Annotated in this window: 58 protein-coding genes (1 of these 58 running past the window's edge); 34 read left to right on the top strand and 24 right to left on the bottom strand. The window is 39.0% G+C overall.

Annotated elements, in window-relative coordinates:
- The coding region annotated (locus tag JWP71_RS07275; RefSeq protein ID WP_299498238.1) for a zinc-binding dehydrogenase crosses the window boundary (this coding region is incomplete at its 5' end): on the top strand, positions 1-579 show 579 of its 720 nt. 141 nt of the annotated region lie to the left of the window's left edge.
- A 129-nt stretch (positions 580-708) separates the two neighbouring features.
- Here the strand turns inward: JWP71_RS07275 and secDF are convergent.
- The 4 genes from secDF to JWP71_RS07255 all read right to left on the bottom strand — a co-directional run bounded on the left by secDF (position 709) and on the right by JWP71_RS07255 (position 5,614).
- Positions 709-3,666 carry a protein translocase subunit SecDF gene (gene secDF / locus JWP71_RS07270; protein WP_299498236.1) on the bottom strand — a complete coding sequence of 986 codons (2,958 nt, stop codon included), beginning with the start codon at positions 3,664-3,666 and terminating at the stop codon, positions 709-711.
- 214 nt (positions 3,667-3,880) lie between these two features.
- Positions 3,881-4,363, bottom strand: coding sequence for a dihydrofolate reductase (locus JWP71_RS07265; RefSeq protein WP_299498234.1), 483 nt, complete (start codon positions 4,361-4,363; stop codon positions 3,881-3,883).
- 49 nt (positions 4,364-4,412) lie between these two features.
- Complete coding sequence (locus JWP71_RS07260; RefSeq protein ID WP_299498233.1) at positions 4,413-4,775, bottom strand: four helix bundle protein; 363 nt, start codon at positions 4,773-4,775, stop codon at positions 4,413-4,415.
- 44 nt (positions 4,776-4,819) lie between these two features.
- Positions 4,820-5,614 (bottom strand): thymidylate synthase, encoded by a 795-nt coding sequence (locus JWP71_RS07255; protein ID WP_299498232.1) that lies wholly within the window; start codon positions 5,612-5,614, stop codon positions 4,820-4,822.
- A gap of 155 nt (positions 5,615-5,769) precedes the next feature.
- Here JWP71_RS07255 and ispE point away from each other — a divergent pair, with 155 nt between their 5' ends.
- Positions 5,770-6,573 carry a 4-(cytidine 5'-diphospho)-2-C-methyl-D-erythritol kinase gene (gene ispE, locus JWP71_RS07250; RefSeq protein ID WP_299498231.1) on the top strand — a complete coding sequence of 268 codons (804 nt, stop codon included), beginning with the start codon at positions 5,770-5,772 and terminating at the stop codon, positions 6,571-6,573.
- 22 nt (positions 6,574-6,595) lie between these two features.
- Here the strand turns inward: ispE and JWP71_RS07245 are convergent, their stop codons facing one another.
- From JWP71_RS07245 to tgt, 4 genes are all read right to left on the bottom strand, one after another.
- Positions 6,596-6,880 (bottom strand): hypothetical protein, encoded by a 285-nt coding sequence (locus tag JWP71_RS07245; protein ID WP_299498230.1) that lies wholly within the window; start codon positions 6,878-6,880, stop codon positions 6,596-6,598.
- Positions 6,881-7,710: 830 nt separating this feature from the next.
- Complete coding sequence (locus JWP71_RS07240; protein WP_299498229.1) at positions 7,711-8,616, bottom strand: EamA family transporter; 906 nt, start codon at positions 8,614-8,616, stop codon at positions 7,711-7,713.
- Positions 8,617-9,717 (bottom strand): LptF/LptG family permease, encoded by a 1,101-nt coding sequence (locus JWP71_RS07235; protein ID WP_299498228.1) that lies wholly within the window; start codon positions 9,715-9,717, stop codon positions 8,617-8,619.
- Positions 9,718-10,848, bottom strand: coding sequence for a tRNA guanosine(34) transglycosylase Tgt (gene tgt / locus JWP71_RS07230; protein ID WP_299498227.1), 1,131 nt, complete (start codon positions 10,846-10,848; stop codon positions 9,718-9,720).
- A gap of 284 nt (positions 10,849-11,132) precedes the next feature.
- Here tgt and JWP71_RS07225 point away from each other — a divergent pair, with 284 nt between their 5' ends.
- From JWP71_RS07225 to rsmG, 3 genes are read left to right on the top strand one after another with little or no spacing between them, the layout of a single operon-like run.
- On the top strand, positions 11,133-12,191 hold the full coding sequence (locus JWP71_RS07225) for a glycosyltransferase (RefSeq protein ID WP_299498226.1): 1,059 nt from the start codon (positions 11,133-11,135) through the stop codon (positions 12,189-12,191).
- Positions 12,182-12,787, top strand: a complete 606-nt coding sequence (locus JWP71_RS07220) for a sigma-70 family RNA polymerase sigma factor (RefSeq protein WP_299498225.1) — start codon at positions 12,182-12,184, stop codon at positions 12,785-12,787. Before JWP71_RS07225 ends, JWP71_RS07220 begins: the two co-directional genes overlap by 10 nt.
- Positions 12,777-13,403, top strand: a complete 627-nt coding sequence (gene rsmG / locus JWP71_RS07215; RefSeq protein WP_299498224.1) for a 16S rRNA (guanine(527)-N(7))-methyltransferase RsmG — start codon at positions 12,777-12,779, stop codon at positions 13,401-13,403. Before JWP71_RS07220 ends, rsmG begins: the two co-directional genes overlap by 11 nt.
- A 3-nt stretch (positions 13,404-13,406) precedes the next feature.
- Here the strand turns inward: rsmG and JWP71_RS07210 are convergent, their stop codons facing one another.
- The 5 genes from JWP71_RS07210 to JWP71_RS07190 all read right to left on the bottom strand — a co-directional run bounded on the left by JWP71_RS07210 (position 13,407) and on the right by JWP71_RS07190 (position 18,155).
- Positions 13,407-14,249: a hypothetical protein gene (locus JWP71_RS07210; protein WP_299498223.1), complete on the bottom strand. Its 843-nt coding sequence runs from the start codon at positions 14,247-14,249 to the stop codon at positions 13,407-13,409.
- A gap of 219 nt (positions 14,250-14,468) precedes the next feature.
- On the bottom strand, positions 14,469-15,101 hold the full coding sequence (locus JWP71_RS07205) for a hypothetical protein (protein WP_299498222.1): 633 nt from the start codon (positions 15,099-15,101) through the stop codon (positions 14,469-14,471).
- A gap of 17 nt (positions 15,102-15,118) precedes the next feature.
- Positions 15,119-15,967, bottom strand: coding sequence for a hypothetical protein (locus tag JWP71_RS07200; RefSeq protein ID WP_299498221.1), 849 nt, complete (start codon positions 15,965-15,967; stop codon positions 15,119-15,121).
- Between the two features lie 119 nt (positions 15,968-16,086).
- Complete coding sequence (locus tag JWP71_RS07195; RefSeq protein ID WP_299498220.1) at positions 16,087-17,781, bottom strand: M56 family metallopeptidase; 1,695 nt, start codon at positions 17,779-17,781, stop codon at positions 16,087-16,089.
- Positions 17,778-18,155 carry a BlaI/MecI/CopY family transcriptional regulator gene (locus JWP71_RS07190; protein ID WP_299498219.1) on the bottom strand — a complete coding sequence of 126 codons (378 nt, stop codon included), beginning with the start codon at positions 18,153-18,155 and terminating at the stop codon, positions 17,778-17,780. Before JWP71_RS07190 ends, JWP71_RS07195 begins: the two co-directional genes overlap by 4 nt.
- Before the next feature lie 445 nt (positions 18,156-18,600).
- Between JWP71_RS07190 and dprA the strand changes: the two genes are divergently transcribed.
- Complete coding sequence (gene dprA, locus JWP71_RS07185; RefSeq protein WP_299498218.1) at positions 18,601-19,698, top strand: DNA-processing protein DprA; 1,098 nt, start codon at positions 18,601-18,603, stop codon at positions 19,696-19,698.
- Between the two features lie 423 nt (positions 19,699-20,121).
- Entirely contained in the window at positions 20,122-20,613 is a 492-nt protein-coding gene (locus JWP71_RS07180; RefSeq protein WP_299498217.1) for a gamma-glutamylcyclotransferase family protein, read from the top strand.
- A 50-nt stretch (positions 20,614-20,663) separates the two neighbouring features.
- Here JWP71_RS07180 and mdh read toward each other — a convergent pair whose 3' ends face one another.
- The gene (gene mdh / locus JWP71_RS07175; protein ID WP_299498216.1) at positions 20,664-21,602 is read right to left on the bottom strand and encodes a malate dehydrogenase; all 939 of its coding nucleotides are present in this window, start codon (positions 21,600-21,602) and stop codon (positions 20,664-20,666) included.
- A 403-nt stretch (positions 21,603-22,005) separates the two neighbouring features.
- Between mdh and JWP71_RS07170 the strand changes: the two genes are divergently transcribed.
- Positions 22,006-23,016 (top strand): glutamine synthetase beta-grasp domain-containing protein, encoded by a 1,011-nt coding sequence (locus JWP71_RS07170; RefSeq protein ID WP_299498215.1) that lies wholly within the window; start codon positions 22,006-22,008, stop codon positions 23,014-23,016.
- Between the two features lie 32 nt (positions 23,017-23,048).
- On the opposite strand, the gene JWP71_RS07165 is transcribed toward JWP71_RS07170, so the two are convergent.
- Positions 23,049-23,462 (bottom strand): gamma-glutamylcyclotransferase family protein, encoded by a 414-nt coding sequence (locus tag JWP71_RS07165; RefSeq protein WP_299498214.1) that lies wholly within the window; start codon positions 23,460-23,462, stop codon positions 23,049-23,051.
- Positions 23,463-23,529: 67 nt separating this feature from the next.
- Here JWP71_RS07165 and JWP71_RS07160 point away from each other — a divergent pair, with 67 nt between their 5' ends.
- The 4 genes from JWP71_RS07160 (at position 23,530) to JWP71_RS07145 (ending at position 28,006) form a co-directional block, all read left to right on the top strand.
- Positions 23,530-24,888: a glutamine synthetase family protein gene (locus JWP71_RS07160; RefSeq protein ID WP_299498213.1), complete on the top strand. Its 1,359-nt coding sequence runs from the start codon at positions 23,530-23,532 to the stop codon at positions 24,886-24,888.
- Between the two features lie 67 nt (positions 24,889-24,955).
- Positions 24,956-25,993: a hypothetical protein gene (locus JWP71_RS07155; RefSeq protein ID WP_299498212.1), complete on the top strand. Its 1,038-nt coding sequence runs from the start codon at positions 24,956-24,958 to the stop codon at positions 25,991-25,993.
- Positions 25,994-26,064: 71 nt separating this feature from the next.
- The gene (locus tag JWP71_RS07150; RefSeq protein WP_299498211.1) at positions 26,065-26,928 is read left to right on the top strand and encodes an HAD-IIA family hydrolase; all 864 of its coding nucleotides are present in this window, start codon (positions 26,065-26,067) and stop codon (positions 26,926-26,928) included.
- A 10-nt stretch (positions 26,929-26,938) separates the two neighbouring features.
- The gene (locus JWP71_RS07145) at positions 26,939-28,006 is read left to right on the top strand and encodes an aldose epimerase family protein (protein WP_299498210.1); all 1,068 of its coding nucleotides are present in this window, start codon (positions 26,939-26,941) and stop codon (positions 28,004-28,006) included.
- Here JWP71_RS07145 and JWP71_RS07140 read toward each other — a convergent pair.
- Entirely contained in the window at positions 28,003-28,578 is a 576-nt protein-coding gene (locus tag JWP71_RS07140) for a nucleotidyltransferase family protein (protein ID WP_299498209.1), read from the bottom strand. The two genes, JWP71_RS07145 and JWP71_RS07140, sit on opposite strands and share 4 nt — an antisense overlap.
- Positions 28,575-29,723 (bottom strand): XdhC/CoxI family protein, encoded by a 1,149-nt coding sequence (locus JWP71_RS07135; protein WP_299498208.1) that lies wholly within the window; start codon positions 29,721-29,723, stop codon positions 28,575-28,577. The genes JWP71_RS07140 and JWP71_RS07135 overlap by 4 nt, the downstream gene beginning before the upstream one ends.
- 144 nt (positions 29,724-29,867) lie before the next feature.
- Here JWP71_RS07135 and moaA point away from each other — a divergent pair, with 144 nt between their 5' ends.
- From moaA to JWP71_RS07110, 5 genes are all read left to right on the top strand, one after another.
- On the top strand, positions 29,868-30,857 hold the full coding sequence (gene moaA / locus JWP71_RS07130; protein ID WP_299498207.1) for a GTP 3',8-cyclase MoaA: 990 nt from the start codon (positions 29,868-29,870) through the stop codon (positions 30,855-30,857).
- A gap of 75 nt (positions 30,858-30,932) precedes the next feature.
- Positions 30,933-32,135, top strand: a complete 1,203-nt coding sequence (locus JWP71_RS07125) for a molybdopterin molybdotransferase MoeA (protein WP_299498206.1) — start codon at positions 30,933-30,935, stop codon at positions 32,133-32,135.
- Between the two features lie 2 nt (positions 32,136-32,137).
- Positions 32,138-32,614 (top strand): cyclic pyranopterin monophosphate synthase MoaC, encoded by a 477-nt coding sequence (gene moaC / locus JWP71_RS07120; RefSeq protein WP_299498205.1) that lies wholly within the window; start codon positions 32,138-32,140, stop codon positions 32,612-32,614.
- Positions 32,595-33,761 (top strand): NTP transferase domain-containing protein, encoded by a 1,167-nt coding sequence (locus JWP71_RS07115; RefSeq protein WP_299498204.1) that lies wholly within the window; start codon positions 32,595-32,597, stop codon positions 33,759-33,761. The genes moaC and JWP71_RS07115 overlap by 20 nt, the downstream gene beginning before the upstream one ends.
- A complete protein-coding gene (locus tag JWP71_RS07110) occupies positions 33,761-34,819 on the top strand; it encodes a HesA/MoeB/ThiF family protein (protein WP_299498203.1) in 1,059 nt (352 codons plus the stop codon). The genes JWP71_RS07115 and JWP71_RS07110 overlap by 1 nt, the downstream gene beginning before the upstream one ends.
- Before the next feature lie 81 nt (positions 34,820-34,900).
- On the opposite strand, the gene JWP71_RS07105 is transcribed toward JWP71_RS07110, so the two are convergent.
- Together JWP71_RS07105 and JWP71_RS07100 are read right to left on the bottom strand one after the other, a co-directional pair.
- Positions 34,901-35,341 carry a molybdenum cofactor biosynthesis protein MoaE gene (locus JWP71_RS07105; protein ID WP_299498202.1) on the bottom strand — a complete coding sequence of 147 codons (441 nt, stop codon included), beginning with the start codon at positions 35,339-35,341 and terminating at the stop codon, positions 34,901-34,903.
- A gap of 96 nt (positions 35,342-35,437) precedes the next feature.
- Entirely contained in the window at positions 35,438-35,680 is a 243-nt protein-coding gene (locus JWP71_RS07100; protein ID WP_299498201.1) for a MoaD/ThiS family protein, read from the bottom strand.
- 116 nt (positions 35,681-35,796) lie between these two features.
- On the opposite strand from JWP71_RS07100, the gene fdhD reads away from it, so the two are divergent.
- From fdhD to JWP71_RS07065, 7 genes are all read left to right on the top strand, one after another.
- Positions 35,797-36,666, top strand: a complete 870-nt coding sequence (fdhD, locus tag JWP71_RS07095) for a formate dehydrogenase accessory sulfurtransferase FdhD (RefSeq protein ID WP_299498200.1) — start codon at positions 35,797-35,799, stop codon at positions 36,664-36,666.
- The gene (locus JWP71_RS07090) at positions 36,650-37,000 is read left to right on the top strand and encodes a hypothetical protein (protein ID WP_299498199.1); all 351 of its coding nucleotides are present in this window, start codon (positions 36,650-36,652) and stop codon (positions 36,998-37,000) included. The genes fdhD and JWP71_RS07090 overlap by 17 nt, the downstream gene beginning before the upstream one ends.
- 2 nt (positions 37,001-37,002) lie before the next feature.
- On the top strand, positions 37,003-39,324 hold the full coding sequence (locus tag JWP71_RS07085) for an FdhF/YdeP family oxidoreductase (protein WP_299498198.1): 2,322 nt from the start codon (positions 37,003-37,005) through the stop codon (positions 39,322-39,324).
- Positions 39,325-39,410: 86 nt separating this feature from the next.
- Positions 39,411-40,025 (top strand): 2Fe-2S iron-sulfur cluster-binding protein, encoded by a 615-nt coding sequence (locus JWP71_RS07080; RefSeq protein ID WP_299498197.1) that lies wholly within the window; start codon positions 39,411-39,413, stop codon positions 40,023-40,025.
- A gap of 6 nt (positions 40,026-40,031) precedes the next feature.
- Positions 40,032-41,015 carry a xanthine dehydrogenase family protein subunit M gene (locus JWP71_RS07075; protein WP_299498196.1) on the top strand — a complete coding sequence of 328 codons (984 nt, stop codon included), beginning with the start codon at positions 40,032-40,034 and terminating at the stop codon, positions 41,013-41,015.
- The gene (locus JWP71_RS07070; RefSeq protein WP_299498195.1) at positions 41,012-43,324 is read left to right on the top strand and encodes a xanthine dehydrogenase family protein molybdopterin-binding subunit; all 2,313 of its coding nucleotides are present in this window, start codon (positions 41,012-41,014) and stop codon (positions 43,322-43,324) included. The genes JWP71_RS07075 and JWP71_RS07070 overlap by 4 nt, the downstream gene beginning before the upstream one ends.
- 348 nt (positions 43,325-43,672) lie before the next feature.
- On the top strand, positions 43,673-44,317 hold the full coding sequence (locus JWP71_RS07065) for a redoxin domain-containing protein (protein WP_299498194.1): 645 nt from the start codon (positions 43,673-43,675) through the stop codon (positions 44,315-44,317).
- Between the two features lie 73 nt (positions 44,318-44,390).
- Here the strand turns inward: JWP71_RS07065 and JWP71_RS07060 are convergent, their stop codons facing one another.
- Complete coding sequence (locus tag JWP71_RS07060; protein ID WP_299498193.1) at positions 44,391-44,639, bottom strand: hypothetical protein; 249 nt, start codon at positions 44,637-44,639, stop codon at positions 44,391-44,393.
- Between the two features lie 137 nt (positions 44,640-44,776).
- On the opposite strand from JWP71_RS07060, the gene JWP71_RS07055 reads away from it, so the two are divergent.
- The 10 genes from JWP71_RS07055 (at position 44,777) to JWP71_RS07010 (ending at position 54,302) form a co-directional block, all read left to right on the top strand.
- On the top strand, positions 44,777-45,688 hold the full coding sequence (locus JWP71_RS07055; RefSeq protein WP_299498192.1) for a PHB depolymerase family esterase: 912 nt from the start codon (positions 44,777-44,779) through the stop codon (positions 45,686-45,688).
- A gap of 103 nt (positions 45,689-45,791) precedes the next feature.
- On the top strand, positions 45,792-47,072 hold the full coding sequence (locus JWP71_RS07050; protein ID WP_299498191.1) for an AMP-binding protein: 1,281 nt from the start codon (positions 45,792-45,794) through the stop codon (positions 47,070-47,072).
- Between the two features lie 123 nt (positions 47,073-47,195).
- Positions 47,196-48,737, top strand: coding sequence for an aromatic amino acid ammonia-lyase (locus tag JWP71_RS07045; protein ID WP_299498190.1), 1,542 nt, complete (start codon positions 47,196-47,198; stop codon positions 48,735-48,737).
- A 4-nt stretch (positions 48,738-48,741) separates the two neighbouring features.
- Positions 48,742-49,470 carry a 3-oxoacyl-ACP reductase FabG gene (gene fabG, locus JWP71_RS07040; RefSeq protein ID WP_299498189.1) on the top strand — a complete coding sequence of 243 codons (729 nt, stop codon included), beginning with the start codon at positions 48,742-48,744 and terminating at the stop codon, positions 49,468-49,470.
- Positions 49,467-49,883, top strand: coding sequence for a 3-hydroxyacyl-ACP dehydratase (locus tag JWP71_RS07035; protein WP_299498188.1), 417 nt, complete (start codon positions 49,467-49,469; stop codon positions 49,881-49,883). Before fabG ends, JWP71_RS07035 begins: the two co-directional genes overlap by 4 nt.
- On the top strand, positions 49,883-51,010 hold the full coding sequence (locus tag JWP71_RS07030) for a beta-ketoacyl-[acyl-carrier-protein] synthase family protein (RefSeq protein WP_299498186.1): 1,128 nt from the start codon (positions 49,883-49,885) through the stop codon (positions 51,008-51,010). Before JWP71_RS07035 ends, JWP71_RS07030 begins: the two co-directional genes overlap by 1 nt.
- Before the next feature lie 17 nt (positions 51,011-51,027).
- Positions 51,028-51,654, top strand: a complete 627-nt coding sequence (locus JWP71_RS07025; protein WP_299498185.1) for a hypothetical protein — start codon at positions 51,028-51,030, stop codon at positions 51,652-51,654.
- Positions 51,655-52,854: a beta-ketoacyl-[acyl-carrier-protein] synthase family protein gene (locus JWP71_RS07020; RefSeq protein WP_299498184.1), complete on the top strand. Its 1,200-nt coding sequence runs from the start codon at positions 51,655-51,657 to the stop codon at positions 52,852-52,854.
- A gap of 2 nt (positions 52,855-52,856) precedes the next feature.
- Complete coding sequence (locus JWP71_RS07015; RefSeq protein ID WP_299498183.1) at positions 52,857-53,921, top strand: beta-ketoacyl synthase chain length factor; 1,065 nt, start codon at positions 52,857-52,859, stop codon at positions 53,919-53,921.
- Between the two features lie 9 nt (positions 53,922-53,930).
- A complete protein-coding gene (locus JWP71_RS07010) occupies positions 53,931-54,302 on the top strand; it encodes a hypothetical protein (RefSeq protein WP_299498182.1) in 372 nt (123 codons plus the stop codon).
- Positions 54,303-54,322: 20 nt separating this feature from the next.
- Here JWP71_RS07010 and JWP71_RS07005 read toward each other — a convergent pair whose 3' ends face one another.
- From JWP71_RS07005 to JWP71_RS06990, 4 genes are read right to left on the bottom strand one after another with little or no spacing between them, the layout of a single operon-like run.
- A complete protein-coding gene (locus JWP71_RS07005; RefSeq protein WP_299498181.1) occupies positions 54,323-54,586 on the bottom strand; it encodes a phosphopantetheine-binding protein in 264 nt (87 codons plus the stop codon).
- Between the two features lie 7 nt (positions 54,587-54,593).
- Positions 54,594-55,883, bottom strand: coding sequence for an ABC transporter permease (locus JWP71_RS07000; RefSeq protein WP_299498180.1), 1,290 nt, complete (start codon positions 55,881-55,883; stop codon positions 54,594-54,596).
- Positions 55,883-56,638 (bottom strand): ABC transporter ATP-binding protein, encoded by a 756-nt coding sequence (locus tag JWP71_RS06995; RefSeq protein WP_299498179.1) that lies wholly within the window; start codon positions 56,636-56,638, stop codon positions 55,883-55,885. The genes JWP71_RS07000 and JWP71_RS06995 overlap by 1 nt, the downstream gene beginning before the upstream one ends.
- Positions 56,629-57,654: a BtrH N-terminal domain-containing protein gene (locus JWP71_RS06990; protein ID WP_299498178.1), complete on the bottom strand. Its 1,026-nt coding sequence runs from the start codon at positions 57,652-57,654 to the stop codon at positions 56,629-56,631. Before JWP71_RS06990 ends, JWP71_RS06995 begins: the two co-directional genes overlap by 10 nt.
- Positions 57,655-57,671: the final 17 nt, after the last annotated feature.

Here is a 57,671-nt window from a genome sequence, read left to right as displayed (position 1 = left end):
GGTTTTGAATGCGGTGTGTTAAACGGGCAAGTTAAACCCGGTGATGTTGTGGCAATTGTTGGCTCTGGGCCAGTAGGTATTGCTGCTTTATTAACGGCTCAGTTTTATACTCCTGCAGAAATTATTATGATAGATCAGGATGACAACCGTCTTAGTGTAGCCAAGAAATTTGGGGCAACGCAGACCATTAACAGTGCAAATGAAAATGTTATTGAAAAGATAATGAGCCTTACTAACAAAAAGGGAGTTGATGTAGCCATTGAAGCAGTGGGTATACCTGCTACTTTCGAGTTATGCGGCGATATTATTACCGCAGGGGGCCATATTGCCAATGTAGGCGTTCATGGAAAAAGTGTTACACTTCACCTGGAAACGCTCTGGTCAAAAAATATAACCATCACTACCCGGCTGGTTGATACGGTTACTACACCTTTGCTACTAAAAACCGTTCAATCAAAAAAAATAGAGCCGAAAAAATTGATCACCCATCATTTTAAGCTGAATCAAATAATTGAGGCATATGATACTTTTGGAAATGCCGCGAAAGAGAAAGCTTTAAAAGTAATATTGGAAAGTTAGAAATAATTTATGCCAACAAAAAGGCCGCCTCCTAAAATCAGGAGACGGCCTTTTTGTTGTTATTAGTGATCGGTTGTATTTATCAAGGGGCAACTACTAACCCAATCAACTTAATTCAACCATTAGCTTTTATCTCAGATCTTTTTTCCCAAAGTCTATAATTACTGGTGTAGCGATACAAATTGATGAATAGGTACCAAAACATACACCAATTAATAATGAGAATGAGAAGCCACGTAAAACGTCGCCACCGAATATGAATAGTATCACTAGCACAAACAATACAGTTAAAGCGGTAATTATAGTACGGCTTAATGTGTTGTTAATAGCGTTATTAATAACCTCTTTAGGCTCATCTGTTTTTGCATGATGCAAGTTTAAGAACTCACGGATACGGTCAAATACAACTACGGTATCATTAATAGAATAACCTATTACCGTTAATATCGCTGCCACAAATGACTGGTCAATATCCAGAAATGGTAATACATGTCTGAAAATTGAGTAGAACGACAATACCATTAAAGCATCATGCGCCGTTGCAATCATCGCCGCTAAACTAAATTGCCATTTGCGGAAACGGAACAATATATAAGCCGAGAGAACTAATATAGCGAACAATACTGTCCATATAGCTGATTTTTTAAGTCCGTCAGCAATAGTAGCCTGTACTTTTTGTGAACCCAGTATGTCTTTTTTGCTTATTTGAGTTACCGCCTTTTTATTAAGTGATTCTAATAAAGTGCTTTCAACTTTTGCATCAGCGGTGGTTGAGTTATCCTCTATCAGATAGTTAGTAGTTACACTTATTTTGTCTGATCCTAATTTTTTAACCAAAGTACCATTACCTAATACACCTTCAATAGCGCCACGTACATCCTCTACAGTAGCATTTTTATTTTGGAAGGCAAGAATGTAATTACGGCCACCCTGGAAATCAACTCCATAGTTAAAGCCCTGTACAAACATGGATATAATACCGGCAACAATAAATGTACCCGAGAAAATATAGAACCTGAAACGTTTTTTAACAAACGCAAAGTTTGCATTTTTAAAAGTATGCGAGCTCCATGGGTTTGAGAATTTAATATCCCATCCTTTTTCAAGCATCCATTCAAATATTAATCTTGAAATTAATAGTGAACAGAATAATGAAGTGATAATACCTATCATCAACGTAGTTGCAAAACCTTGTATTGGGCCGCTACCGAAAATGAATAAGATCAAACCTGTTAAGAAGGTACTGATGTTAGAGTCTAATATAGACGATAAAGCGTGTTTAAAACCATCACTCACCGCTAAACGTATTGATTTGCCTAAAGCTAATTCTTCACGCACACGCTCATAGATCAGTACGTTGGCATCAACCGACATACCGAATAATAACACGATACCCGCAACACCCGGTAAGGTTAACACAGCACGTAAGCTGGTTAATACCCCCATCAGGAAGAATACGTTAATGATAACCGCTACAACCGCAACTGTACCCGCGCGGTTATAATAAGCAACCATAAATACCAATACCACCAGTAAACCCATTAAACATGACATTAAACCGGCATCGATAGATTGCTGACCTAATGACGGGCCAACCACATCTTCGCCAACTATACGGGCAGGAGCGGGTAAACGACCGGCTTTTAATACGTTAGCCAAATCCTTAGTATCTTCAATAGTGAAGCTTCCTGAAATAGAAGATACACCACCCGAAATTTCGTTTTGTACAGCAGGGGCAGAGTAAACATTATCATCTAACACAATTGCGATAGCTTCTTTTGTTTGTGCTGCCTGTGCGGTAACGGCGCGCCATTTTTCGGCTCCCTGTGAGTTCATGATCATTCTCACTTCAGGGCTGCCCTTTTGGTCAACATCGTTTTGCGCATCAGTAATTACATCACCTTGTAATACCGGACCGTTTTCGGCGCCTGATAATTTAAGGGCATATAATTCAAATATTTTAGTTTTGTCAAGTGGTTTAACACCCCATGCAAATTTTAGGTTGCGTGGTAATGAAGCTTTAACATCAGGGCTATGTAAATAAGTATTTACTTTAGCAGTGTCTTTTTGTAAAGCCCATCCAACTGCAGGACCCGGGCGCAATTGCTGCTGACCTTGTGCATCCTGATAAGAAGGGGTAGATAATATGCTTAACAATGGATGTGCAGCAAGCAATTTATTCTTACCGCCTAATGAAGTGTCCTTAGCGGCATTTTTTTCAACTTTGTTTAATAAAGCTAAACCACCTTTAGCGGCTGTTGTATCTTTCTTAGCAGTGACAGCAACTGTAGTTTTTGCCGAGTCTTTAGCAACTGCTTTAGTTTTTGCAGCTAATAAATTATCTATACCAACAAGGGTTTGATAAAGATCTTTATTTTCAAAAGTTTCAAAAAACTCTAATTTGGCCGATCCTGATAAAAGTTTACGAACACGCTCAGGGTCTTTAACGCCCGGTAACTCAATTAATATACGGTTGGTATTTGCCTCTAACTGAATGTTTGGTTGCGTAACACCAAATTGATCAATACGTGTGTTTAAAACGGTGTATGATTGTTTTACAGCAACATCAGCTTCATCCTTTAAATATTTTTCAACTTCGTTGTTAGAAGCGTTGTATTTAAGATGTGCTTGATTATCCTTAGTCGAAAAAATAGCGGCTAACTTTCCGTTTGGGTTTAGTTTTTCGTATTCATTAACAAATAAAGTGATGTAATCACTCTGGCTGGTTTTTGTATCAGCAGTAGCATTTACCAGTGCCTGGTTAAAAACCACATCCGGATTGTTGTTTGATAACGCTTTTACCAACTCGGCTAATGATATCTGCATGGTAACGTTCATACCGCCTTTAAGGTCAAGGCCAAGAGCCAGTTCTCTTTCTAAGCAGTATTGATAAGTGTGGCCCAAAACAGGATAAGCCGGCAATGATGAAACAGAATCAAGATATGCCTTTACTTTAGCTGTATCGCCTTTGGCATACGTTGCTGCATCCTTTTCAACTTTGTGGGCCACCCATGTAAACGAGAGTTGATATATACAAACAATCGTTAGCACTATGGCGAAAAATTTAATAACCCCTTTACCTTGCATCGTAAATTATAATATGTAATTAATTAGTTTATAAGCATTTTAAACAAGACGGCAAATCTAATAAAATTTTGCAAGCATGAAATTTAAAATTGAAACAATTTTTAAGGGAGTTAAAAGCAAAAAGGTAAAAGCTAAAAGGTGACGGATTAACGGCTAAATATATAAAGCTTTTGTTCTGAACACTGCCAACTGCCAATTGCCAATAACTCGCTGATTAAGCGCGTTCAAGCGTTATAAATGAGTATGGAAGTGCATTTTTTTCGTCGGGCTCATGATCCTGTCGATCGGTTTCTTTCCAGATGGCTGCCTTTATTTCAGGGAAGTAAGTATCTGCCTCAAAATCGGCATGAACAATTGTAAGATAGATCTTATCGGTTAGGTGCATGGCCTGTTTATAAATTTCGGCGCCGCCAACAATAAAAACTTCGGCCTCGTCTTTACATAAAGCCAATGCCGCGTCGATAGAATTAGCCACTTCACAACCCTCAATTGTTATTAGCTGGCGCGTTATAATGATGTTTCTGCGATTGGGCAGCGGCCTGCCAACCGAATCATAGGTTTTACGCCCCATGATTACAGTCCCGCCTGTGGTTATCTCTTTAAAATGTTTCAGGTCCTTTGGTAAATGCCAAAGTAACTTATTGTCTTTACCGATGGCATGGTTTTCTGATATGGCTACTACGATGGATACAATCATTTCATTTGGTCATTGAGTCATTGAGTCATTAGGTCATTTTTTTAAATGATCATTTTATGCTGCCAATGAATTTGATGTAAATATTAAGTTTAAGATGAATAGTTTCTAATTGTTGAAGTAATGATTGATAAGTTTCATTGTCAATCAACTTTCTTGAAGTTGCTTTGTATAGCCATGTTTTGGTTTCGATAATAGATCCACGACTATAATAACAGAAATTTTTGTTTTCCTTGAAATGATACCTACCGAAGCCTTCTGCAATATTTGCGCTGATGGAATCTGATGATCGCACTAATTGTTTGCCTATAGTATCCTTTGCAAAAAAGTCCCAGGTTGATGTAATTTCCCAAACTTTACCTGCAAAAACTTCCGACAAGTTGTAAACCTCAATATCTTCTATGCGATTGCTCATAACAAACTATCCAATGACTTAATGACCCAATGACTTAATGATCATTAAACCGCCACTGCTCCCTTAATATGCGGCCACGGATCGTAATTCTCTAATTCAAAATCCTCAAACTTAAAATCGAAAATATCTTTTACGTTAGGGTTTATCTTCATGGTGGGCAGCGGGCGCGGCTCGCGACTTAGTTGCAGCTTGGTTTGTTCCAGGTGATTGTTGTAAAGGTGTGCATCGCCAAAAGTGTGTACAAAATCACCAAGCTCTAAATTACATACCTGTGCCACCATCATGGTAAGCAACGCGTATGATGCAATGTTAAAAGGTACACCTAAAAATATATCGGCGCTGCGCTGGTACAATTGGCATGATAGTTTGCCGTCTGCTACATAAAACTGGAACAGCATGTGGCAAGGCGGCAGCGCCATTTGGTTAACATCTGCAACGTTCCATGCCGATACGATGATGCGGCGCGAATCAGGGTTGGTTTTTATTTGATTGATGACTTGGCTTATCTGGTCAATATGCCCGCCATCAGGGGTGGGCCATGAGCGCCATTGATAACCATATACCGGCCCTAAATTTCCATTCTCGTCGGCCCATTCATCCCATATACGCACGCCATTTTCTTTCAGGTAGCTAATGTTGGTATCGCCCTGTAAGAACCATATCAGCTCATGTATGATGGATTTTAAGTGCAGCTTCTTGGTTGTAACCAACGGGAAGCCATCCTGCAGGTTAAAACGCATCTGGTAGCCAAATACACTAATGGTGCCGGTGCCGGTACGGTCGTGCTTTTGAGTACCGGTTTCCATTACATGGTGCATTAGGTCGAGATACTGCTTCATTTTATTTAATTAGTGAATGATGGAATGAGTGATTGAGTGAATGTTAATTGTTGAATGATGGAATTAGTGAATGTTTAATTCCTGACGCAAATAAAAATAATCTATTTTTGGTATCCTAACGGATGTGTAAAAATAAGCATTGTGTTAATCATTCTATGATCATATTTCCAAATGCCAAAATAAATATTGGCCTTAATATAACCGAACGCCGCGCTGATGGCTATCATAACCTGGAAACCATTTTTTACCCGGTAAAAATAAACGATGCGCTGGAGGTTATTGAAGCCGATAAATTGAGCTTTGAATCATCCGGTCTGGACATTCCCGGCAGGATGGAAGATAACCTTTGCGTGAAAGGTTATCACCTGTTAAAAAAAGATCATGACCTGCCGCCGGTAAAAATTCATTTGCATAAAAATATTCCGATTGGCGCGGGCCTGGGCGGAGGCTCTGCCGATGCCGCTTTTTTTATCAGGCTGATGAATGAGAAGTTTGATTTAAATTTATCAACCGACCGGCAATTAAACTACGCTCGCCAATTAGGCGCCGATTGCGCTTTCTTCATCGAAAACAAACCGGTGTTTGCTTTTGACAGGGGTGATGAGTTTGAATCGATAAAATTAGACCTCTCAGGCTACGAAATTATTTTGGTGATGCCAGACATCCACATGTCAACTGCCGAGGCTTTCAGTGGCGTAAAACCGGCCATGGTGAAGCAATCATTATTGGAGTTGATCTACGCGCCAATTACAGAATGGAAAAATCACATCAAAAATGATTTTGAAAATAACATCTTCCAAAACCATGTGGAGTTAAGAGGGGTGAAGGCCGCGCTGTACCGGGCCGGTGCTGTCTATGCCAGTATGAGCGGGAGCGGAGCATCCGTATTCGGTATCTTTAACAAAATCCCTGATCTTGGCGAACTGGAACAAGACAACCAGGTGTTCTACAATATCTAATAATTATCTAAAAAAATCTTCTTTAAGGATGACTGATGTAATCGCGGTCCTCATCACTTAGTGTATCGGGTTTGTTGTTATCGTCGTCATCGTCGTGGTGATTTCCGCTGATGCTTCTAACTTTTTTGGGCCGCCCTACCAACACACCTAAAATAAATGCAATTACAGATACGGCCGTTAGCATTACCAGCTTGGGCATGTAAAAGGTACTAAACAAAAAATTAAATTTTACTTGTTCTGTGTTTTGCATTAATACTACCGTAAGCAATACAGTAATAAAAATAATGACCATTGTTTTTATGCGCATAGTTTTCGGTGTTTAACAGTTTAAGCCAATATCCGCTTTTTAAATGTGTTATTAAAATCATTTAAAAAATAGGGTGGGCAGCAAAACTGATAAGCGTAATGTTAATTTAAAAAACATGGAGGGCTGCTGGGTTTGTAAAAAGTCAAAACTTGTAATTTTTATTTGAGCTTTTTTGGCACGATTGTAAAATTACCCGTCCGTATCTGCATTGTTAAAATGCATCATTAAAAAGTGGCGTCTTTAACTCAGTTTTCTTAAAATGCTGCCTGCCTGGTACAATGCCGTATTTTTTGACAAAAATTAAAGATGGTACTTTAAGTACACTAACCACTCTTGTTTTTGATAAAAATAGTTATACTCATGTTGTTGTTTAAGTAATGTTGATTATATATTTGATTAATAGACATTTATGTATTTATTAAACGGGGGGTAAATTAGAAATGCTAACTATTTTAGTAATATGAAAAAATAAAATTTATGATAAGTTAAATTTTTACTTTAGTTAATGTTTATAATAATTTGATTAACAATTATTTATTTAATAAATTAAAATTGAGTTTTGATTTTTTATTGCGTGAAATTTCACTAAATCTAGCTGTGGATTGACTGTTTAGGATAGAATTGAAAATAGTAGAGTTCAATACACAAATCAATCATTGAAATTTCGCGTAAAATCAACTCGAATTTGTAAAAATGTATGTGGGTGTGGTTGAAATTGAAAGTAGCTTAGAGAGGCTTAAAATGGGCGGAGCAGTAATATAAATTATTCATCCCCTATCCTGTAGGTTTGAAATTATAGTACGAATTTCAGGAAGTATATCAGGTGAATATTAACGATTAGTACGCTTGTGAATTTGCTTTTGCGCTACCGGAAACAGGAAGATAGTAGATAAAATTATTAATGCGCCTACCCAAAACCCGGTGGTCATTTTATTCATATCGCCAAAAAAAAGGAAAGACATGAGTATACCATAAACCGGCTCAAGGTTGGTAATGAGCGCCACGCGGAAGGCCGAAAGTTCGCGCATTACTGATACGCCGGCAACATATGCAAGCGATGTACAGATGGTGCCAAGCAGTAAGAGATAACCAATGTCCGAGTTCTTTAATAGCATAGCATGGTTAAACCCGTTCGTGAAAAGCAGGTATAACGTGGCCCAGAAAAAGGCGCCGGTAAGCTCATAAAATGATATGATAGCAGGCTCTAATTTTTTAACCTGTTTGGAGTTGATAATAGAAAACACACTTGCAAACAGGGCGCTTAACAGGCCGGCTATAATGCCCTTAGTGTATCGGGTTTCGAATTTAAATATTAAAATTATGCCTGTTATAATTAAAAGACCGGCTATTATCTCCAGTTTTGAAATTCGCTTCTTATTAAATAAAGGCTCTAATACAGCCGTAAATAAGGTCATGGAAGAAAGGCATACCAACGTAACCGGAACGGTAGAAAGCTTGATAGAGGCGAAGAATAATATCCAATGCCCGCCCACTAAAGCACCCGTAAAGAACAATTTTAAGAAGGTATTTCGGCTAACTTTAAAGGCTGTTCTATTAAATTTAAAGTAAAAAAACAGCGAAACCATGGCTATTAATACGCGATACCAAACCAATTGTACTGCAGATACAGATATTAAAGCGCCTAAAATGCTGGTAAATCCCCAAATAAATACCGTGAAATGGAGTATAAGCAGGTTTTTATTAAGCTCAGAAGTGTTGGCGCTCCTTTGTGCCATTTATTTGGGTGCTTTATAAAGTAAATAACAGCCCAATACACCAAACAAAAAGTTAGGCAAAGCCGCCGCAATTAAAGGCGGCAAACCACTTTTTATGGCAAATACCAACGCAAACTTATCAACCACAATATAGGCAAAACAAAGAAACAGGCCTATACCTAAAGGTAAACCAATACCACCCCGAACCCTGCGCGAGGATATAGAAACGCCTATCATGGTTAGTACGTATGATGCTAACGGATATATAAAGCGCTTGTATTTTTCGTATTGCATATCCTTTAAGTTACCGGCGCCTCTTATCTTTTCTTTATCAATATTCTTGTCTAAAACAGACGTAGACATGGCCGAATACACATTATCGTGCATCTCAAAATCAGATGGGCTGAGCTCAAGGGTGGTGTCTTTTTGCGGTAAATTCATGCTTAGCTTTTCTCTTAAGCCATTTACATAGCGTATAGAATAGTTTTTAAGGCTCCATTTTCTTTTCAGAGAATCGTAAGTAGCTGTGTTGGCTACAATTTTTTCGCGTAATTTATCGCCATCAAATTTCTCCAAAACAAACTGGTAAGCGGTTTTAGAGGTATTATCATAAGACTGTACATACACATAAGTACGAGTATCTAATTGCAGATGTACCTCATTTTTTGTAGGATCGCCATTAAAGCCATGCGTATTTTCAAATTTCACCTTTAGCTCATTGGTATATGGGATAAGGTAAACATTAGCAAAAAGCGAAACGAGAAAAATTAAAGTAGCCGATACAAAGTACGGCCTTAAAAACCGGTTGAAGCTTGCTTTACCGCTTAGTATGGGTACAATCTCTGTTTGATTGGCCATTTTTGCTGTAAAATATATCACCGCTAAAAACGTAATCAACGGCGATAGCAGGTTCATGAAGAACGGGATAAAACCAGCGTAATATTTAAAAGCTATATCATAAACGGTAGCATGGTGCGATAAAAAGTTATCCAGATGCTCTGATATATCAAACACTACAGATATACCAATAACTATAAATAAAGTAAAAATAAAAGTGCCCAGGTATTTCTTGATGATATACCAGTCAATTATTTTTAAGTATTTATCTAATAATTGTTTCATTTATAATCTTTGGCCCAAACGGCTAACCATTGTTTTTTTCCAGTTATAAAACTCGCCTGCTATAATCTTTTTACGTGCTTCTTTAACCAGCCATAAATAAAAGTGCAGGTTATGCAGGGTAGCTATCTGTGCACCCAGCATTTCGCCCGAATGTATCAGGTGCCTTAAATAGGCTTTGGTATAATTTTTATCGGCAAACAATTCGCTATCATCTTCAATAGGCGAAAAATCGTTCTTCCACTTTTCATTTTTGATATTAATAACGCCATTTTTTGTAAAAAGCATGCCGTTGCGGGCATTACGGGTTGGCATTACACAATCAAACATATCAATACCTAAAGCAATATTTTCCAGTAAATTTATAGGTGTACCTACACCCATCAAATAACGTGGTTTTTGCTCAGGTAATATATTGCACACCACTTCGGTCATGGCATACATTTCTTCGGCAGGCTCACCTACTGACAGGCCACCTATGGCATTACCCTCCCGCTCGAAAGAGGCAATAGCCTCTGCCGACCGTACCCGCAGATCTTTATAAACAGATCCCTGCACTATCGGAAAAAGAGTTTGACTATAACCATATTTAGGTTCGGTAGTATCAAAACGTTCACAGCAGCGCTTCAACCAGCGGTGCGTCATTTCTATTGATTTTTTGGCATATATATAATCGCAGGGGTAGGGTGTGCACTCGTCAAAGGCCATTATAATATCGGCACCAATAATGCGCTGAATATCCATTACATTCTCTGGGGTAAACAAGTGTTTTGAACCGTCTATATGTGAGCGGAACGTTACGCCCTCCTCTTTTATCTTGCGCACTTCGCTTAAAGAGTATACCTGGTAGCCGCCGCTATCTGTTAAAATAGGGCCGTCCCAGCCATTAAATTTATGCAAGCCGCCTGCGCCTTCCACCACATCTAAACCGGGCCTTAAATATAAATGATAAGTGTTGCCTAATATTATTTGTGCCTCTATATCATTTTTAAGCTCGTGCTGATGAACCGCCTTAACGGTACCGGCAGTACCAACAGGCATAAAAATAGGGGTTTGTATGGTCCCGTGATCGGTAGTAATCTCGCCCGCACGGGCTTTAGAAAGCGGATCTTGTGCTGTTAAATTAAATTTCATTTTTGCGGAGCAAAGGTAGAGATTAAAGATTAGGTATTAAAGATTAGAAATTAGTTAATTAGCAATTAATATCCTATCGCTTTACTAAAAATATTAAATATTCACCTGCTATTGCCTAATCATTGACCTTTAATTAACTAAACTCTAATTTTCTTAACTAATCTCTAATTTTTAGTGCCTAATTTCCAATATTTTCCCCAAATTTGCGGCATATTTACTACGTGTTGGAAACTTATATACGAGTCACATTATTTGTTATTTTTTTACTGGCTTTTATTGTCCAGTTGTACTATCTTATCAGTAGCCATAAATCGCTATCGGCGTACGTAGTGCCCGATGAATTGCCGGACGTTAAAATACCTATATCCGTAATAATAAGCGCCCGTAATGAAGCGAAGAACTTAAACGAAAACCTCCCCTCTATATTACAGCAAAATTATCCTGATTTTGAAGTAGTGGTAATAAATGATTGCTCGTACGATTCATCAGATGTTGTTTTGGAAGTATTAAAAGAAACTTATCCTCATCTTAAAATAGTTACCATTACAGAGCATGAGCGCTTTAAAACAGGGAAAAAATTTGCGCTTACTTTAGGCATCAAAGCAGCAAAGAACGAACATTTGATATTTACAGATGCCGATTGCCGGCCAGCTTCATCAAGCTGGATAACCCGTATGGCCGCTCACTTTAACAACGAGGTGCATATTGTATTAGGCTACTCGCCTTATTATAAAACCGGTAATTTTTTAAATTCTATTATTCGTTTTGAGACTTTAAAAACGGCTATAAATTACTTGTCGGCAGCGTTAAATGGAGACGCTTACATGGGTATCGGCCGTAATTTAGGCTATACCAAAACACTTTTTTTTGCCAACAAAGGCTTTGCGGCACACATGCATGTAATGTCTGGTGATGATGATTTGTTTGTAAATCAAAACGCAACCGCTACCAATACCGATATAGAGATACACCAGGATGCCTTTGTGTTTACATCTGCCAAAACTACTTTGGTAGCTCTGTATCGTCAAAAAAAGCGGCACATGGGGGTTGGTAAATTGTATAAGAATACACATCGGCGCTTGCTAAGCTTTGATGCCTTGAGCGGCTTTATATTTTATGGATTGTTTATTTGGAGCCTGGTTTATTATTTTGAACCATTATTTGCTTTAGGATTGTTCTTTTTTAGATGGATATTACAAATAATAATCTATCGTAAAACATTTAAAAAATTAAATGCGGCATCACAATTGTGGTATTTGCCATTTTTTGATTTTGTTTACTACATTTATATTAATGTGTTTGGCTTTATAGGCACTTTTGTAAAAACTACTCAATGGAAATAAATTCGAATTTTACCGAAAATGCGAAGAATGACTTCCACCTGGTAGTCAAAGCAAGAGAAGGGAGCCAAAAGGCGTATGCCGATTTGATGCATCGGTACAAAGATTCCATCTATTTTATGGTGCTTAAAATGGTAAACAATAAGGAAGACGCTATGGACCTTACGGTAGAAACCTTTGCCAAAGCATTTGAGAAACTGGATAAGTATCAGCCGGATTATGCCTTTAGTACCTGGCTTTTTAGGGTGGCTACCAATAATTGCATTGATTTTATTCGGAAAAAAAAGCTTAATACCACCTCAATTCATGGTATGACGGATGATGACGGAGACGAAAAGCAGTTGCAAATAAAGGCTGATGTTTTAAATCCGGAAGAAACTTCTATCAAAAAACAGCAAACCGAAGAGTTGAAATTGCTAATACAAAGCTTACCGGCACGTTATCGAAATTTAATTACCCTGCGTTATTTCGATGAGCTATCATACGAAGAAATTGCACAGCAGCTTGATTTGCCTTTAGGTACGGTTAAGGCGCAATTGTTTAGGGCGAGGTACTTGCTTGGCAATATTATTAACCGCTTTAACAGGGATGACATCTAAGCAGCTCTTTACCTATTTTCCCGGATTAACACCAACTCAGCAGCAGCAATTTGAACAATTGCCCGCATTATATGAATTCTGGAATAACCAGATCAATGTAATATCGCGCAAGGATATTGATCAGTTGTTTGAGCGACATGTATTACATTCATTGGGTATCGCCAAAATAATGCCTTTTTTACCCGGCGAAAGCGTGCTTGATGTGGGCACCGGTGGGGGCTTTCCGGGGATACCGCTGGCTATATTGTTCCCCGACACACAGTTTTATCTGGTTGATTCTATCGGTAAAAAAATAAAAGTGGTGCAGGAAGTCGCCAGCGCGCTTGGTCTTAAAAATGTACGTGCATCACACCTCCGCGCCGAACAGGTTGACGAGAAATTCGACTTCATCGTATCGCGCGCAGTAACCCGTTTAGGCGAGTTTTATCCGTGGATAAAAGGCAAGTTCAATAAAATATCAAAAAATAAAATGCCTAATGGCATTCTATACTTAAAAGGCGGCGACCTTGCCGACGAGATCAAAGAATCGGGCTTAAAAGTGCAGCAATTTTACCTTAAAGATTATTTTACCGAAGAGTTTTTTGAAACTAAGCAGGTGATATATGTAAAAGGGTAACTGCTATTTCTTTGCCAAGGTATATTCGCCCCAAAAATCGGTAGGATAGGCCGAAGCCGCATACGGTACTACATTTGGTATAGCATATGGTGGATTATTTCCTACGGTCACAATTAAAAATCTGCCACTACCAGATTGCTGTATAGTTGCATTAGGAGGTGTGGTGCCATTCAATTTAATTTGATAGGTGAATTTTAAATTATTAGCACCAAGCCCCAGGTATTTTTTTGGTATAGCCAGCTCATAATTATAACTTATATTATTATCAAACAGGGCAGCGGCTTTAATGCCCAGGTCATTATACATCGAAATAAAATTATCTTCTATATCTTTTAAGTTTGTAACCCCAATTAGTTTTACACTATCTGTTAATCGTTTATTGATAACTTTCATAAACGAGTCAAGCTGCATTTTATACTTTGCTGCATCGTTTGATGGTTTAGGTTTGTTTATCAATTTTATTAGCAGCGGATTAACTTTTCCTTCTTTCGCGGGGAACGTGATAGATAGTAAGTTTTTAGCCTTTTTATCTCCGGAAGCACTAATACTAAAAGTAACCCCACCCGAAATTATTTTGGTGATAATGCTTGGGTCGGTTGCCTGTATGGTTAAATATAGCTTGTCATTATCATTAGCTATTGTATAAAAGATATCTGTAGCCTTATTATAAGCCTGGAATTTATTATCCCACTCGGCAATCTTTCCATCAATTTTAATGTCAGCAGGCGCACGCAAGCTTACATCTTGCACATTGGGCAGTTTTTGGGCAATTGTTTTTATTGAAATAATAGTAAAAACGGCGACGGATAAAATAAGCCGGGCATACCTTTGGGTTTTATTTTTCATGACAGACAATAGGTGCGAATTGGTTAACTAACGATAAGCGATTTGTTTAAAACAAGTTATTTCTTTGCCAAAGTATATTCACCCCAAAAATAGGTAGGTGAAAGTGATGTTGTCATCATTGGCGGTGGGGGTGGCGGAGCACCATTGGTATGTACAGGCTGTTGTGCATTTATAGCCGGTTCATTTACTTTAATTTGATAACTAAAAGCATCAGCACCATCATTTGGCTGAGATAAAAATTTCAGAGGTATTGCCAGTTCGCAGGTGAACCAGATTGCTGTCAAACCGCGATGCTGCTTTGACACCTTCATCGTTATAAATAGAAATAGAAGGATCAGGAATTGATTCTACGCCGGATATATTGACCATTTTATCTTTCGCTTCGAGCAAGTCGTTTAGGTCGTTAACCTTTATTGGGGCTATACCGGCTTCGCGCTTTTCAATAACCTTATGGGCCAATAAATTCGTTACGTCGGCCATATCTGCATCGCGTAATACCGGGTAAGTAATAGATACATGTTTTTCGTCCATTTTTCTTAAGGAATGGTTTATGGTGAAGGTTATACCGCCTCTTAAAATTTTATCAACCACATCATTATATTTAGATTGGATAGTTAAATACAACCATTTGTCGTCATTAGAAAGTGTGTAAGCTATATCCGTAGCATTGTTATAGGCCTGGAGTTTGTTGTCCCATTCTGTAGTCTGCCCATCAATTTTTATGTTGGTGGGTGCCCATAGGCTAACCTTTTGCACGGTTGGTAATTTTTGGGCGTTGGCAGAATTTAATATAACAGACAAGGCCGGCAAGAGCAAACCTGATTTGATAATGGTAAAAGCTTTAAATTGCATGATGAAAGGGTATAAATTTATTTTTTAACTAAGGTATAATCTCCCCAAAAATCGGTGGTTGAATCAAGGTCGGCATTCATATCTATTTGATCCCCTGCACTACCATATCTATAATAGGTTCGCACTATACCTTTATTGGCATCAAATCTGCTGATAAGCTTAATATTATAGCTGAACTTTGATAAGTTATCAATAGAAAGTCCAAGATGTTTTAATGGTATTGCTACTTCGAGCGTATAGGCTTTTGTATTATCAAAGAGTCCCGCTACGCGGATGGATTGCTCATTATATACAGAAATAAGGGTGTCAGTTATTCCTATCAATCCTTTAATTTTTATAATTTTTGATTGATTTTCAAACATTTTATTGGCAATAATAATCAGCGAGTCAGCTTTTTTACGTACAAAGGCTGTTTCAGCAGTCGTATCAGTTAACCCCGGAATTATATTAACTGATTTTAGTCCTACGGTTGATATTATATTTTCGCCAGTTTTAAATTCTAAAAAGGGGTAAGTAACAGTGATGTTCTCAGATGCTTTATCGTTTTTTCTGGCCAAATTATTAATGGTGAAACCAATACCCACGGCAATTATTTTCTGGATAATACGTGGTTTTGTTGCTCTTACCGTTAAATAAAGATTCTCATCATCATTAGCAATGGTATAAAAAATATCCGTTGCATTATTATAAGCCTGGAGTTTGTTGTCCCATTCTGTTGCCTGGCCATCAATTTTAATATTGGTAGGTGCCCGTAGGCTAACCTTTTGCACGGTTGGTAATTTTTGGGCGTTGGCGGTAATTGAAACAATAAAAAGAGCCACCACAGGCAACACCCATTTGGCAGAGATTAAAATTATGTTTCTCATCACAAAGGTTGGTTTATGAAATTATTTACCTATAAAACTATTTTTTTTAGTTACTATAAATTATTTCTTCATGTAATATTAAAAGGCCTGCTAAATATGAAACAGAGTAGGCCTTAGCATTATTTTTGTGTCGGGTAAGCAATTATAACGACTTCGTCTAAAGCCCAAACTGTATTTTTATTAGGGCTATTAGGGTTGATTATTGCAGCGGTTTTGGCTTTATCATCCGGCCGTCCGGTTTGTTCATCATAATCTGCAATCGCGAAGAATACGGGTACAGCATATTTACCTTGTGGTATATCAAGAGGTTGCTCATAATTTTTTAATACCCTTAATACTTCCTCATCTGCACCGTGGCCAATACCTCTTACCACTTTTATATCTTTCATTTTATTGCCTTCTACGGTAAAGATTGCAATAACACGGCCTGTGATGTTATTATTACGCGCATCTGTAGGATAATGAATATTTCTGGCTAAATATTTAGTAAAAGCATTATTAAAGCCTTTTGAAATAGTATCAATCCTTACAATCGGTGGCAGTACCTGGTTATCCGGCTTTACAACAGGTGGCGGTAACTTTACCTGGTTATTTGGCTTTACAACCGGTGGCGGAAACTTTACCTTTTGCGTAATCATTGGCGGCGGTGGCGGAAGCCTTGAATAAATAGGTATGGCCGGGAAGGTATAACCATATTTATCCTTTAACAATTTTATTTCGGCAGGAGTTACTTTATTAGTAAAGTATTCTTTCTCGACACCGTTTTTTTCGGTAATGGTAACTCGGTATATTGCTTTATTATTAACCAGGTAAGCTGTTTCTTCAACCTTATAGCCTTTGCCGGTGATCCTTGTATTTGACGGTGGTGCCGGTGGTGGCGGAGGAAGAGGTCTTTGGATTTTGTTTTTTGGTACAAGATCCACCCAGCCATAAGTTTTGCTAAACGCCAGGGTAGAGGCGCAAAGCAATCCTGCACAAATGGGTACAGCCATTAGGTACTTTAGCCTTGCTAAATTGCCCGAACGTTGTTGGTTTAACATGATTATTCTCTTTTTTAACAGGTTGTAATTAAAAAATGAATGCGTGATAGATGAACCGCCCGCACCATAAGCATTATTTACTAAAAAAGACGAGTAGGTGAGGGCATCTTTTTCATAAATAGCAGTTTGCTCGTCGGCAATATATTCGTGTACGGTTTTTAAGCTGTTCTGCAATAAGTAAATGAAAGGGTTGAACCAGTTGATGATCTTTAACAGCTCGAGGAAAATAATATCTGCCGAGTGTTTTTGCCTGATATGTACCAGCTCGTGCCTGGTAATAATATCGGCCCCAGCCGCATTAGTACCAATAAACAAGTAGTTGAAAAATGAAAATGCAACATCGCTACCGGATAGATAAACTATTTTATAGTTATCGCGCCCAACGCAATCTGCATTACGCATTAATTTAAAAAGCGTATACAGTTTAATGATCAGTATTATTAATACTATACCGGCACCCAGCAAATAACCATCCCATAAGTAATCCTGCATGCTTAGCGGGTGTTCAATTGTAACCGGGGCGATGATTGAAGATGCAGTTTGTGTAGTATGTATAACAGGTACGGTATAATTTACTGCTGTATTTGCTGCTACCTCCACCGGCTTTAACGCCCCAATTTGCAAAACCGGCAACGCAAATGAGACTATGCAACTAAAAATTAAATAGGCCCGGGTTAACTGGTAATAGGTTTCTTTGGTAAGAAATATGCAGTAGGCCAAATAAAATACACCCAGGTATATATTTGCTTCCGCGAGGTAATACAGCCAGTTCATTTCTTTTTATTTTTTAGGTCGTTTATCAGGTTGGTTAACTCATCAAGCTCTTTGATGCCTAATTTCTTCTCGTTAGCGATAAAGGATACCAGACTTTCGTACGAGTTGCTGAAATAGCTGCTCATCATTTTATCAAAAGTAAATTTTTTATATTGCGCCTCGCTGATGAGCGGGAAATAAACATGCGAGTTGCCGTAAGCTTTATGGTCGATAAAACCCTTACCCTCTAAAACTCTTACTACGGTTGATACCGTATTATATGCCGGCTTAGGCTCGGGCATTTTCTCAATAATGTCTTTAACTATAGCCTCATTTAACTGCCATAATATCTGCATTACCTGTTCTTCGGCTTTGGTGAGTTCTTTAATTTTCATATTAAACTATTTATATAGTTTAATAAAGGTAGAACTATTTTAATAGTTTGCAAACTATTTTTGTAGTTTTTGTAAATTATTTTTAATGTGTAGGATAATTAAACTGAAATTAAACAGAGGCGTAGCCTCGACATCATATTATAACAACGGGTTTTAACCCGTTGAATAGCTAATAAAGTAAAAGAAGAACCATCGGTTCGGCCCATATAGAATCAGCACACCTGTTTTACTAAATATGGATCGTGCCTACGGCACTTGATGCGGTTTAGTTTTTAAGCAATGGATTAAAACCCGTTGTTACCATATATTTCGAGCCTATGGCTCTTGCGGAATAATGGCATATTTTCGGTGAATTTTCTGATAGGCCACCACCACTATTACAAAAACAATTTTTAATGCTAAAAATTATAGCAAGTTTTTTCTATTTTAGATGCTTATAAAATATATGTCTTTACTTCATCAAATAGCTTTAACTTTTTTAAAAAACATTGGCCCGGCCATGGGCAAATTATTAGTTAGTCATTTAGGCAGTGCCGAAGCTGTATTTAATGCGCCAAACTATAAATTACTCCAAGTGCCCGGTATTGGCGATAAAACCATAAGAGAGCTTGATTTTGATGACGCCCTGCAAAAGGCAGCCAATGAAATAAAATTTATAGAGAAAAACGCGATAGACGTAATTTTTTATACTGACAAAAGCTATCCCAAACGACTAAAAAACTGTTTTGATTCGCCTATACTATTATATAGTAAAGGTAATGCCGACCTAAACGCGCGCCGCATTATAAGCATAGTAGGCACCCGCAATGCTACCGATTATGGCAGGCACTTGTGTGGGCAGCTAATTGAAGAACTACAGCAGTATGGTGTTTTAGTAGTAAGCGGTCTGGCTCTGGGCATTGATGTAACAGCGCATAGAGAATGCCTGAAAAATAAGGTAACCACTGTAGGGGTATTGGGCCATGGTTTAGACAGGATATATCCATCGCAAAATAAAATAACCGCTGATAAGATGCTGGAGAATGGTGGTTTATTAACAGAATATCCCTCAAATACTATCCCCGGCAGGGAAAACTTTCCGCAACGTAACCGTATTGTGGCCGGCATTGCCGATGCCACTATTGTTATAGAGGCCAGCATAAAAGGCGGCGCGTTAATAACTGCCGAAATTGCCAATTCATATAACAGGGATGTATTCGCTTTCCCGGGTAGGGTGGATGATGTATATTCTGAGGGGTGCAACTTTTTAATCAGAAACAACAAAGCCGCGCTGCTTACCTGCGTTGCCGACCTTGCGTACAGCCTTGGATGGGAAAAGCCCGATGACGCTAAACCGGTTGAGCAATTTATGCTGCCTTTAGATCTATCGGCCGAGGAACGCACCATATTTGATATTATCCAGCAGCATAAAGTACCATTGGCAATTGATGACCTAACCATAAAAACCAATATGCCCATGAGTCAGCTGGCCATGAATCTGTTAAATATGGAAATGCAGGGTTTTATACGGAGCTTGCCGGGGAAGATGTACCGCGTTAATTAATAAGCCTCGCTATAAACGCCTGGCCCCTGGAAAAACAGGATACATTTACATTAATTATATACCCGCCCGGGGTGTCGGCAGACGGTTTGTGTCGTAGACTGTTTCAGCGAAAAAAATGGGTTTCACATCAGGTGTTTCACCCAATTTTTGCAAAAATCCATAAAATAGCATAAAATGCTTGTTATAAGTAATTTATCCCATTTTACCTAAAGTATTAGTACTGTTTCAAAGTGTTTCACTCATTTTGTCAAATTGCTAAATATCAATAGGTTAACCTAAAAGAGTGTTTCATGTGTTTCACTAATTTGTGAAACACTACATTGCTTTTTTTAGCCGGATTTTTGCACTTTGGGCCGAGTTGTATTTTGTAAATACTATTCCATTCAACAAAACGTTAAAATCATTGTCTACCTACAAAAGCCTATGATACTATTTGCATACGCCGGTAATATGAATGTAGAGAAGTTTGCTAAAACTGTTCCCTCTGCAAAGAAACTTGGTGTTGGTAAACTGCGGGGATATAACTTTGCTTTTAACAGTACCGGCGATGATGAATCGGCTAAAGCAAATGTGGTAAAATCTCTTGATTCGGATGCCATAGTATGGGGGGTTTTAATAGAATATGACGATGAAGATCGAGCTGATTTTTATGACCCAACCTGGAGCACAACACTAAAGCTGGAGCCGGCGCTATGCTTTGATATGAATGATAATATTTATCACGCCGAAGTATTTGTAACGCAACCTCATGCTATTACTACGCACCTTTTGCCTTATGACTGGTATCATGATAAAATATTGAAACTGGCAAAAAATGCAGATCTGCCCGCGCATTATATTAGCAAGATAGCTATTATGCCTTATAAAACTGATCCCGACGAAGTACGCAGGCAAAGAAGATTAAAGAAACCATAAAAAAAGGCTCCCACCGAAAGATGAGAGCCTTTAATATTTGTGTTTTGATATTAAATCAAGTTGCTATCAGTCAATACCTGGTTCATTGTACGTACAGCATCGGCACTTTTGTTAAAAGAAGCCTGCTCATCTGCAGTTAATTTAAAGTCGACGATCTTTTCCCATCCGCCTTTTCCTAAAATTACAGGAACAACTAACGAGATATCTTTTTGGCCATACTCACCATTTAAAGCTACACCGCATGATAATAGTTTTTTCTGGTCGCGTACAATTGCTTCAACCATAAACGCAGTACCGGCACCCGGTGCATACCAGGCAGATGTACCGATTAGCTTAGTTAAAGTAGCACCGCCAACCATTGTGTCGGCAACAATCTTATCCTGTTGCTCTTTGCTTAAAAACTGAGTAACAGGTATGCTGTTCCAGGTTGCATGGTTAATCAACGGGATCATAGTGGTATCACCATGACCCCCAATAACAACCGCGTTAAGGTCGGCAGGAGAGCAACCCAGTTCCTGGCTCAAGTAATATTTAAACCTTGCAGAATCTAAAGCGCCACCCATACCTATAATACGGTTCTTAGGTAAGCCTGATGTTTTCAGGGTTAAGTAATTCATGGTATCCATCGGGTTTGAAACCACAATGATGATAGTATTTGGCGAATGCTTTAAAATGTTTTCGGTAACACTTTTTACAATGTTAGCATTGGTGCCAATCAGCTCCTCGCGGGTCATGCCCGGTTTACGCGGCAATCCCGAGGTTATAATAACAACTTCCGAATCGGCAGTTGCAGCATAATCATTGGTAACACCTTTTATTTTGGTATCAAACTCTAACAGGGCAGAGGTTTGCATCATATCGATCGCCTTGCCTTCGGCAAAACCTTCGCGTATGTCTAATAAGATAAGCTCTTCTGCTAATTCTTTTCTTGCGATGTTATCCGCACATGTAGCGCCAACAGCTCCGGCACCAACAACTGTTATTTTCATAATATTTTATATTTTATAAGAAGGAATTAAATTGCTTGCAATTTTAAGAAAAAATTATAAAATACTGTCTTTACATTGTTAAAATAGCATTAAATCTCAATTAATACTCTTCAGCTATAATTATATCAGCTTTTTCTTTAGCAGATATCAGCAGATAATGTTATTGTATAAGAGTTGAATTTTTAAGGGAATTGGTAAAAACGTATTATTTGCATTTTTTACCGCTTTATTTTGCTGTTTTTATTGTCATTAAACTGCTTTTTTTAAACATATTTAATTTTTTTTCTAATATTTTGATAAAATTTGCAAAAAATAGAATTTTTAATATAAATTTGCTTGCATATACCTAAGTATTGTAGTGAAACGTATTATCTGAATCAAACTTTACAAAATATAATTAAACATGGCAACAAAACTCGAGTACATTTGGCTTGATGGATACAAACCAACACAAAGCCTTCGTAGCAAAACAAAAATTGAAAAAGATTTCAGCGGTAAATTAGAAGATTGCCCGCTTTGGAGCTTTGATGGTTCATCAACTGAGCAAGCACCAGGTGGTTCATCTGATTGCGTTTTGAAACCGGTATTTATTTGTAAGGACCCGCAAAGAAAAGATGCTTTTTTAGTAATGTGCGAAGTTCTTGATTCAAAAGGTGTAGCACATGAGTCTAACGGCCGCGCGCTTATCCAGGATGATGATAATGATTTCTGGTTTGGTTTTGAACAGGAGTATTTCCTGTGGGATCCGAAAACAGATAAACCTCTTGGTTTCCCGGCTGGTGGTTATCCAGGTCCGCAAGGCCCTTACTACTGTTCGGTAGGTGCTAACAATGCTTATGGCCGCGAAATTGTTGAAGAACACTTAGACGTATGTTTAGAAGCTGGTTTGAATGTTGAAGGTATTAACGCTGAAGTTGCTGCCGGGCAATGGGAATTCCAAATATTCTCTAAAGGTGCTAAAGATGCTGGTGACCAAATTTGGGTTGCACGTTATTTACTGGAAAGAATTGGCGAAAGCTATGGCGTTGCCATTAACTGGCATTGCAAACCATTAGGTACTTTAGATTGGAATGGTTCTGGCATGCACGCTAACTTCTCTAACACTACTTTACGTACTGCAAACAGCAAAGCTAAGTTTGAAGCTATCTGCGAAGCTTTCCGTCCTGCGGTTGCTGAGTGTGTTGCCGTATATGGTGCGCATAACGAGTTACGTTTAACCGGTAAACATGAAACTGCATCTATAACTGATTTCAGCTATGGTGTATCAGATCGTGGTGCTTCTATCCGTATTCCGCTTTATACTGTTGATCATGACTGGAGTGGTTACTTAGAAGATCGTCGCCCTAACTCGGCTGCAGATCCATATAAAGTAGCTGCAGTTATTATTAAAACTGTAAAAACAGCTAAAGTTTAATATTTAGCTATTATATTGAAAAAGCGATGGGTTTACCCATCGCTTTTTTTGTTTAAATAATCCAGGTAATCTCCTGATTTGATCTGCTTCAACCCATCAACCGGCAGATTGTATAAATATATCCAGCAATATATAGTGCCATTTGTACTTTCAACTTTTAACAATTCACGGATAAATAAATTAGGCTGGTGCTGGTCGGTGCCAAATCCTTCGTAGTCATCCAATATTTTTAATGCTTCTCCTGGATAGTTTAATTGATAAATACTACCGGTTACTTCATCCGTACCATCGGTATTGATAATTGCCCCGGGATATTCCCCAATATCATACAACTTTCCTTTAAATTTACCCGTACTATGCAAATGAGCATTGCTGCTTAAGTATGCAGCAAATTCATTGCCGGCATTTAATAATGAACCATAAACAAACAATAATTCATTTATCATCTTTAAATATAAAATTTAGGTTAGTATAGCTAACTTGCTTAATATTGAATGATTTTTTACCTATATCATGAACGAACATCAAATTACAGCATATTTACAAGAAAACAATAGTCAAAAAATAAAATTCGCGTTTGCAGATATTGATGGTGTTTTGCGTGGAAAGGTAATTCATCCCAAAAAATTCATAGACGGTTTGCAAAATGGTTATGGTTTTTGTGATGTAGTATTTGGCTGGGATAGTAGTGATGTTTGTTATGATAATGTGCAGCTAACCGGCTGGCACACCGGTTATCCGGATAAGCCTTGCCATATTGATCTGTCCACCTTTCGTACAGTGCCGTGGCAGGAAAATATTCCGTTTTTTTTAGGTGATTTTAGTGATGCTGATGGTAATGGGTTGGCTGCCTGCCCACGCAGTTTATTAAAGCGTATTACCAAACAATGCGAGACTATGGGTTTTCATCCGGAATTCGCGCAGGAGTTTGAATGGTTCAATTTCAAAGAAACGCCGCAAAGTTTGCAAGATAAAAGCTTTACTAAGCTACAACCACTAACTCCGGGTATGTTTGGATATTCCATACTACGCACATCAGAAAATAGTGAGTTTTTTAATGATCTGTTTAATCTATTGGCACAATTTAATATCCCGTTAGAGGGTTTGCATACCGAAACCGGGCCGGGTGTTTATGAAGCGGCAATACTGCATACGCATGTTTTAGAAGCTGCAGACAGGGCCGTCCTTTTAAAAACCGCTGTAAAAGAAATTGCTTATAAACATGGCATCGTGGCCACCTTTATGGCTAAATGGAACGAGAACTTACCGGGATGCGGCGGTCACATTCATCAAAGTTTATGGAACAAGGATCAATCTAAAAATTTGTTTTATGATGGCAGCGATACCAATAAAATGAGCGATCTGCATAAGCAATATTTAGCAGGTCAATTATATTGCCTGCCACATATATTGCCAATGTATGCCCCAACTATTAATAGTTACAAACGTTTAATAGAGGGCGCATGGGCCCCAACAACTATTACCTGGGCGGTTGAAAACAGGACCACAGCTTTCCGTGTATTAAATTCATCAGAAGCTTATACACGGTTAGAAACCCGCATACCGGGCGCAGATACCAATCCGTACCTGGCTATGGCTGCCGCGCTGGCATCTGGTTTATACGGTATTAAAAATAAACTGAGTTTGGATATTCCTCAAACTGTTGGCAATGGTTATCAAAACTCGGCCAACGGTAAAATTGCGCCAAATCTTTATGATGCTACTATAGACATGAAAAACTCGGCCATTGCTAAGGAAATATTAGGAAATGATTTTGTTGAGCACTTTACACAAACCCGTTTATGGGAATGCAAGCAATTTGCCAAAAGTGTGACTGATTGGGAGCTGAAAAGATATTTTGAGATAATTTAGATCATATTAATAGCATAGTTAAGTCTGTGTTATATCTTTGCGGTCCTTTGAATAATATATAACACGAATGGACTATTCTATAATTATAAAAAAAGCGTGGGAAGGATATGATGCTTCAAAAAGTATTAAAAACATTGAAGACATCAGTGCAATGGTTTCTACAAACCGGGTATTCAGGATAACTTTTGATGATGACGATATAATTATTGCCAAACTATCTTATTTTGGTAAGTACGAGTATTTTAAAGAAGACCATCGTATAATCCATAGTTTATCCAATAACCTGCTTTATCCTTTTGAAAATTTTCTGGCAAAATCCTTATTAAAAAACAACAGGGTATACATATATCATTATAAGCATAGAAAAACAGATGCGTGGGTGGTTTTTTATAATCCTACACGCATATTTGACCGTATGCCTAAAAGGTTGGATGAGCAGCATATCCGTAAGCTGGGCCAGCAAGTAGGTAAGTTTCATAAAGCTTGCGCCCGTATAAAGAATGTATTGCCAAAATCATCCAAAACGCTACGTACTGATATTTATTCGCTGATGCATCAGTTAGAGATTAACGAAAAGCAATTTGGTACAGCCATGCAGGTTGATTTTTTGAAATATCATTGCGAAACATTCCTGCGTAACCGGTCTAAATATAACATGAGCTCGTTCGAGATCATCCCTGTTTTTATTGACTGGAACATAGGGAATTTCTCGGTAGATGCTAATTTAAATCTTTATTCGAGATGGGATTATGATTGGTTTCGGATGAGTTACCGGATACTTGATTTTTATTTTTTGAGTAGAGTAGTATCTGATGTGGGCGACTGTACTGTGTTTAGTTATGGTATTAAAACACTAACGGAAGATCGCTTTATAACTTTTTTAGAAGAATATCATCAAATAAATCCTTTAACCGCTAACGAAATTAGATTTTTAAAGGAAGCATATCGGTTTTTTATCCTAAATTATGTCATCAAAGATGGTAAGTACTTTTTTAGCGAACAGTATGCAAAAAAATTACAGGGAGAAGCTTTTGATATTTATCTTCCATCTGTCGACAGGGACTTTGATGCAGAGAAAATTATTAAAGCATTGAATTTAGAATAAGGAGTAGCAAACCTGTATCATAATGTTAGTTTATAAAGTATTAAATAATAACAGCAATTTACCATTCATATATGAAGCGTATTGATAACTTTAAAACTATAATTGATAAGTATAATGTTATCTTTTTTGATGCTTATGGAGTGATAAAAAATCACCAGGGGTTAGTGCCCGGTATTGAAAAAACATTTGAATATCTTAAAGAACAGCAAAAAGAGTATTATATAGTTACCAATGATGCCTCACGCAGCCCGGCCCAATTGGCAGCATCTTACCATAAAATGGGTCTGCATGCTATAACACCCGGTCGTATCATATCATCGGGTATGTTAACCAAAGAGTACCTTGATCTTAAAGTTGAGGATGGAATTGTAGCTTATTTAGGTACAGAAAGTTCCGCGCATTATATTGAAAGTACAGGCTTGCATACTATACCCGTAAATCAAATAAACAGCAGTAATATTGATAAGGTAAACGCGCTGATATTTTTAGATGATGAAGGTTTTGACTGGCGCAGTGATTTAAATATTGCTGTTAATTTATTGCGTAAGCGCACTATTCCGGTTATTGTAGCCAATACAGATCTTGCTTACCCTGTTACGCTAAATGATGTAGCCATTGCCATTGGCGGGCTTGCATCATTGATAGAGAATATTGTTGGTAAGAGGTTTATCCGTTTTGGGAAACCTGATTCGCAAATGTTCATGTTTGCTTATGACCTGATACGTGATTATCGCCCAATCAGCAAAAAAGAAATAGTGATGGTAGGTGATACCTTACATACAGATATTATAGGTGGTAATAAATTTGGCCTTGATACTGTACTGGTATTGTCTGGCAATACTTTAGCGCAGGATGTTGATACACGGATCACAGCTACCGGGATAGTTCCAACTTACATCTGCGAATCAGCAGTTGTAGAGAAGGATATGTTTTAATTTAATTGTCATGGCATATAATCCAACTGCAATAAAATTACCTGAGGCCTCAGCATTTGAAAGAAAAGTAACCGGCAGGCAAACCAATTTATACCTGCTTCATAATAGTGTAGGTATGCAGGTAGCCATTACAAACTTTGGTAGTTATTTAGTAGGTGCGTTGGTTCCTGATAAAAAGGGAAAACTAACCAGCGTGATAATAGGGTTTGATAATATAGACGGGTTGCTTAAACAAGAAAGCTATTACGGCGCTACTTTAGGTAGATATGGAAATAGGATAGCAGACGGTAAGTTTACTTTAGAGGGAAAAGAATATCGTTTGTTTGTAAACAATGGCCCTAATAGTTTACACGGCGGTAAACATAACTTCAGTTACAGGGTTTGGGAAGCAAATCAAATTGATGCAAAGACTGTAACATTAGAATATTTATCGGAAGACATGGAAGAGGGCTACCCGGGTAATTTAAAAGTAAAAGTAACCTATCAGCTTACTGATGATAATGCGATAACAATAACTTACGAAGCTACTACAGATAAAACTACAATAGTTAATTTAACTAATCATGCTTATTTTAACTTAAATGGCGAGGGTAATGAAGATATATTAAACCATGTAGTGCAAATAGCTGCCGATAATTATACGCCTGTTAATAATACAATGATCCCAACGGGCCAGATAGCACCCGTTAAAGGCACGCCATTTGATTTTACAATCCCTGAAAGAATAGGAAAGAGGATTAAGGCAGATAACGAGCAGCTAAAATTTGGTAATGGTTATGACCATAATTTTGTATTAAACAAACGCGAGGAACATTCGCCTGTTGCAACGGTAACGGGCGATAAAAGTAGCATTAAGCTGGAAGTATATACAGACCAACCGGGTATGCAGTTTTATACCGGAAATTTTATGCCGGGTACCAATATTTTAAGAGGAAGGGTAAAAGATAAGATGCGCACTGCTTTTGCTATGGAAACCCAACACTTCCCGGATTCACCTAATCAGCCTCATTTTCCGTCAACAGTTTTAAAACCCGAAGAGATTTATAAAACTCAAACTATCTATAAGTTTTCTGTTTAGTTACTTAGTTGATCGTAATCGGCCATAGTATCAATATCAATTGCACCCAAAGGAAACGGAATTTCAATAACAGCATCCGGGTGATCAAGCATGATTTTTTTAGCGCCTTCGTGCCCCGAAAGTGAAAGCAGTTGAGGGAAAAACGAATGGTCAAAAAACGCGGGTGGGCCAATCGTGCCATTATAAGCGCTTGCAACTATTTTATTGGGCGATGCTTTTTGTATTAACTGATTAATAATGGATGCATCAACATAAGGTTGATCGCAAAGCATTAACACTATGGATGTTAATTGTGGTGCGGTTTTTTGCAGCTCGTTTATTCCGCAACGTATGGATGAAGCCATACCTTCTTCCCAGCCATCATTTAAAAAAACATGAACAGACTCATCTACAATAGTTAATTGCAGCGCCTCGGCATTTGCACCCAATACAACGGCAACTGTATCGCAATCCGCTGCCAGCGCAGATTGTATTGCCCGTTGCAACAGGGTTTGCCCCCGGTACAGTAAGGCTTGTTTAGCCGTACCTAACCTGCTCGATGAACCGGCGGCAAGTATAATGATACCCGTCATAAGGCTTGTTGAATTATTTGATCGGCTTTACGGTCATGAATAAAATCTTTATCCCGTAAGGAAACTCCCGAGCTTTTTTTCAATACCGCCTGAATTTCCGCCAAAATAGATAAGGCTATTTCATCCGCGTTTTCAGAACCTATATCTAATCCGGCAGGGCCATACACACTTTCTAATTGAGATGGTGTAACTTCTATGCCCTCTTCTTTCAAATCGTCAAGCATTCTGTGCAAACGCTTTTTAGGACCCAATGCCCCAACATAGGTAAGGCGAAGCGGAAGTAACTGACGCAATATGGCAAGGTCATAATTGTAATTATGGGTCATTAGCATCATCACGGTGCGTTCATCAATTGTTAAATGAGCCAGTGCTTGTTCGGGCTTTGCAGTTATAACTTTTTTTGCGAGCGGAAAACGTTCGGGTACAGCATAATTTGCCCTGCCATCTATCAATGTCACATGCCAGCCCAAATTAGCAGATAAATTTATTAACGGGATTGCATCATTACCGGCGCCAAATATTACCAGCGATACCGCAGGTTGCAATAGCTCGATAAAGCAGGTAAATTCATCATTATATAAATAGGTCTTCGTTATGGAGTTTCCATTTATGAGAACGTCTTTAGCATCGGTTAATATGGCTTGTCTTATAACATCGTTAGGAAACGGGGCCTCAATTAATTCATTTTCGGTTAATAATAAACAAGTTCCCGGCTGTGCCGCTTTTTTATCTTTTAATGAAAATAGAGTTGCTATTATAACCGGCCGCCTTTTACTTAAAAATAATTTGAACAGATTAATTGGGTTATCCTCTTTTTCAGAAGAGATAGGTTCTATCAATATATGAATAATTCCGTTGCAGCCTAAGCCCACACCAAACTTGGCATCGTCATCGTCGGTAGTGTCATAAGTAACCAGCATGGGTTTGTTCTGTACCATTACCAGTCTTGCTTTTCTTAGTGCATCACCCTCTAAACAGCCGCCGCTTATTGCGCCGGTAAGTTGCCCATCGTCGGTAATTAGCATACGTGCCCCTGCGTGGCGGTATGATGAACCTTCTACATGCACCACGGTAGCTAAAGCGGTTTGTTTACCCGCTGTGTTGGCCTTATCAAAAGCATTTACAATGTCCTGTAGTTCTTTCATCGTATGTTTCAGCAAATATAATTTAATGTTATTGTATCAGAAGTCAAACGTAAATCACAATTTTGATATAAAGCGACAATTAAAAAACACGGTAATAAATAATATTTACTTTTGTATAATTATTATCTTATAGGAGGTTGAGCGTTGATAACAGATAATCACGGGAGAAGAGTTAATTACCTGCGCCTGGCTGTAACAGACAGGTGTAACCTGCGTTGCTTTTATTGTATGCCCGAGGATGGCTTGAACTGGCTATCACGAGCCGAGTTGATGAGCTACGAGGAAATGCTGCGCAGCTGTGCTTTGCTGGTAAAGATGGGTATTGAAAAGATACGCATTACCGGAGGCGAGCCCTTTGTGCGCAAGGATATTATGAAATTGCTATCCGGTTTGTCAAAACTTGATGGATTAAAGGAACTTAGCATGACAACTAATGGCGTATTAACTGCGCCGCATGTTGCTGAAATGAAAGCGTTGGGTATAAAGTCGGTTAATTTGAGTTTGGATACTTTAGATGCTAACCGTTTCTTTACCATTACGCGCCGTGATGAATTTGCAAAAGTTATGGCAACTTTAGATGAGTTGTTAAAGCATGATATAGAAGTTAAAATAAACGCGGTAGTAATGGACGGCAAAAACACGCAGGATATACTACCCCTGGTTGAACTGACCAAAGATTTGCCCGTAAGCGTGCGCTTTATTGAAGAAATGCCTTTTAATGGCGATGGAGCTTCTAACCGCGGTTTGCAATGGGATTACGTAAGAATTTTGGATGAGATTAAAGATAAATTTCCAGGCATACAGAAATTAACAGATCCTGCATTTTCAACATCATATAATTACGATATTCCGGGGCATAAGGGTAGTGTTGGTATAATAGCAGCTTACTCACGTACCTTTTGCGGTACCTGTAATCGCATCCGCATTACGCCGCAGGGCACATTGAAGAATTGTTTATATGATGATGGTGTATTAAATATTAAGGATTTGATGCGATCCGGATTGAGCGATAATGAAATAGAAAAGAATTTATTGAACGCATTTAACCACAGGGAAAAAAACGGATGGGTGGCAGAGCGGATGCGGGTTGAAAAAACCGGCGTTCATGAATCAATGGCTACGATAGGTGGGTAGCTGATTAAGAGAATGGTTATATAATAATAACTTAATCAACCCATTCCAACTCAATCAATATTAAACTAAATAAACATGATAACGGTTAATGAAGCCGAAAAGCTAATCTTGGCAAATGCCGGGGATTTTGGAGCAGAGATTGTTCTTTTCGAGGAATCTTTAGGAAGAGTATTAGCCGAAAATATAAAAACCGACCGTGACTTGCCACCATTTAACCGGGTAAGTATGGACGGCATTGCCGTGAGTTATAAAGCTATTGAAAATGGAATTAATATGTTCCAGATTAAAGCTACACAAGCCGCCGGGGATATTCCAATAGATATATATGAGCCGGGTGAATGTATTGAGATCATGACAGGGGCGGCTTTACCTGCTTCACTTGATACAGTTATCAGATATGAGGATATTGAAATAAGTGATGATCAGGCAAAGTTACTGATCAGCGATATTAAAAGGGGCCAAAACATTCATATTCAGGGTGCCGATAAAAAACAAGGCGAACTTATACTAACACCCGGACAATTAATTACACCCGCTGTTATCAGTTTGATAGCATCAGTTGGTGAAACAGAGTTACGTGTTAAAAGAATACCAAGAGTAGTCATTCTTTCATCAGGCGATGAATTGGTGGAAGTTGCTGCTACACCATCGCCATACCAAATAAGGCGGTCAAATAATTATATGGTAAGAGCGGTTTTAACCCAGTTAGGACTTGAGGCTGGTATGCTGCATATTCCTGATGATCCTAAAGTTATTAAACAACAGCTACAGCTATGTTTGCAAAATTATGATGTTATCCTGCTAAGCGGCGGTATATCTATGGGTAAGTTTGATTATATCCCGCAGGCATTAAAAGAATTACAGGTTAGGCAGATTTTTCATAAGGTACAGCAACGCCCCGGTAAACCTTTTTGGTTTGGTAGGCGTGATACTGGCGTGGTAGTGTTTGCCTTCCCCGGCAATCCTGTTGCTACATTTATGTGTATGCAGCGATATTTTATTCCGTGGTTAAACACCTCATTAAATGTATCGTCCAAACAGGCAGTTTATGCGGTTTTAGACCAGGATTTTACGTTTACCCCGCAGCTGCAATATTTTTTGCAAGTTAAATTGAATTTTAGTGAGCAAGGCCAACTTTTAGCCACGCCTATAGAAGGAAATGGTTCGGGCGATTTTGCTAACTTAGTAGATACGGATGCCTTTATGGAACTACCTTTAGAGAAAAATGAATTTAAAAAAGGGGATGTTTATAAGGTTTGGCAGTTTAATCAAATATAATAATGAGTGATTTTAGTCATTTAGACAGCACCGGTAAAGCTACCATGGTTGATGTATCTGAAAAAGTAGTTACCCGCCGTACAGCCACCGCGCGCAGCATTGTTTATCTGCCGGATGAAGTTTTAAAACATTTAGTTAACGGCGATGTGCAAACTAAAAAAGGGTCTGTATTTCAAACCGCGATAATTGCAGGCATAATGGCCGCTAAAAAAACCGGCGATCTGATCCCGCTTTGCCATCCATTAGGTTTGGATAATTGTAAGATAGATATTGTACTAAACGAACAGCAGGAAGTAGTAATAGACTGCACCGCTACCATTACCGCCAAAACCGGTATTGAAATGGAAGCTTTAGTAGGGGCCAGCATAGCGGCGCTAACCATTTATGATATGTGTAAGGCTTTGAGTCATGACATCGTGATAAAAGAAACAAAGCTTATAGAAAAAACAGGAGGTAAACGTGATTTCAAAAGAGCATAAAAAACACACTTCGCTGGTAAGGCCGGTATCAGGCAATTTTGGGCGAAATGAATGGGCAATTTTGGGTGCGCCCTGCATTAATATTAAACTTTTGGCTAATGAAGTTATTAATGCCTTATCGCCAAAATATAAATGTGCCTATGCTGATACCTCGCATAATGACGAAGTAACTTTACCGCCGGGGCGTTTAGCCGGTGGTGCTGTTTTAGAGTATACAGATCAGCTTAATTATCAGCAGTTCAATTATAGTACAGCACTAAAGCCAATAAATTTTAAGCAACAATTTGCCGATGCTGATATGGTGCTGGTTAATGGCAATCATCAACCGGCAAAAGCACAGGTAGTGATCATTTACAATAATAAAAGTGCGTCCTTGCAAAAAAGAGTAGCGCAACTAACAAATGTTGAATTGATATTATTAGCTGATAACGTAGATGATGTATTTGATTTTATAAAAGAAGCAGTACCCAACTGGCAGCAATTACCTGTTTATCGTTTGGAAGAAACAGATAAAATAATTGCCTTTTTTAAAGATAAAATGCAACAGGCAAAGCCTGTATTAAACGGGTTAGTATTGGCCGGTGGGCAAAGTATTAGGATGGGACATGATAAAGGTGCGCTTAACTGGTATGGTAAAGAACAGCGCTATTACATGGCTGATATGTTGAAGGAACTTTGCGAGGATGTATTTATTTCTTGCAGGCCAGAACAAAAGCAAGAGATAGATACCACTTACAACACACTAACAGATACGTTTATTGGTTTAGGTCCTTTTGGTGCAATACTATCTGCTTTTCGCGAAAATCCAAACACTGCATGGCTGATTGTTGCCTGTGATTTGCCCTTGTTGGATGCTAATACGTTACAATATTTAATAGCAAACCGTAATCCGTCAGCAATAGCTACGGCTTATGAGAATGTCCACGATGGCTTCCCCGAACCGTTAATTACTATATGGGAGCCCAAGAGTTACCCACTATTACTGGCTTTTTTGGCGCAGGGATATTCTTGTCCCCGCAAGGTTTTAATAAATAGTGATACCACTTTATTAAAGGCTGGGGATACCGATGCGTTAACTAATGTAAATACACCCGACGATTTCGAAAAGATAAAACGTCAGATCCACCAAAAAATAGCTTCCACCTAATGGAACCCAATTTTTTAAGATATAGCTGCCAGATAGCTCTGCCCGGATTTAGTGAAACCTCGCAACAGCTTTTACAACAAGCCAAAGTATTGATTGTAGGGGCGGGAGGCCTGGGTTGTCCCGCAGCGCAATATTTAGCAGCAGCCGGCATAGGTACTTTAGGTATTGCCGATTTTGATACCATTTCTATCAGTAATTTGCATCGCCAGGTGTTGTATACCCCCGCGGATGTGGGATTAAAAAAAACTGTAAAAGCTTGCCAAAAGCTGCAACAGCAAAATCCCGGAATTAAATTAGTACCGCATGATATCAGGATAACTTCTGATAATGTGATGGATATTATGAGTCAGTACGATATTATAATAGATGGTACAGATAATTTTGATACGCGCTATTTGATAAATGATGCTTGTGTAATTATCGGAAAGCCAATTGTATACGGTGCTATTTACCAATTTGAAGGGCAGGTTGCTGTTTGGAATATAAGAAATGCCGACGGCACCAAATCACCTAACTATCGCGATCTGTTTCCTGAAGTTGATGCTACCCAGATACCCAATTGTGCCGATGGTGGTGTAATACCAACATTGGCCGGTATAATTGGTTGTATTCAAGCTAATGAAGTGATTAAATATATTACAAAAACGGGCGAATTACTTACAGGTAAAGTAATGGTATTTGACGCATTAAGTCTACAAAGTCGTATCATTAAAATTGGCAACGTAACCAAAATAGATATAACCAGTTTAGCAGAAACGGTTTACACTCCAACTATCTCTGTTAGTGAAGTGAAAAAAGGTTTGGCAGACCATACATTAGAGTTGGTTGATATCCGCACCGACCGAGAGCGGGATGAAATTGATATTGGCGGTATTCACTTTGAAGCTGATGAAATTGATGAAAATATGAACTATTTAATCAGCGGAAAAGTTAAGGTATTATACTGCTCATCAGGTAAAAGAAGCGGAGAGGCGGTAAAGTTCATCAGGCAAAAGTCGCCAAATGCTCAGGTGTTTTCTCTGGAAGGTGGCTTGAAAGCATGGTTTGAGCACGATTAAATGATTTATTTGATTTTCAGGATTGAATAAACTAATAAACTTATTCACTCATTCAAAACTCACTCATTCACTCATTAAAAATCACGGATGCGCCGCTACCCAAACTTCGCCGTCCTCAAATATTTCTTTTTTCCATATCGGTACGGTTTGCTTTAGCGTATCAATAATATAGCGGCAGGCATCAAAAGCTGCATCACGATGCGCGGCAGCTACGGCTATAACTACCGGTATTTCGCCAATTTGTAAAACTCCTGTGCGGTGATGAATTAATACTTTTTGTACCGGCCATTTATCAAAAGCTTGTTGGGTTATTTTCTCCAGCTCTTTAACGGCCATTTTTTCGTACGCCTCAAACTCCAATCGAACTACGGCCTTACCTTTAGTTGCATTGCGTACGGTGCCAATAAACACATCAATACCGCCACATTCAGGCGATATAACCCAGTCAACGCATTCCTGTACATTTAAAGTAGAAACCGAAAGTTTTATTTGTGTATTCAATGATAATATTATTATGGTCATTTAGAACATAGTAAGAAATTTTATAGGATATGCTTAATAAGCGTTTGTATAAGATTTCTCCTCCTACGTCATCGAAATGACAGAAGTTATTTGTTGTTATCCCCCGCTTACCGGCGGGATAATAGCAATTTCATCACGCTCATGTATGGTATCGCCATCTAAAGCGTATTCGTTATTTACAGCTACCATATAGGTTGCTAATTTTTTAAGTCGCGGGTATTGCTGTTCCAGCAAATATTTTAAATTAGATATGTTAGCATCATTAGCCAGATCAAGACTAACAGATGGGCCGCCAAAAATGTCCTTTGCAATACCAAACGCCAATATGTTTACGTTCATAATTATGATCTAATTACTTACAAATATGCAAGAAATGGATAGAATAATATAAATATAATTCGTTTAAATATCAGTAAACAAATTTTTAAACGAATTGTATATTTAAATATGCTAAAATGTCAATTAAATCTATAGTACAATTACCGGTTACTAAAGTTTATGCAACTGTTAGTACAGATACCTCTGATTCTTTGGCTATTGAAGAGCCGTTAGAGATACGGCTTGAACATGGGCCTAAAGATCAACGCATTATACAAAATGTTTCGGTTACTATGCGCACGCCAGGTAATGATGCAGAACTGGCTACGGGGTTTTTATTTACAGAGGGTATTATCAAGCAAGCTGGCGAAATTGGTAATGTAAATCATTGCTTTATAGCTTGTGCAGAGAACAAAGAAAACGTTATACAGGTAAGCCTTAACGAACAGGTTATGCCTGAACTAAAAAACACAGAACGTAACTTTTATACTACTTCAAGCTGTGGTGTTTGTGGTAAAGGTTCTATAAACGCTATCCGTACAGTGAGTTCGTTTTCGCAGCAGGTGGATGATAATATGGTCAGTTCAGAATTATTGCATGAATTGCCGGGTATTTTATCCGCTCACCAGGAAGTATTTGCAACTACCGGCGGTTTACATGCTTGTGCGCTATTTAGCTTATCGGGCGAATTACTGCTGGTACGCGAAGATGTAGGCAGGCATAATGCCTTAGATAAGCTGATAGGCGCGTCATTGCAGAATAATTGGCTGCCATTAAGTAAAGCCGTGTTATTACTAAGTGGCCGGGCAAGTTTTGAATTAGTTCAAAAGGCAGCTATGGCAGGTATCACTATTATAGCTGCGGTGGGTGCACCATCAAGTTTGGCCGTTCAGCTTGCCGAAGAATTTAACATAACCTTAATAGGATTTTTAAGGAACCATCGTTTTAATATTTACAATGCGGCTCATCGCATAACATTACCTGTTAGTCATGAAACTACGTATTAATAGTAACTCATTACGTTATCGCCTTACCCAAACAGATGTGGCAAATTTGTTTAAGGAAGGCTGCATAAAAGAAAAAGTAAATTTTGGTGATAATGAATTGGTATATGTTTTACAAAGTACAGTTGATAAAGAAATATCAGCAGATTTTAAAAATAATATAGTAACCACGTATATACCTAAAATAATGATTGATGAATTAGTAAATACTGACAAGGTTGGTTTTGAAAATAATAAGAGTGAGTTGAAATTACTAATAGAAAAAGATTTTACATGTCTGGATGAGGTTGCCGAAGATCAAAGTGATAATTATCCAAATCCATTAACCCCCCAATAATCATGAAAAAGGATATTGATATACCGGCAGCAGAGAATCCGGAAGAATTATTAAAACTGAAACTTACTGAGCCGAAAAAATGGGCGGCAGGTATGCCAGCAGTATATGAGGCAATGAAAGATGTTTTGGAAGAAGCCGGCCCCATACGTGGTATGGAAGCTTTGTTCCACATGAATAAAAAGGGTGGGTTTGATTGTTCAAGCTGTGCCTGGCCCGATCCGGATGATGACCGATCGCCAATTGCCGAATATTGCGAAAATGGCGCCAAAGCCTTAGCAGAAGAAGCTACAACCAAGAAACTAACCGCGGAGTTTTTTGCACAAAATTCAGTGGCCGACCTTGCAAAGCTAAATGATTATCATATCGGCAAAAAAGGTAGGATAGCCCAACCGGTTTATCTGCCAAAAGACGCTACACATTACGAGCCAATAAGTTGGGACGACGCGTTTAAAAAAATAGCCGCCCATTTAAACAGTTTAGCGTCGCCGAATGAAGCCGCGTTTTATACATCGGGTCGTACCAGTAATGAAGCTTCTTTTACTTACCAGTTGTTTGTAAGAGAATACGGTACTAACAATATGCCCGATTGCTCAAATATGTGCCATGAATCAAGCGGGGTAGCTTTGGGTGATGTTATTGGCATTGGCAAAGGCACAGTTACTTTGAATGATTTTTACGATACCGATGTAATTATAATCATGGGGCAAAACCCGGGTACTAATCACCCGCGTATGCTTACTGCTTTGCAAAAGGCTAAAGAGAATGGATCAAAAATCATAGCTATTAACCCTTTGCATGAAGCGGGGTTAATGGGTTTTAAAAATCCACAAAGAGTTAAAGGTATTTTAGGGCTTAACCCCAAACTGGCTGATTTATATCTACAGGTAAAAATAAACGGCGATATGGCTTTGTTTAAAGCTATTGAGAAATTATTGTATGAAGAAGAATTGAAAACTCCGGGAAAAGTGTTCGATCAGGAATTTATACAAAATAATACAATTGGCTATGCAGATATGATTGCCAGTTTGGAGCAATACAAAACAGAAGATTTGGCGGAATCAGCAGGTGTATCTATCGAACAGGTAAGGGAAGCCGCTAATATGCTGAAAGATAAAAGCCGCATAATTATATGCTGGGCAATGGGTATTACACAGCATGTAAATGGGGTTGATACTATTAAAGAAATAGTAAATCTAATCTTACTTAAAGGCAGTATTGGCAAGCCCGGAGCAGGCCTGTGCCCGGTACGTGGTCATAGCAATGTACAGGGTAACCGTACTATGCTTATTTATGATAAACCCTATAAAAAGCAACTGGATAAGATAAAAGAAGTTTATGGATTTGAGCCACCGCGCGAACATGGTTATGATGTGGTTGATTCCATTAAGGCAATGCATGAAGGTAAACTGAAAGTGTTTTTTGCAATGGGGGGTAATTTTTTATCCGCGGCATCTGATACAAACTATACTGCCGAAGCTTTGCGCAAAAACAAACTTACAGTGCACGTATCCACCAAACTTAATCGCAGTCATTTAGTACATGGTGAAGAAGCTATTATTTTACCAACCCTGTCACGTAGCGATAAGGATATGGTAAACGGCGAGGCGCAATTTATTACCTGCGAAAACTCTATGGGCGTTGTGCAATCGTCAAAAGGAATACTGGAACCCATTTCAAAGGATCTGCTTAGCGAGAATCAAATTGTTTGCAGGTTAGCAAAAGCCACAATAGGTGTTCGTACGGTAGTTGATTGGGATAAATATGCCATGAGTTATGATGCGGTTCGGGCTGATATTGAAAAAGTTATACCCGGTTTTGATGATTACAATAAGCGTGCACGTGAGCCAGGTGGTTTTTATTTACCCAATGCGCCGCGCACCGGTAAGTTTGAGTCGGAAAAATTTGGTGACAAAGCAGGATTTTCAGTTACCCGGTTAACAGAACACAAGTTGGCTGATGATGAATATCAAATGATGACCATACGTAGCCATGACCAGTTTAATACCACCATTTATGGTTTGGATGACAGGTATCGCGGAATACATAATGAGCGCCGCATTATTTTAATGAACCCAGCAGATATACAAAAAGGCGGCTTCAAACCCGGTGAAAAGGTAGACTTGTTTAATTATCATGGAGGAAAAGAGCGCGTAGCACGGTTGTTTGTAATAGTATCATATAATATACCTGAACATAACACTGCTACCTATTATCCCGAGGGCAATGTTTTAGTGCCTATTGATACCGTGGCTGAAAAAAGTAATACACCTGCGTCAAAATTGGTTATCATTAAGATCAAAAAACATCAGCCAATAGTCGCTTAAGCTATTATCATATCTTTTTTTAAATAAATTATAAAAGTTTAAACTTTTTCTTTTGAGTAAATGTTATTGCTTTATAATGAAAGGATATGAGCGACCTTCTGAATCAAGACGAAAAGCCACATAGAGGTGGTTCTACCCGTCGTGAGTTTTTAACACAAATTACAATGGCAGGGGCCGGGCTATCATTTGCGCCCATCCTTGTAAAATCTGTAACTCCAACCTCAGCACTTGCGTTAATTCAACCTGTAAAAGTTAATCTAATGGTTAATGGTTTGGCTAAATCCTTAACTATTGATTCGCGTGTTACTTTGTTGGATGCATTGCGCGAAGGGTTAGCAATGCCCGGCACTAAAAAAGGGTGTGATCATGGGCAGTGTGGTGCCTGTACGGTTTTGGTTAATGACAGACGCATTAATTCATGTCTTACCCTCGTTGCTATGTGTGACGGGGCACAAATAACTACCATCGAGGGCTTGGCTAAAGGCGATCAATTGCACCCAATGCAGGAAGCTTTTATTAAGCATGATGCTTTTCAATGCGGTTATTGTACGCCGGGGCAAATATGCTCGGCAGTGGGATTAGTTAAAGAAGGGCATGCTAAAACCGATGCCAATATCCGCGAACTGATGAGCGGTAATATTTGCAGGTGCGGTGCCTATCAAAACATACTGGAAGCAATTAAAGAAGTACAAACAACCTGAGAAATTATGCAGCCTTTTAAATTTATTCGCGCACAAGATAGTCATGCCGCTATAACCGCTGCCCTGACCAATAATGCAAAATTTATTGCCGGCGGCACTAATATGATAGACCTGATGAAGTTAAATATTGAAAAGCCAACCCAGGTTATTGATATTAACGGACTAAAGTTAGATAAGATAGAAATTTTCTCTAACGGAACTATCAGAATAGGCGCATTGGTTAAAAATAGCGACCTGGCTTATCATCCAACCATTATAAAAAGTTACCCGGTATTGTCGGAGGCACTTTTATCAGGAGCATCTGCGCAATTAAGAAATATGGCAACTGTTGGCGGCAATTTATTACAACGTACACGTTGCCCCTATTTTTATGATACTACCTATCCCTGTAATAAACGCGCGCCTGGCTCGGGTTGTTCTGCCTTAAATGGTTATAACCGCAATAACGCTGTGTTGGGCACAAGCGATAAATGTATTGCTACGCATCCGTCTGACATGTGTGTGGCCTTAGCAGCTTTAGGCGCTGTAATCCATGTGCAAAGTGACAGCGGAGTTAGAGAGATACCGTTCAATGAATTTCATCTTTTACCCGGAGAAACACCGCAATTTGAAACCACATTAAAACACGGCGAATTAATTATCGCTGTTGATATACCGGCAATAGCATACGGAGCACGATCACACTATTTAAAGGTGCGCGACAGAGCATCTTATGAATTTGCTTTGTCATCAGCCGCGGTGGCCCTTGATATTAAAAACGGTAGGATATTAACCGCAAGAGTTGCTTTAGGGGGGATAGGAACAAAACCATGGCGATCATTAGCAGCCGAAAAGGTTTTAATGGGGGCTGTAAATAATGAACAAAGCTACCGCACCGCTGCCGAAGCTGCCTTAAGCGGGGCAAAGCCTTATCAGCATAATGCATTTAAGATAGAATTGGCCAAACGTACTTTGGTACGCGCTTTAGCTACAGTAGGAGGTATGTCATGAACGAATTAGTTGGAAAACCCTTGGATAGGGTTGATGGCCGCCTAAAAGTAACCGGGGCAGCTACCTATTCTGCTGAATATTACCCTGGAAATTTAGCTTACGGTGTTATTATAGAAAGCGCCATCCCCAAGGGGCGATTAAAAAATTTGGACACCTCGGTAGCAGAGAAAGCGCCAGGTGTTTTAAAGATAATGACTTCGCAAAATTCTATGAGCTTGCATTTTCCTGCAGGGTCAGATCCCGGTAACGGAAAATATGCAGAAAAAGATTTGCTGCCATTACAAAGTGAACGGATATTTTATGGCGGACAAGCCATAGCTGTAGTTATAGCCGAAACCTTTGAACAGGCAGAACACGCCGCAATGCTAATTAAAGCTGATTATGACAAAGATAAGCCTGTTTTTAGTTTAGAGAAAAATATAGACCAGGCCTATAAGCCCAAACAAGGCTTAGGCGGATCTGAAGTGCAGATTAAACGTGGCGATGCAGACAACGCATTGCAAAGCGCGGCTGTAACAATTGAAGAAACTTATACAACGCCGGTCTACCACCATAACGCTATGGAACCGCATGCAACCATTGCCGAATGGAAAGGTGATGAACTGATGATGTATGATGCCACACAATCCGTAATGGGCAGTAAAAATTTAATGGCTAATATGCTGGGTGTCAAACCAGAAAAAGTTCGATTGATCTCTTTATATATAGGTGGTGGTTTTGGTTCTAAAGGGTTTTCATGGCCTAATACGGTTTTAACCGCTATGGCAGCAAAATTAGTTGGCCGTCCTGTTAAATTGGTGCTTTCCCGGCAGCAAATGTTTACTAATGCCGGGCGGCGCACACAAACTATACAAAAAATAAGCTTGGGAACAGATAATGCAGGAAAGCTAAATGCTATAAAACACGCAACAACTTCTGAAACCTCATTTGTAGATGAGTTTGTTGAACCGGCAGGCATTGCAACTGCAATGCTATACAGCAGTCCTAATGCAGACATTAGTCATAGTTTAGTGCGATTAAATAAGGGCACGCCGTGCCCAACACGTGCACCGGGCGAAGCTCCGGGCACCTTTGCCATAGAAGCAGCTATGGACGAACTGGCTTATAAGCTAAAAATGGATCCGGTTGAATTGCGCCTTTTAAATTATGCCGAAACCGAGGAACAAAAAAACAAACCATTTTCCTCCAAAAATTTAAAGGAATGTTACCGGCAAGGTGCTGACGCTATTGGATGGAAGCAACGCAATCCACAACCCGGCTCGATGCAGGAGGGTAACTATCTTATCGGTTACGGTATGGCAACAGCTACTTACCCGGCTAATAGGAGCGCATCTACCGCTAAAGCTATATTATTTGCTGATGGCCACGCCGAAATATTGTGTGGTACACAGGATATTGGTACAGGAACCTATACCATAATGACGCAAATAGCAGCCGACGCTTTTGCATTGCCAATGGAAAAAGTTAAAGTTAAATTGGGTGATAGTTCTTATCCGAAAGGCGCTAACTCCGGAGGGTCGCAGGTATCGGCAAGCGTGGGGCCGGCTATCCGTGCTGCAGCATTGGGCGCTGTGAATAAATTGATAAAAATGGCAATAGCCGATAGTGGCTCACCATTACATGGCCATAAAGAAGAAGATATAGTTGCAGCTAATGGTCGTTTATATGTTGCAAAAACCAATTCAGGCGAAAGCTATGAACAATTGCTTAGCCGGAATGGTGGGAAGGTAGAAGCACTGGCAACTACTAACGTTTCTACCAGACAGCAAGAGGCAAATCCGGCAGCAAAAAGTGGGGCCGAAGAAGAAGCTGAAAAAGAAAGTAAAACGAATGCAGTTGTACAGGATGACGAAAAAACAGATAGAAAACCATACGCTTTTCATTCATTCGGTGCACAATTTGTAAAGCTGCGGGTTGATAAACAATTGGGAACAGTGCATATTGATAAAATAGTTAGTATAATGGATATTGGTAAGGTGCTGAATTTAAAAACTGCTAAAAATCAAATAATGGGTGGCATAATATTCGGTATAGGCATGGCCCTGATGGAAGGTACCGGCTATGACCCTAATGATGGCAGGGTAGTAACACGCGACCTGGCCCAGTACCTTGTACCTGTACATGCGGATATGCCCGAATTTGATATCAGGTTTATTGATAAACCAGATCCTTACATCTCGCCTATAGGTGCAAGAGGTATTGGCGAAATTGGTATTACCGGTATAACAGCTGCCATTAATAATGCTATTTATCACGCGACAGGGAAACGTGTACGCGATCTGCCAGTTACTGCTGATAAATTGATTTAATATTTAACTTTCTTTACAATTAATATTCCCACAACGGGAAACATGGTTAAGTAATACACCGGTATTAATATTAATTGCACCAATTTTAACACATAAATACCTTGATTAACAGTTAAAAAGGAAAGAAATAAAAATATTTTTAATAAAATACTATAAAGTATATAGATTTAGTAGTATATTTGAATTGTTATTGAAACAATCAAATGGTACACAGTAAAATAATAATTTTCTTATACATTCTATCAGGCAGATCAGATCTTGGTATCCGAATGTGTTATTGTTGTTGCTAATTGCACACAACTATTCTCCATCAATCAATACTCAGTATCAACCTTCAATTTTATTAAAATGCTAACTACGATAAATAAATATCCATTTTTTGATCTTTCGGAAATTATTCCGGAGAATGATATTACCTATAAAAAATACCAATCTTTAAAACCCGTTAAAACCGGAAATTTAATACCGGATATTAATCTGGTTACGGATTATCATCGCTGGAAAAACTTTTATAATGGTGCGCCTACGCATGGGCCTATATCATTAAAGCATTTGTTTGGTAAGCCATTGGCTATTGCCTTTTACTCTAAACAGTGGCAGGAACGTGGTGTTGATCAATTAAAACAATTAAACGCCTTACAAAGTGAAATAAAAGCAAATGGTGGTAATTTATTGATACTTACTAATGAAGCAGGAGATGACCAATTAGCTAAAATTACCTGGGAACATAGCTTATCGCTTAATTTTTATCATGATGTTAATAACGAGATTGCCGAAAAATTCAGAGTGTATTCAGAAAATGACCCTACATGGAACAGGTTCTCGGGTATTGATGTAAACGTTCCTTTATTGGCTGTGTACGTTATTGATACCGACAGGCATATTGTATATGATTATGTTGATCGCGACCTGTCAAGCACATTTATTGCTGATGATATTATTAATGCTGTTTATGAAGCGGCACTTACAAATAACCGCAGAAAATCTGCATAAAAATACTATTGGTTTAGGTTTACAGTTGGAAAGAAAGCCGCTTCATCAATTACGATGAGCGGCTCTTTTCTTTTTAATATGTACGATAATGCCTTACTCCATGACGGTAATAATAATGCCTTCTTACCGCACCTCTTGATCGTCTTTCCGATCCTCTTATTATTACCCTTCCGCGAGGCGCAGGAGGTGGTGGTGGAGTTCCTAAATGTATACGGGGCAATGGCGGACGTGGTGGTGGCGGCGGTAGCCTTATCTGGCCCTGTGCCAGTACAAATGTGACTGCTGTAATTACTGCAATTAGCAATACTTTAATAATTTTCATGATGTTGATTTATTTTAAGCAAATATTTCTGCTATACTAATAACTTTAAATATTCTAAACGGTTTTAAATAAAACAGCACTGGTAAAATAACGTTTTTAATAATAGTTGGTTGTTAATAAACTTTATAATAGAATATATGAGGCTGTTCACCTTTTTAATAATAATATTCACATCCATGTCAGTTTTGGCACAATCATCTATACAACTGGTAAAGGGCAATTTGATTATTGATGGCAACAAGCGTTCATTTCTAACTTATGTGCCGTTTACTGATGAGCCAGATAAAATGCCGGTAGTTATTTCGTTACATGGCGGCTTTGCAAGCCCCAAGTCTATGTTCCATTTAGCAGATTTCAGGCCTATTGCCGATCGGGAAAAGTTTATTGTTGTATGCCCGGCATCCAAAAATATCTGGCATGATGGTGCTGATATTCATAGTATTGATGACGTGAAATTTATAGATCATCTGATCACTTATATTATACAAACTTACCATGCAGACCCGGAACGGGTATACATAACCGGTATATCAAATGGCGGATTTATGACTACAAGGCTTGCTTGCCAGCTTCATCACCGGATTGCTGCTATTGCAGTTATTGCGGCAACATTAGATATGGGCCAGGGTTATGATCTTACAAGCCCGATGCCTGCACTATACATGCACGGAACTAAAGATCCTGTTGTTTCTTACAAAGGGGGTAAATTGTTTGGAAGAGGAGCTTATTCGCATGAAGAGATAATAAAAAAATGGATTGCCTTAAATGATTGCGATAAGGTGCCCTTAGTTACCAATATACTTGATACAGCGCATGATGGTACCAGTATTCTTAAAGAAGAATATGATAATTCTAAAAACGGATTAAAAGTTATTAGTTATACCATTAACAATGGTGGCCATACCTGGCCCGGTGGCTGGCAGTATTTCCCTCAATTTATTATAGGTAAAACAACGCGTAATCTGAATGCCTGTGAGGAGATATGGAATTTTTTTAAACCCTATAAATTATTTCTCAAAAATCAACCAACTACTGTCATCGTGCGATAGTGAGAGATGTTCCACACGATGCTGAGCCGCTTATTTAAGATTTATCCCCACGCCTCGTCAAAATGACACGTATTTTTGGTTTATTTGTGATTATCATAACAATATGAACATAACCGTTACAGCAGATAAAGTAAAAACCGATCAGGAGCAAAAGCTGCAACAATTGTTACTGCATTTAAGCAAGCATTCACCGTTTTATAAAGAATTATTTGCTCAACATCAAATTGATATCAATTCTATCAAAACCATACAGGACCTGGCCAAAATTCCAACTACCGGCAAGGAAGACCTTCAGAAACGTAATGACGACTTTTTATGCGTAAGCCGCGATAAGATAATTGAGTACGCTTCAACATCCGGTACGTTAGGTAGCCCCGTAACTATTGCTTTAACTGAAAATGACCTGAATCGCTTAACACATAACGAATACAACTCCTTTGTTTGTGCGGACGGAAAACCCGAAGATATTTACCAGCTCATGCTAACGCTCGACAGGCAGTTTATGGCCGGCATAGCCTATTACGCTGGTTTACGTAAATTAGGAGCAGGGATTATTCGCCTGGGGCCCGGGGTGCCATCTATGCAGATAGAAACCATACAGCGTTTAAACCCAACTGCTATTGTTGCTGTGCCCTCCTTTATTTTAAAGCTGATACAGTTTGCAAAGAATTATAACATCGACCTGAATAAGACATCCGTAAAAAAAGCAATTTGCATAGGCGAGAATATCCGTAATACCGATTTTTCACTAAATATATTAGGTAAGAAAATAACCGAGGCATGGGATATACAACTCTATTCTACCTACGCGTCTACCGAAATGCAAACCGCGTTTACAGAATGCCATGAAGGCCATGGTGGCCACTTGCAGCCGGAATTAGTTATCGCTGAGCTATTGGATGAGGATAATAACCAGGTATCTGCAAATACCCCCGGCGAGTTAACTATTACCACGCTCGGGGTAGAGGGCATGCCGCTACTGCGTTACAAAACGGGCGACATTTGCATGTATTATGACGAACCTTGCGCTTGCGGCCGTACAAGTTTGCGGTTATCGCCCATAATTGGCCGTAAAAAGCAGATGATCAAATTTAAAGGTACTACACTTTACCCACCTGCGATGTTCGATCTGCTGAATGAAATGGAAGAGGTGATTGATTATGTGGTGGAAGTATATTCTAACGAGATAGGTATGGATGAAGTTTTATTGCACCTGCTTCCGCTGGATGATAGCAAAGCCTGCGACAACCGAATAAGAGCCTATTTACAGGCCCGGTTGCGCGTAAGTCCGCATGTTACCTATATTACTGCCGAACAACTGCAAAAAATACAATTCCCTGAATCTGTGCGTAAGGCGGTTAAGTTTATTGATAAGCGAGTATAACCATACTCTATGGCAACTAATCGACACTCTCTAATTACTATCACTATTTTATATATTTGTCATCCATCGCAGCAAACTATTAGGCTGCGTTTGGGTTTAAAGATTGATTATTAATATTTGCCTATGATAACTGTTGGACAGAGCGTCCTTACTTTAGCTGACTTTAACGATATTGTTTTTAATAAAAAGTCGATTTCTCTATCTCCGTCAGCTTTAAATAAAATTGAGACCAATTTTAAGTTCCTGCAAAACTTTTCCTCCAATAAATTAATTTATGGAATAAACACCGGTTTTGGCCCCATGGCACAATACAGGGTAAGTGAAGAGAATTTGCTGAATTTGCAATATAATTTAATTCGCAGCCATAGTTCGGGTAGTGGCACATTGCTTACTCCCGTGTTGGCAAAAGCTTTAATGGTTGCCCGTTTAAATAGCCTAATACAGGCTTATTCCGGTGTGCATACGGATATAGTTGAACTGCTTAAAGAGCTTATAAACAATGATATAGCCCCTTGTATCTACGAGCATGGCGGAGTTGGTGCAAGTGGCGATTTAGTACAATTGGCCCACCTGGGTTTGGTGCTGATTGGTGAGGGAGAAGTAATATATGATGGCGAAACCCGGCCAACTATTGACGTATTTAATAAACTAAATATAAAGCCACTAACTATTCATGTACGCGAAGGACTGGCTACTATAAACGGTACATCAGCCATGACAGGTATTGGAATGGTTAACATTATCCAGGCGCAAAAACTTTTGGGTTGGTCGGCCATGTTTTCGGCTATGACCAATGAGATTGTTGAGGCTTATGACGACCATTACTCGCACGAACTGAATATAGTAAAGCACCATAAGGGGCAAAACAAAGTAGCCGCTATGCTGCGCGATATTTTGAAGGATAGTAAAATGATCCGCAGCCGTACAGATCATCTATATCATCCGGATAATATTGAGCAGGAAATTTTTGAAGATAAGGTACAGGAATACTATTCATTACGTTGCGTAACTCAAGTACTGGGTCCGATATATGATACCATTACACAAGCAGAAAATGTACTGGTTAATGAGCTGAACTCGGTAAACGATAATCCGGTTATTGACCACATCAATCAAAATGTATTTCATGGTGGTAACTTCCACGGCGATTATGTATCGTTAGAAATGGATAAGCTGAAGATTGCAATCACTAAATTATCTATGCTATCAGAGCGCCAGTTGAATTATTTGTTGAACGATAAGTTGAATCTGAAATTTCCGCCATTTGTAAACCTGGGTGTTTTAGGGTTGAATTTTGGGATGCAGGGCGTACAGTTTACCGCTACATCAACGGTAGCCGAAAACCAGACTTTGTCGTTCCCGATGTATGTACATAGCATCCCTAATAACAATGACAACCAGGATATTGTGAGCATGGGCTGTAATGCCGCTTTAATGACCGGCAGGGTTATAGATAATGCTTTTACGGTGTTATCTATCCAGTTAATGACCATATTACAGGCTATTGATTATTTGGCTTGTCAGGACAAACTGGCACCGCATACTTTGGATTTATATAACAAAGTTAGGGCAATATTCCCCAAATTTGTGGAAGATTCACCAAAATATAAGGATATAGAGCGGGTAAAGAACTTTTTAGAAATGACTAATCCCGCAATAGGATAACACCATGAAATGTGCATTAGTTACAGGCGGTTCAAGAGGAATAGGCAGAGCTATCTGTACTAAAATGGCTGCTATGGGCTATTATGTGCTCATCAACTATAAAAGCAACACAGAAGAAGCTAATAAAACCCTTGAATTGGTAAAAGAAAGCGGCAGCGATGGCGAGTTGCTACAATTTGATGTAGCTGATAAAGAACAAATTAAAGAGGTGCTGGATGGTTGGATAAACGCAAATGAAGGCAATGATATTGAAGTGCTGGTAAACAATGCCGGCATCCGGGATGATAGCTTAATGGTTTGGTTGAAAGATGAACAATGGGACAATGTAATAAACACAAGCTTAAACAGTTTCTTTTATGTAACACGTTTAGTTTTAGATAGTATGATGCTTAACCGTTATGGCAGGATCATTAATGTAGTTTCACTATCAGGCATTAAAGGTTTGCCGGGTCAAACCAATTATTCGGCCGCTAAAGCAGGTGTAATTGGGGCAACTAAAGCACTGGCACAGGAGGTTGGGCGCAGCGGGATTACGGTTAATGCCGTAGCTCCCGGGTTTATTAAAACAGATATGACCGAAGGGCTGGACGAGAAAGAGTTAAGAAGAACTATACCCGTTAATCGTTTTGGTTTGCCGGAAGAAGTTGCTCATGCTGTGGGGTTTTTAGCATCAAAAGAAGCAGCCTATATAACAGCCGAAGTATTATCAATTAACGGTGGTTTATATTCATGATAGCAGGAGAAAGCATTTTATCCTTAATACCTCAAAAGCCGCCATTTGTTATGGTGGACGAATTATTATTCTCTGACGATAATATCACCAAAAGCAGCTTTAAGATCACCGCAGATAATATTTTAGTAATAAACGGCGAGTTTAGCGAAGCCGGCCTGATGGAAAATATGGCGCAAACCGCTGCTGCTGGTTCTGGCAATATGGCCCGAATTGAAAACAGGCCCGTTGCTAATGGTTACATAGGTCAGGTAAAGAATTTTGAAATATACAGCTTGCCCCAAATAGGGGATGTGTTATTTACAGAGGTGAAAATGGAGGTCCAGGTTTTTGATGCCGGTATTGTATCCGGAAAAATCTGGTGTAATGAGGAGGTAGTGGCGCAATGCGAAATGAAAATATTTATCAACCAGTAATGTCCGCGGTTTATATAGTAGCTGATAATATATACTCACCTATAGGGGCCACAACTGCCGAAAATTTTGAGCAGGTTAAACAAGGTATTTCCGGTATTAAACAACATCATAATACCGCGTTAGCGGATGAGCCGGTATATGCTTCGCTTTTTGATTGCGCCGATTTTAAAATTGATAAACAATTAACCTACACCAGGTTTGAACGGTTATTGATAGCATCTGTTGAAGATGCTTTAAAAGACAGCGGGATAGAAGCCGCCGATAAAAAGACAGTTCTTATCCTATCGTCAACTAAAGGCAATATAAGTTTACTGGAAACCGAGGCCGATAACCCGGAGTTAAACAATCGTATTGCTATGCATACTTCGGCTAAGTTGGTTGCAGCGCATTTTGGTTTTGTAAACCAACCGTTAGTGGTATCAAACGCTTGTATATCCGGCATTATGGCTATACTAACCGGAATGCGGTTAGTGCAGTCGGGCCAGTATGAAAACGCTGTTATAGTGGGGGCCGACATTATAACCAAATTTGTGTTATCGGGCTTTCAATCATTCCAGGCAATAAGTACAGAACCATGCCGGCCATTTGATAAAAACAGAACCGGTATAACTTTGGGCGAGGGCGCGGCAACCATGGTCTTGTCGTCAAACGCCGAATACAGTGATAAGATCAAGGTTTTAGGCGGAGCGGTAAGTAATGATGCCAATCATATTTCTGCGCCCTCACGCACAGGAAAAGAGCTTAAACAGGCAATTGAGAAGGCATTAAGTATAGCCGGGTTAAAAGCCGGAGATATTGACCTTGTCTCCGCCCATGGCACAGCTACAAGCTACAACGACGAGATGGAAGCAAAAGCAATAGCCTTAGCGGGATTGGATAAAGTGCCTTTAAACAGCTTAAAAGGCTATTATGGTCATACCTTAGGTGCGGCAGGGTTGATAGAATCAATTATTTCTATCCAATCATTAAAACAAAACCTCATCTTGCCTACTTTAGGATTTAAGACGATGGGAGTAAGCGACGCTATTAACGTTTGTACAAAGTTAACACCGGCACAGCTAAAAACTTGTTTAAAAACCGCATCAGGTTTTGGTGGATGTAATGCCGCGGTGGTATTTAGTAAATGACCAATTAAACTTACAAGGTGAATAATTACATAACATCATATTGCACTATTGTAAAGCATGTTGTTTATAAGAATGAAGTGCCGGTATTTGAAAACCGGGATGCAGACCTGCCTGCGTTCCTGTTATCTGCATACCAGTATTTCGGGTTGAATTATCCTAAATTTTACAAAATGGATAACCTGAGTAAGTTGGGATGGTTAGCTTCTGAAATATTATTAAAAGGCAGTTATATAAAAGATTATGAACCCGAAGATGTAGGTTTGGTTCTCTCTAATGCCAATTCAAGTCTGGACAGCGACCAGAAGTATATTAAAAGTGTAAGTGATATTCCAAGTCCGGCGTTGTTTGTATATACCTTGCCAAATATTATGATCGGTGAAATATGTATCCGCAATAATTTTAAAGGCGAGGATGCGTTTTTTATATTTGAAAAATTTGATGCTGGTTTTATTGAGCTATATGTAAATAATCTTTTAAATAACAATACTTTAAGCGCTTGTATTTGTGGGTGGGTTGATGTATTTGAGAGCGATTACAAAGCGGTTTTATTTTTGGTTGAAAAGGAAGAAAGGGATAATGCTATATCGTTTTCCAAAAAGAATCTTGGCGGTATATTTGATAATTTAGTAATAGATAAAATATAAATGAGTTCATCGGTTTATGTTGCAGGTGTGGGTGTTATTACAGCGATAGGCAATAATGCAGCAGATAATCTGGCCGCTTTTGAGTGTGAGGAGGCGGGAATGGCTGAAATAACTTTAATAAACACGAAACTTCATGGGCAAGTGCCTGTAGCAGAGGTGAAACTTAGCAATACAGAATTAGCCGCTATAACGAATGTTTCTTCACAACTGAGCCGTACTACGCTTTTAAGCCTGATAGCGGCTAAGGAAGCCTTAAATGATGCTGGAATAGCAGATATTTCTTCATTACGTACGGGTTTTGTTTCGGCAAATACGGTAGGTGGTATGGATAAGAGTGAGGATTTTTTTGTAGAGTTTACAAAAGATAATAGCAAAGGCAAACTGCGTAATGTATTCGACCATGAATGCGGCAGCATGACCGAAGCCGTTGCAAACGAATTGGGCCTGACCGATTACATGACCACCATCAGCACCGCCTGTTCATCCTCGGCAAACGCCATATTTTATGGCGCGAGGTTAATAAAGAATGATCTGTTAGATGTTGTAGTAGCCGGTGGAACAGATTCGCTTACTAAATTTACGCTGAACGGCTTTAATACGCTGATGATATTGGATAAAGAATTTTGCAAGCCGTTTGATGATAACCGCGAAGGACTGAATTTAGGCGAGGGCGCGGGCTATGTTGTACTGGTTTCAGAAAAAGTTGCCAGAGCGTTAAGTAAGCCGCTATACTGCAAATTAAGCGGCTACAATAACAGTAATGATGCTTATCATCAAACCGCCTCATCGCCTGATGGTACAGGTTCTTACCTGGCTATGCAGGGCGCATTGGCAAAAAGTGGTTTACAGCCTTCGGATATTGATTATATTAACCTGCACGGCACCGGTACGCCTAATAATGACAGTGCTGAAGGTACCGCTATAAAACGTTTGTTTGATCCGTATTACCCTAAAATGAGCTCTACAAAATCATTTACCGGGCATACGTTGGGGGCAAGCGGCGGGGTTGAAGCCGTGTTTTCTGTTTTAGCGATCAAGCATGGATTGATCTATCCCAATCTGCGTTTTGAAACGCCCATGAAAGAATTGCCTTTTACTCCCGAAAAACATTATTTAAAAGACCAAAAGATCAATCATGTGTTGTCAAATTCATTTGGCTTTGGCGGGAATTGTACATCGTTAATATTTTCGGCTATTTAAACATGAAAGTATATATACGATCTGCGGCCACTATATCAGCCCAAAAAACGTTTGGCAATGTTCCGTTTTTAACCGAGCCGGTTGAATACCAGGAAACTCGCCTGAATACGATAGAACCCGACTATAAGGATTATATCGACCCCAAACTAATACGGCGCATGAGCCATATCATAAAAATGGGTGTGGCCGCTGCACGGGAATGCTTAACCCAGGCTGGTATTGAAATGCCGGGAGCAATTATTACCGGTACCGCTTATGGCTGTTTGGAAGATACGATTACCTTTTTAACCCGGATAATTGAATTGGAGGAAGAGATGCTCCCCCCAACCGCGTTTATTCAATCAACCCATAATACAGTAGCGGCACAAATAGCATTGATGTTAAAATGCCATCAGTACAATAATACATTTGTACATAAGGGACTTTCGTTTGAAAGTGCTTTGCTGGATGCTGTTATGCTTTTAAAAGAAAAAGAAGCTGATAATATTTTAGTAGGCGGCACGGATGAAATGACCGATGCCAGTTTTACTATATTATCCCGGTTGGGGCAGTATAAGCGTTGGCCACTATCTAATTTATCGTTGTTTCAAACCAAATCAAAAGGAACTATCGGAGGAGAAGGTGCCGCGTTTGTTTTGGTAACTGATAAACCATCAACAGATAACCTGGCAGAGTTAACAGCGGTTAAAACATTTTATAAGCCAAAAAGCAACAAAGATGTTGAATTGAAAATTAATAGCTTTTTAGCTGATAACTCACTAAATATTGAAGATATAGACCTGGTGATCACCGGAAAAAACGGGGACCTGAAAAATGACGCGGTTTATGAAGCTTTAACCCAGTTGTTATTTGCAAATTGTTCGTTGGCTAATTATAAACACCTTTGCGGCGAATATCCAACATCGGTATCATTTGCTTTGTGGCTGGCATCAAATATTATAAAAAAGGGTATTGTTCCGGCTATTGTTGCCGAAAGTGCTATCAAAAACCCATCGCCTAAAAAAGTTTTGATCTATAACCATTACCAAAATAACTACCATTCATTAATGCTGGTTTCGGCCTGCTAATCTATCATCATGATTAAAGAACCATTGTTTAATATTATATCATTAAATCATGAAGAAAATTCAGTTAATACCGTTTTAGAGATACATCAATATAATGAAATTTTCCAGGGCCACTTCCCCGATCATCCGGTAGTGCCCGGAGCCTGTATGCTGCAGATAGTGAAAGAGGTGGTGACCAAGGCTTTAGATAAGCCATTACGTTTAATTAAAGCAGATAATATTAAGTTCTTATCATTAGTTGAGCCGGGCGTTAATCATTTACTGCAATTGGATATAGCTTATCAAATAATTGATAATGATATTAAGATCAACGCCAATTTAAGAGCAGGCGAAGTGGTGTGTATGAAATTGCAGGGAACATTTCAAACAACCCAATCATAACACGCGCCGCCGAAATTATTTTACTTCTTCCTGTGTTCCTCTATATAATCAGCCATTGTATTAATATCAACCAGCGCTTTGCGGCCCTCTTTAGGATCCTTGATATCAATACCGTATTCTTTTTTAAGCAACACAATTAGTTCCAGCGAATCTATGGAATCCAAGCCTAAGCCATCGCCAAATAATTGCTCATCGTCTTTTATATCAGCAGGAGTAAGGTCTGTTAAGTTTAAAAATTGTATAATCTGTACTTTTAGCTGTTCTTTCAGCGCTTCTTTTTCCATAGGGTAATTATATCAAATTTTTTCTTTTCAATCCTAAATAAGTTATGAATTGAATTATAACAGTAATAATAAATAAAGAACCAATATTGTTTAACACATCCTTTAGTTTGCCGCCTTCTAAAAACAAACTATAATAAGCTTGCAGGCACCAATGCATCGGCGAAAAGTTAGATAATGTTTTAGCAAGACCCTGCATGGCAAAGCTTGGTACCATTAAACCACCTATACACGCCAGTATCACAATAGATATTGCGCCAAAGCCGTTGGCTTGCTCCTGTGTTTGGGCAAATACACCAACGCATATAGCGTAGCTTACCGCGCACCAGCCGCAAACAAGGGTAACAATAAATAATGCGAATAGATCCTGCGGTAAATTTAAAGGCGGCAAACCAATATACGGAAACAACCATATACCAATTGAGAATATCACAACCGCTTGTAATAGCGTAACTCCTAAATAAGTGACCTGCTTGGATAGTAAGCCAACCAAATAATTTGTCGGCAATGTTTTTAAACGGATAAAGCTGCCGCTCACCTTTTCTCTCACCACACTGCCACCAAGCGACATAATAACGAAGAACATGGCAAAGATGGTCCAGGCCGGTACATTATGCTGACTGGCATTGGGCGTAATACGTGTGCCATCTTTTGATACAGGAAGCATGTTAATAGTAGTATTGCTATTTAGCATTTCATTTTCCAGGCTTTTAGGCAGTTCTTTTTCGTTTGATGAGTAATAGAGCGTTCTTAAAGTTTCACGGGTTTGTACCAATTGTAACGCGCTGCGGATAGCTCCCTGGATAGAAAATCGTAACGATTCCTGTAAAACGGGATTATAATATAAGGTAAGCGGGCCAATGCCGCTTGTTTCTTTTTTTATAGTGTTTTTAACAGTATCTGTTTGTCCGCTAAAAGCAGCCATAGCTTTGTCCGACGCGCTTTTTGCTTTAGCATTTACTTCTGCCGAAAAATTGGCCGGGATAACTATACCTAACAGTGCATCCTGGCTTTGCATATCATCTAATATAGTTTTTTCATGTCCCTTTGGTATTTGTGATACCTTGAACATACCTATCTTATCAATAGATTCAATTAATTGCACGCTTGACTTGCCTGTATCAGTATTGCAAATTATAATAGGCAGCTTGTTTTTGTTCACTAACTGGAACGTGCTGTTTTGTATACTGGTAACCACCACTACCAATATTATTGGCATAACAAACATCAGGGAAATGCCTACCTTATCACGAAGCAGAATGCGTATATCTTTCTTTATGGATACCCAAAGTTTAAACATTAGTTTCTGTAGGCTTTACCAGTTAAATTGATGAACAATTCTTCAAGGCTATCATGCTTGTGTTCTTTTAACAGATCATTAATGTGGCCCTGTGTAATTATTTTGCCTTCGTCAATCATAGCTATTTGTTCGCAAAGGTCCTCTGCTTCGCTTAACTGGTGCGAGGTATAAATGAGCGTAGTGCCATTTTTATTCAGCTTATGCAGATAAGTGATTATAGCATGCCGTGTTTGCACATCAACCCCTACGGTAGGCTCATCCAAAACCAATACCTGAGGGTTATGTATCACACCAATAGCCAAATTTACCCTGCGCTTCATACCACCCGAGAATTTTTCGACTGCTTTGTTCCGCACATCGTCCAAACCTAAAATATGCAGCAGTTCGTTAGTACGGTTAGCTATTTCAGTTTTGGTTAACCCTGCCCACGCGCCAAAAAACTCCAGGTTTTCGGCAGGAGACAGCTCCTGGTAAAATGAAAAATCTTGCGGAACAAAGCCAAATAGCTTATTTACTTCTTTATCTGGTCCGCCTGCTGTGTATCCTAACAGTTTTATGGCACCCTCATCGGCTGTAAGTACGCCGGTCATTAAGTTCATTAACGTTGTTTTACCCGCGCCGTTTGGTCCGAATAAACCAAAGCGTGTGCCCTTTGGTATCTGTAAATTAAGATCGGTAAAAGACGGGTCGGCGTTATCGGGATAACGGAAGCTCATGTTCTCAATACTTACTGCAAAGGATTGGGCTACTGCCATTTTATATTTTTTAACGCTGTAAAAGCTTTCTTTTCTATTTCGGCAATTTCTAACAGGTAATCGCCCATTATATTAAAATCTTCCTGGCTGCCAATACGGCCCTTGTAAATACCCGCGGCCTGTACAGCAGCCGTGCGCCAAAGATCGCCGGAAGCAGTAAACGTTTGCGATATCTCCAACAAATCATCATTGGGGATATACCCATGCGCCTCCTGTAAGAATGCGCCATAAATATACCTAAATCCGCCACCGCCTGTGCCTATTTCTTCCTGCATACGCACCAGTTGTGCCAAATATAATCCGGCCTTTTTTAAACCTAAGTTATCGCGCCATTTTTTTATTCTTTTGCCTGTGTACCTTATGCCATTTACCCCGGTAATGGGCCCGGCCAGGGTAAGCATATTACGCACGTTTTTTTTAATACCGCTTTTAATGGCTCTCTTTACCTGGTCATCTGTAACTATGGTGTTTTCTTTGGGGTAATATAGCTGACCGTTGGGTGCCAAAGCACCTTTGGCAAACCGTACACGCTCCAATTCATAGCCGGTTAAAATATTTGTATGTTCCATTACGGGGTCGCTCACCATATAGTTGCCATCTTCGGTACCGTAAACAATTAAATTATGGGCGTTGAAATGAAAGCGATACTCTTTAGGGAAATAAGGTAAATAATAAACCCCAACCTGGCAACCCACCGGATGCCCTGCTGCCAAACATTCATTCAGGAATTGTTCTGCTGCTTCTTTCGATCTGAATTTTTTGCGCACAACCGGGATATTCAAAGCCTTGCACGTTCTTTTAAATATCAACCCCGGTAAAGTGCGGAACGCGATTACCGGTCCGTTATTTATCGTCAATAATGGAATATACACAAAGAACAACCCCGCGCCAATACCAAAAGCCAATGGTTCGGTAATTTGCTGAACACCTGCGTTTTTTAACAGGCTCATGGTTACACCGTTTTCGCAGTGTGCCGCCTGTATGTGTTTAAATGGGAGTATGGGCTCTGAATTCATTTAATTATTATAGAAAA

It is taken from the genome of Mucilaginibacter sp., from assembly GCF_028287845.1.
Lineage (GTDB): Bacteria > Bacteroidota > Bacteroidia > Sphingobacteriales > Sphingobacteriaceae > Mucilaginibacter.
Note: the sequence above shows the minus strand (reverse complement) of the source record. Positions and strands in the feature narration are given on the sequence as shown.

Excerpts from the sequence above, each read along its gene's own strand:
- JWP71_RS07050 (WP_299498191.1), top strand. The coding sequence starts at position 45,792 with ATGAACATAACCGTTACAGCAGATAAAGTAAAAACCGATCAGGAGCAA.
- JWP71_RS07210 (WP_299498223.1), bottom strand. The coding sequence starts at position 14,249 with ATGAAAAATAAAACCCAAAGGTATGCCCGGCTTATTTTATCCGTCGCC.
- JWP71_RS07145 (WP_299498210.1), top strand. The coding sequence starts at position 26,939 with ATGGCATATAATCCAACTGCAATAAAATTACCTGAGGCCTCAGCATTT.
- JWP71_RS07005 (WP_299498181.1), bottom strand. The coding sequence starts at position 54,586 with ATGGAAAAAGAAGCGCTGAAAGAACAGCTAAAAGTACAGATTATACAA.
- mdh (WP_299498216.1), bottom strand. The coding sequence starts at position 21,602 with ATGAAAATAACAGTTGTTGGTGCCGGAGCTGTTGGCGCTACATGTGCG.
- JWP71_RS07170 (WP_299498215.1), top strand. The coding sequence starts at position 22,006 with ATGGCAACAAAACTCGAGTACATTTGGCTTGATGGATACAAACCAACA.
- JWP71_RS07240 (WP_299498229.1), bottom strand. The coding sequence starts at position 8,616 with ATGGCACAAAGGAGCGCCAACACTTCTGAGCTTAATAAAAACCTGCTT.
- JWP71_RS07135 (WP_299498208.1), bottom strand. The coding sequence starts at position 29,723 with ATGAAAGAACTACAGGACATTGTAAATGCTTTTGATAAGGCCAACACA.
- JWP71_RS07065 (WP_299498194.1), top strand. The coding sequence starts at position 43,673 with ATGCTAACTACGATAAATAAATATCCATTTTTTGATCTTTCGGAAATT.
- rsmG (WP_299498224.1), top strand. The coding sequence starts at position 12,777 with ATGACATCTAAGCAGCTCTTTACCTATTTTCCCGGATTAACACCAACT.
- JWP71_RS07045 (WP_299498190.1), top strand. The coding sequence starts at position 47,196 with ATGATAACTGTTGGACAGAGCGTCCTTACTTTAGCTGACTTTAACGAT.
- JWP71_RS07100 (WP_299498201.1), bottom strand. The coding sequence starts at position 35,680 with ATGAACGTAAACATATTGGCGTTTGGTATTGCAAAGGACATTTTTGGC.
- JWP71_RS07125 (WP_299498206.1), top strand. The coding sequence starts at position 30,933 with ATGATAACGGTTAATGAAGCCGAAAAGCTAATCTTGGCAAATGCCGGG.
- fdhD (WP_299498200.1), top strand. The coding sequence starts at position 35,797 with ATGTCAATTAAATCTATAGTACAATTACCGGTTACTAAAGTTTATGCA.
- fabG (WP_299498189.1), top strand. The coding sequence starts at position 48,742 with ATGAAATGTGCATTAGTTACAGGCGGTTCAAGAGGAATAGGCAGAGCT.
- JWP71_RS07105 (WP_299498202.1), bottom strand. The coding sequence starts at position 35,341 with ATGACCATAATAATATTATCATTGAATACACAAATAAAACTTTCGGTT.
- JWP71_RS07140 (WP_299498209.1), bottom strand. The coding sequence starts at position 28,578 with ATGACGGGTATCATTATACTTGCCGCCGGTTCATCGAGCAGGTTAGGT.
- JWP71_RS07155 (WP_299498212.1), top strand. The coding sequence starts at position 24,956 with ATGGACTATTCTATAATTATAAAAAAAGCGTGGGAAGGATATGATGCT.
- JWP71_RS07110 (WP_299498203.1), top strand. The coding sequence starts at position 33,761 with ATGGAACCCAATTTTTTAAGATATAGCTGCCAGATAGCTCTGCCCGGA.
- JWP71_RS06990 (WP_299498178.1), bottom strand. The coding sequence starts at position 57,654 with ATGAATTCAGAGCCCATACTCCCATTTAAACACATACAGGCGGCACAC.
- JWP71_RS06995 (WP_299498179.1), bottom strand. The coding sequence starts at position 56,638 with ATGGCAGTAGCCCAATCCTTTGCAGTAAGTATTGAGAACATGAGCTTC.
- JWP71_RS07020 (WP_299498184.1), top strand. The coding sequence starts at position 51,655 with ATGAGTTCATCGGTTTATGTTGCAGGTGTGGGTGTTATTACAGCGATA.
- secDF (WP_299498236.1), bottom strand. The coding sequence starts at position 3,666 with ATGCAAGGTAAAGGGGTTATTAAATTTTTCGCCATAGTGCTAACGATT.
- JWP71_RS07245 (WP_299498230.1), bottom strand. The coding sequence starts at position 6,880 with ATGCGCATAAAAACAATGGTCATTATTTTTATTACTGTATTGCTTACG.
- JWP71_RS07255 (WP_299498232.1), bottom strand. The coding sequence starts at position 5,614 with ATGAAGCAGTATCTCGACCTAATGCACCATGTAATGGAAACCGGTACT.
- JWP71_RS07165 (WP_299498214.1), bottom strand. The coding sequence starts at position 23,462 with ATGATAAATGAATTATTGTTTGTTTATGGTTCATTATTAAATGCCGGC.
- JWP71_RS07060 (WP_299498193.1), bottom strand. The coding sequence starts at position 44,639 with ATGAAAATTATTAAAGTATTGCTAATTGCAGTAATTACAGCAGTCACA.
- JWP71_RS07070 (WP_299498195.1), top strand. The coding sequence starts at position 41,012 with ATGAACGAATTAGTTGGAAAACCCTTGGATAGGGTTGATGGCCGCCTA.
- JWP71_RS07015 (WP_299498183.1), top strand. The coding sequence starts at position 52,857 with ATGAAAGTATATATACGATCTGCGGCCACTATATCAGCCCAAAAAACG.
- JWP71_RS07030 (WP_299498186.1), top strand. The coding sequence starts at position 49,883 with ATGTCCGCGGTTTATATAGTAGCTGATAATATATACTCACCTATAGGG.
- JWP71_RS07080 (WP_299498197.1), top strand. The coding sequence starts at position 39,411 with ATGAGCGACCTTCTGAATCAAGACGAAAAGCCACATAGAGGTGGTTCT.
- JWP71_RS07000 (WP_299498180.1), bottom strand. The coding sequence starts at position 55,883 with ATGTTTAAACTTTGGGTATCCATAAAGAAAGATATACGCATTCTGCTT.
- JWP71_RS07035 (WP_299498188.1), top strand. The coding sequence starts at position 49,467 with ATGATAGCAGGAGAAAGCATTTTATCCTTAATACCTCAAAAGCCGCCA.
- JWP71_RS07220 (WP_299498225.1), top strand. The coding sequence starts at position 12,182 with ATGGAAATAAATTCGAATTTTACCGAAAATGCGAAGAATGACTTCCAC.
- JWP71_RS07055 (WP_299498192.1), top strand. The coding sequence starts at position 44,777 with ATGAGGCTGTTCACCTTTTTAATAATAATATTCACATCCATGTCAGTT.
- JWP71_RS07190 (WP_299498219.1), bottom strand. The coding sequence starts at position 18,155 with ATGAAAATTAAAGAACTCACCAAAGCCGAAGAACAGGTAATGCAGATA.
- ispE (WP_299498231.1), top strand. The coding sequence starts at position 5,770 with ATGATCATATTTCCAAATGCCAAAATAAATATTGGCCTTAATATAACC.
- JWP71_RS07195 (WP_299498220.1), bottom strand. The coding sequence starts at position 17,781 with ATGAACTGGCTGTATTACCTCGCGGAAGCAAATATATACCTGGGTGTA.
- JWP71_RS07160 (WP_299498213.1), top strand. The coding sequence starts at position 23,530 with ATGAACGAACATCAAATTACAGCATATTTACAAGAAAACAATAGTCAA.
- JWP71_RS07180 (WP_299498217.1), top strand. The coding sequence starts at position 20,122 with ATGATACTATTTGCATACGCCGGTAATATGAATGTAGAGAAGTTTGCT.
- JWP71_RS07075 (WP_299498196.1), top strand. The coding sequence starts at position 40,032 with ATGCAGCCTTTTAAATTTATTCGCGCACAAGATAGTCATGCCGCTATA.
- JWP71_RS07260 (WP_299498233.1), bottom strand. The coding sequence starts at position 4,775 with ATGAGCAATCGCATAGAAGATATTGAGGTTTACAACTTGTCGGAAGTT.
- moaC (WP_299498205.1), top strand. The coding sequence starts at position 32,138 with ATGAGTGATTTTAGTCATTTAGACAGCACCGGTAAAGCTACCATGGTT.
- JWP71_RS07150 (WP_299498211.1), top strand. The coding sequence starts at position 26,065 with ATGAAGCGTATTGATAACTTTAAAACTATAATTGATAAGTATAATGTT.
- JWP71_RS07235 (WP_299498228.1), bottom strand. The coding sequence starts at position 9,717 with ATGAAACAATTATTAGATAAATACTTAAAAATAATTGACTGGTATATC.
- JWP71_RS07200 (WP_299498221.1), bottom strand. The coding sequence starts at position 15,967 with ATGAGAAACATAATTTTAATCTCTGCCAAATGGGTGTTGCCTGTGGTG.
- JWP71_RS07090 (WP_299498199.1), top strand. The coding sequence starts at position 36,650 with ATGAAACTACGTATTAATAGTAACTCATTACGTTATCGCCTTACCCAA.
- JWP71_RS07265 (WP_299498234.1), bottom strand. The coding sequence starts at position 4,363 with ATGATTGTATCCATCGTAGTAGCCATATCAGAAAACCATGCCATCGGT.
- dprA (WP_299498218.1), top strand. The coding sequence starts at position 18,601 with ATGTCTTTACTTCATCAAATAGCTTTAACTTTTTTAAAAAACATTGGC.
- JWP71_RS07010 (WP_299498182.1), top strand. The coding sequence starts at position 53,931 with ATGATTAAAGAACCATTGTTTAATATTATATCATTAAATCATGAAGAA.
- JWP71_RS07205 (WP_299498222.1), bottom strand. The coding sequence starts at position 15,101 with ATGCAATTTAAAGCTTTTACCATTATCAAATCAGGTTTGCTCTTGCCG.
- JWP71_RS07085 (WP_299498198.1), top strand. The coding sequence starts at position 37,003 with ATGAAAAAGGATATTGATATACCGGCAGCAGAGAATCCGGAAGAATTA.
- tgt (WP_299498227.1), bottom strand. The coding sequence starts at position 10,848 with ATGAAATTTAATTTAACAGCACAAGATCCGCTTTCTAAAGCCCGTGCG.